Source organism: Streptomyces sp. SD15, assembly GCF_054462255.1.
On record NZ_JBTLMO010000034.1, the window covers coordinates 1 to 54405 of the forward strand.

The following is a 54405-nucleotide window of genomic DNA, read 5'->3' on the forward strand; positions in this document are numbered from 1 at the left end:
CTGTGCCACGTGCTCTCTCCGCCGTTCTGGACTTCGATCCTATGGGGACCGCTGTCCGAGAACTTCGGGGCGCCTCATACCTCCCTGCTCGAGCGAAGCCGAGAGCTTGGGGGCGGGCGCACCAGACCCCGCGTCTCCGGCATGATCCGCCGGACCGGCCCTAGTAGGGTCGGGGACTGGCGCGGTGGCTTTCACTCTGTTTCCAGCCCTCGCCGCTTCAAGCCGTACGTGCGGTTCTCCCGCATACGGCTTTGGGTGCAGATTTTGTGAGGGTGGCTCGTTGGGGTGATTCGCAGGGGTTCGGGATGTGCTGGTGTGGGGCGGTCCCTACCACCGGCCGGGTGAGCCGGCCGTGGGTGCGGGCACCGGGTGAGGCGGGGTGGTGTGGTGCCGTCGTTGATGGCCGCCTTGGATGCCGGAGAGAGTGAATGCCGGGCCAGGGTCGCGGAGTTGCGCAAGCAGATCGCAGAGCTCCGAAGCGGTGTCCCAGGCGGAAGCCGAACTGTCCCGGCTGCAGATCACGCGGGAGACGGTGAAGCAGGTGTCGGCCGACGGTCTGGTTGCCACGCGTGATGCCTCGGTGCCGGCGGCGTCCGGTCCGGTCGATGTTGCCTCGGCGCGTTGGCCGCCGAGGCCGCGGGCGATGTGACGATGATGTCGCCGGACTATCAGCGGATCATCGCGCTGTTCGCGACGTCGGGGTCGGTGTGGCGGTGCAAAGAGGTGTGCGTGGAGCTGGGGCTGGAGAGCGAGGCCCGTCACGTGGAGGGCATGCGCTCGAAGCTGAAGCGCCTGCTGGAGCGGGGATCCTGGCCGAGACCGCGCCGGGGCTGTTCAGGGTGGACGGACGGGAGTTGGGCTCGTGAGCGCCGCCCTGGAGACCGGCCCTCTGGCGGTGGCCGAGATCGCGTTCGCCACGTCCCGTGGGCTGTTCGAGCAGGTCGCTACGGATCTGACGTCGCCGGATGTCGCCGCGTTGACACATTCAGGGCTGGAGGACCTGCTCGCGGCGCGGATAAGGCCCACCATGCGCGGGACACCACCTTCGCCGAGGACGCCTCCCGCGTCCACAGCGGCAGCCCGCCCCGGGCCATGGCCGCCCTGCGTAACCTCGCCCTCGGCGCACTCCGCCACCACGCCCGCGACCCCCGCCGACCGATCATCACACTCGGCATCGCATGATCAAACCAGACAGATCGTTAGAACGACGCAGCCCTGGGGCCCATATCCGCCAGATTTGAGCCCGGTGCAAGACTTACGGGGCTTTACACGGGTTCCTCTCCGTACGCCTTCTGGCCTTGCTTGCCGAACCCGACGCGTCTGGCAGTACCGCGCCGTCCCGGCGTTGTCAGGGCTGCTTTCCGTCCTCACCGGCGTTCCCCTGCTCGGACTCCTCAGCTTCTACCCGGCCGCTGCGACGGCCCGGCGGTAGAGGTCTCACACCTCCACTCGGTCACATGGTGCCTCGTGGCGCACCCAGCCGTTCTTACGGCCGACCGGGCCCAGCAGACCCTGCGCGTAGTCCCGCATCCGCCGCCGCGGCTCGACCCTCGAAAACCTGCCGCCGACCCGAAGGAAGAGGTCCTCAAGTTCAGCCGCCCATGGCCCAGTTCCAAGATCCTCGATCACGCTCGGACCCTGCCCGCCATCAGTGGCCCGCTCGCACAAACCCACCCTTCGGATGAGACATCCGCCAACCCCGAACCTGACCCGGCATCAGCTCACTACACTCAAAATCAGACCCCTGACCAGCAGGAATAGCGAAACGCTGCTGGAGTACTAGGCGCTCATCCCCGCCCCGGACCGCTTGCGCTCCAGCAGATCGACGCCGAGTTCGCGCTCCAGGTTCCGTACGGTCTCGCTCAGCGCGGGCTGGGAGAGATGGAACTCCTCGGCGGCCCGGCGCAACGAGCCGAGCCGGGTGTCCGCCGCGATGTATTCCAGCTGCTCTTTCGCACCGGAGCAGAGTGCGACCGGCGACGCGACCGGTTCAAGTGTTGCCCTGTCACGCCTCCGTGAAATTCGGCGGTCCGGGATACGAGACCGGTCGGTCGTTCCTTGACGGTCAGGACCGGTGGCTGCCACGATCGACGACATGAAGACACGACTGGACCTCACGCGGCGACGTCACGTCGATCTCGCGCGTGTCTCCAGCGCCTTCTGTTGTCGCGAAGCCTGACGATCCCGACGGTAGGGTCCCCTTCGCACGGACGAGCCCACCCCCGGTGATTTCTTCCCGGACGTGTGCGCCGCTGCGTTTTCCCTACCTGTCGCACCCACCCCTTTCCCCGCCTGAATTCCCTGTGAATTACCGGGCCTGCATTCGTCATGCCGTCGTTCCGCACACCAGGAGCATTCCGTCACTACCACGAGGAGGTCGAGTACTTCGGCCGCCGGGTGCTGCCCCTCGTACGAGAACTGGAGTCCGGGCTGCCGGACACCGAACCCGAGTCCGTCCCCGCACACGCCTGACACCCACCGCGCACTCCGCTTACGAAAGAGGGCTCATGGCCACCGTCCTGTCCGTCTCCGGCAGCCCGTCCGTCTCCTCCCGCACCGCCAAACTCTTGCGCCACCTGGACACCCGGCTCGCCGCACAGGGGCACCAGGTGATCCCGCTCGACGTCCGCACGATCCCCGCGGAGGCGTTGCTCGGCGCCGACTTCCAGCACCCCGCCATCGTCGAGGCCACCGAACTCTTCGCCCGCGCCGACGGCGTGGTCATCGGCACCCCCGTGTACAAGGCCGCCTACTCCGGAGTACTCAAAGCCCTGCTCGACCTGCTCCCGCAGTACGCGCTCACCGGAAAGACCGTGCTGCCGCTGGCCACCGGAGGCACCACCGCGCATGTCCTCGCACTCGACTACGCCCTGCGTCCGGTGCTCAACTCCATGGGCGCCGCGCATATAGTCCAGGGCTGGTTCACCCTCGACAAGGACATCACCACAGGCGAGGACGGCGGCATCACCGTGGCGTCGGCTACCGCCGAGGCTCTCACCCAGGTGGTCGACCAGTTCTCGGCGGCCCTGCGCCGCACGCCCCTGCTGGCCGCGGCGGGCTGACACCGTGTCCGCCAAAGTGATCGCCGACAATGTCGAGGCCCTGGCCGTCGCCGCCGCGCTCGCCGACGAGCTCCGCGCCGGGGCCTCGGCGCGGGACGCCGAACGGCGCCTGCCAGCTCGAATTTCCGCCACGGGCCGGGAAGCAAACAGAGCTCACTCCCACTCACCAGAGCGCACCACAACGCAGTAAAGCGACAGCAGTTCCCGACCCTCCCGCACCGACAGCCCCACGATCGGAGAACGCCGCCGTGTCCCTCACCTTCCACTGGTTCCTTCCCACCAACGGCGACAGCCGCCATGTCGTCGGCGGCGGCCACGGCACCCCGGCCACCGCCTCCGGCCGGGACCGGCCGCCGACGGTCGCTTATCTGAGCCAGATCGCCCGCGCCGCCGAGGACCTGGGCTTCGTGGGCGCGCTCACCCCCACCGGCGCGTGGTGCGAGGACGCGTGGCTGACCACCGCGATGGTCTCGCAACACAGCGAGCGCCTGAAGTTCCTGGTGGCCTTCCGGCCGGGCTTCGTCTCACCCACGCTCGCCGCGCAGATGGCGTCCACCTTCCAGCGGCAGACCGGTGGCCGACTGCTGCTCAACGTGGTCACCGGCGGCGAGAGCCACGAGCAGCGCGCCTACGGCGACTTCCTCGACAAGGACGCCCGATACCGCCGTACCGGCGAATTCCTGCACATCGTCCGGGAGTTGTGGGAGGGCAGGACCGTCGACCTGTCCGGCGAACACCTCCGGGTCGAGGACGCCAGGCTGGCCCGGGTCCCCGACCCGATCCCCGAGGTCTACTTCGGCGGCTCCTCACCCATAGCCGGCGAGGTCGCCGCACGTCACGTGGACGTCTACCTCACCTGGGGCGAGCCGCCGGCCCAGGTTGCCCAGAAGATCGCCTGGATCCGCGGGCTGGCGGCGAAGGAAGGGCGAACCCTGCGCTTCGGCATCCGGCTGCACGTCATCACCCGCGACACCTCCGCGCAGGCCTGGGCCGAGGCGCAGAAGCTGCTGGACGGCTTCGACCCCGAGACCGTGAAGTCCGTCCAGGCCGGGCTGGCCCGCAGTGAGTCGGAGGGCCAGCAGCGCATGCTCGCGCTGCACGGCGGCAGCGCGGGCGGGCTGGAGATCCACCCGAACCTGTGGGCCGGGATCGGTCTGGTCCGCGGTGGCGCGGGCACGGCCCTGGTCGGCAGCCACGACGAGGTCGCCGAACTCATCACCGAGTATCACCGCCTGGGCATCGACGAGTTCGTCCTCTCCGGCTACCCGCACCTGGAGGAGGCGTACTGGTTCGGTGAGGGTGTCCTGCCGCGACTCGCCGCGCGGGGGTTGTGGCGGCACCCGTTCGCGACGTCGCCCGCGCTCGCGTCGCAGGTGCCCTTCGCGAGCTGAGCGAGCCGACCGAGCCGACCGAGCGGGCTGAGCGGCCGACCGAGCCGAGCGAGTCGACCGGGCTGGCTGAGCGGCCGACCGTGCCGGCTGAGCAGGCCGAGCCCGACTCGGCCGACCAAGCGGGATCAGCCGAGTGAGCCAAGCGACTCCAGGTGCGCCCGGCGCACCTTGGCCGTCTGCCCCTGGACCAGCAGGAACATGCCCTCGCGCGCCAGTCGCTGCGCCGGGCTGCCCAGGTCCATCGCCCGCCCGCCACCGGCCACGACCGCCGCGGTCGTGGCCGCGCGCAGGATGTCGTACGCCCGCGTCTTGCACACCAACCGTTCCTCGATCCGCTCGGTGGGCACCGGGTGGTCGGCCAGCGCGTACGCCTGCCGTCTGACCTCGTCGAGTCGGGCGCGCAGGGCACGCGCGGTCTCCTTGGCCGCGGGATCACCGTCCAGCAGGTCGAGGGCCGAGGCGGTGACTCCGAAGACGGCCGGTGAGGCGTTGGTGTTCTTGGGGCGGTCGGTGGCCGCCCAGGTCTCGTACGGCGTCCGCAGCGCCACCGCGTCGTCGGGCAGCCACAGGCCGTCCAGCTCCAGCGACACGGTCCGGGAGGCGGTGAGCGCGGCGAGCCGCATCGGCGGGGAGGGCCGCAGACCGGGCTGCTCGCGTGCCTCGGTGAACGCGAACAGTGCCTCGTCGGTGTCCGTCACCCCGGCCAGCAGCATCATGTCGTTCAGACCCCAGCCCGTGTACCAGGGCACCGTCCCGTCGAAGCGCCAGCCGCCCCGCGCGCGCGTGACCCGGACCGGGACGCGTGGATACGCCCGCAGCTGGGCGTAGGCGACCCCGGACAGCAGCTCCCCGCTCGCCAGCGGGCCCAACAACCGCTCCCGCACGAGCAGTTCGCTCTTGGCCAGGGTCAGCACCGGCGTGTGGTGCTGCGTCTGGACGAACCAGGTCGAGCAGCAGGCCCCGGCCAGGATCTCGGCGGTCTCCCGGGCCACCGAGGCGGGCGCGGCCGACCCGCCGTACTCGACCGGCGCGCTCACCCCGAGCAGCCCCGACCGTTTGATCGCCTCGATGCTGCTCGCCGGCACGCCCTCCTGGTCCACGAGCTCCGCCCGGGGCGCCAGTACCTCGGCTGCCAGCTGCCGGGCGCGGGTGACGAGCGGGTGGGGTGGGGTGGTCATGGGAGGAGTATCCCGTTGTCGTCGTGGCGCGTGTGGATCCGGCGCGCGCCCGTCGAGGTGAGCCCGCGCCGTCACACGCTGAGCGCCTCCCGCACGGACCGCTCGGCGTCCTGCCCGCCCGCGCCGGACGACGTGACCCGCCCGGCCTCCAGGACGAAGTACCGCTGCGCCGCCCGCATCGCGAAGCCGACGTGCTGCTCGACCAGGAGCACCGAGAGGCCACCGCGGGCGGCCAGGGCGAGGATCGTCTCCTCGATCTCGGCCACGACGGAGGGCTGGATGCCCTCGGTGGGCTCGTCGAGAAGCAGGACCCGAGGTTCCGTCACCAGGGCTCGGGCAATGGCGAGTTGCTGGCGCTGACCGCCGGAGAGCAGGCCCGCGCGCCGCCCCGACAGGGCGCGCAGCGCGGGGAACAGGTCCAGCGCCTCGGCGGTCGCCTCCTTGCCGCGTCGCCGTCCGTCCGCGACCAGTTGGAGGTTCTCGGCGGTCGTGAGGTGCGGGAAGGCCTGCTGGCCCTGTGGGACGTAGGCCATGCCGCGCGCCACCCGCTCATGCGGCTTGCGGCGGGTGATGTCCTCGCCATCGAGGCGGACACGGCCGCTCTGCGGCGTGAGCAGTCCGACGGCGGCCCGCAGCAGCGTGCTCTTGCCCGCCCCGTTGTGTCCGAGCACGGCCGCCACGCCGTCGCGCGGGACCTCGACGGACACTCCGTGCAGGACGGAGCTGCGGTGGTAGCCGACGTGTACGTCGTCGATCTCCAGCATCACGCCTCCTGCACGGCGGTCGGTTGTACGGCGGTCGGTTGTACGGCAGTCGGTTCGGGCGCGGTCGTCGTCGTGTCGTCGGTCTCCGTCGTGTCGTCGGTGGCCGCGTGCCCCAGATACACCTCCTGCACCTTCGGATCCGCCTGCACCTCCGCCACTGTCCCCTCGCTCAGCACCTTGCCCGCGTGCAACACGCTGACGCTGCGCGCGAAGGAGCGCATGAAGTCCATGTCGTGCTCGATGACGACCACGGTCCGGTCCTCGCTGATGCGCCGCAACAGCTCGCCGGTGGCCTGCCGTTCGTCGTGGCTCATGCCCGCCACCGGCTCGTCGAGCAGCAACAGCCGTACGTCCTGCACCAGCAGCATGCCGATCTCCAGCCACTGCTTCTGGCCGTGCGCGAGGGTCCCGGCGGGGGAGTCGGCGAGATCGGCGAGCCCGACCGTCTCCAGTGCCTTCGCGACGGACCCCGGCACGTCCTTGCGGCGGCGCAGCATGGTCCACACGCCCCGGCCCGCGCCCGCCGCGATGTCCAAGTTCTGAAGGACCGTCAGTTCCTCGAAGACGGTGGCCGTCTGGAACGTACGCCCGATCCCCGACCGGGCGATCCGGTGCACGCTCCGCCCGAGCAGCTCATCGCCGCCGAAGCGCACCGAGCCCGCCGCTTTCGCCAGGCCGGTGACGGCGTCGACGAGGGTCGTCTTGCCGGCGCCGTTCGGCCCGATGAGGAACCGCAGATCGCCGGGCCGCACGTCGAGGTCCACCCCGTCCACGGCGGTGAATCCGTCGAAGGACACGCGGAGTTGCCGTATCTCCAGTCCTGATGGCTCGCTCATGCTGCTTCTCCCACGGGAAGTGCGGCCGTCGGCTGCCTGCCGGTCCGCCACCGTCGTACGACCCCGGTCAGCGAGGCGAGACCGCCCGGCAGGAACGCCAGCGCCACGATGAACAGCAGCCCCTGGAAGTAGGTCCAGGCCGCCGGGAACTCCTCCGACAGTGCGGTCTTGGCCCAGGCCACGGCGACCGCGCCGAGCACCGCGCCCACCAGGCTCGCCCGGCCGCCCACCGCCGCGCCGATGACGAACTCGATGGACGGCACGATGCCGATCATCGCGGGCGAGATGATGCCGACGGCCGGTACGAACAGCGCGCCCGCCAGCCCCGCCATGCCGGCGGCCACGACGTACGCGACGAGCTTGACGTTCGCCGGGTTGTACCCGAGGAAGCGCACCCGCTCCTCCGAGTCCCGTACGGCGACGAGGAGTTCGCCGAATCGGCTGTGAATCAGCTGGCGGGCGAGGGCGATCAGGGCCAGCAGGCACGCGGCGATGATGAAGTAGACCATCCGCTGGTTGACGGGGTCGTCCAGGTCGTAGCCGAAGAAGCCCATGATGTCGGTGAGTCCGTTGGTGCCACCGGTGGTGGCCTGCTGGCCGATCAGCCAGATCGCGAAGGCCGCGGCGAGTGCCTGGCTGAGGATCGCGAAGTAGGCACCCTTGACCCGGCGCCGGAAAATGAACGAACCCAGGATCGCGGCAACGGCCATCGGCAGCAGCACGGTCGCGGCCAGCGCGAACACGGGGTTCGCGAACGGCTTCCACCACCAAGGGAGTTCGGTGGCGGTGCCGTAGAGCGCCATGAAGTCGGGGAGGTTGCCCGGCCCGGCGTCGGTGATCTTCAGATGCATCGCCATCGCGTAGCCGCCGAGCCCGAAGAAGACACCCTGGCCCAGTGTCAGCAGGCCACCACGTCCCCAGGCCAGGCAGATGCCGACGGCGACCATGGCCGTGCACAGGTATTTGGCGAGCAGCCCGAGCCGGAAGTCGGAGAGGGCGAGCGGGGCGACGGCGAACAGCAGGACGGCGGCCCCCACGAAACCCGCCGCTGCCCGTGCCGACCGGCCTTTCAGAAGGGTCAACCGGCCTTTCAGAAGGGTCATACGAGACTCCTCGTACGCAGTGTGTACAGCCCCTGGGGCCGCCACTGGAGGAACGCGACGATGGCCACGAGGACCAGCACCTTCGCGACGCTGACGGTGGTGGAGTACTCGAGGACGGACTGCAGCACGCCCAGCACGAAGGCGACGATCACACTGCCCTTGAGTTGCCCGATGCCGCCGACCACGATCACCAGGAAGGCGTCGATGATGACGTTGGTGCCCATCGTGGGCCCGATCGGACCGACCAGGGTCAGCGCGACCCCGGCGACTCCGGCGAGGCCGGACCCGAGGAAGAACGCGGTGCGGTCGACGCGGCCGGTGGAGATGCCGGACACCTCGGCGAGGTCCCGGTTCTGCACGACGGCGCGGATACGCCGCCCCAGCGGGGTCAGCCGCAGGGTGAGGGAGAGGGCGACCACCGCGGCGATCGCCAATCCCAGGATGAACAGGCGGCTGTTGGCGAAGGTGAGCGGGTCGTCGCCGCCGATGACGGTGATGTTCCCGGTGAGTACATCGGGCGCACGGGTCTGCACATTGGGTGCGCCGAAAATGTCACGGGCGAGTTGCTGAAGCATCAGTGAGACGCCCCATGTGACGAGAAGTGTGTCGAGTGGCCGGAGATAAAGGCGGCGAATGAGCAGCCATTCCAGCAGCGCGCCGAGCGCCCCCGACACGAGAAAGGCGACGGGCAGCGCGACCAGGAGCGAAAATCCCGCGCTGGAAATGGACTTCTGGAGGACATAGGTGGTGTAGGCGCCGGCCATGATGAACTCGCCGTGGGCCATGTTGATGACATTCATCTGGCCGAAGGTGAGCGAGAGGCCGAGCGCGATGAGCAGCAGAACGGCACCGATGCTGATGCCGGTGAACGTCTGCCCGAGGATCACGGTCATGCGGCGACTCCGGGGAGGCGGGACGCGGGGGCCGCTTCGCGAAGGGCCCCCGCGCGCGGGTGATCAGGAGAGGCCGGAGGCCCAGTCGTACCCCTTCAGGTACGGGTCCGGCTTGATCGGCTTGCCGGAGTCCCAGACCTGCTCGATCAGCCCGTCGGAGCCGATCTTGCCGATGCGGGCGGTCTTGTAGATGTGCTGGCTCGCACCGTCCACGGTGACCTTGCCCTCGGGCGCGTCGAAGGTGATCCCGTCGGAGGCCGCCTTGACCTTCTCGGGGTCGAACGACTTCGCCTTCTCGACCATCGCCTTCCACAGGTAGACCGAGGTGTACGCGGCCTCCATCGGGTCACTGGTCGGCTTGTCCTGGCCGTACTCGGCCTTGTACGCCTTCACGAACTTGGCGTTCGCGGCGCCCGCGGTGGTCTGGTAGTAGTTCCACGCCGTCAACTGGCCCGCCAGGTACTGCGCTCCGATCGACTTGACCTCCTCCTCGGCGATCGACACCGAGACGACCGGCATGCCCGTGGCGGTCAGGCCCGCGGACTTGTACTCCTTGAAGAAGGCCACGTTCGAGTCGCCGTTGAGGGTGTTGAAGACCGCGTCCGCCTTCGATGCCTTCACCTTGTTGGCGATCGTGCTGAACTCGGTGGAACCCAGCGGCGCGTAGTCCTCGCCGAGCACCGTCATGCCGTTGGCCTTGGCGTACGCCCTGATCTCCTTGTTGGCGGTGCGCGGGAAGACGTAGTCGCTGCCGACCAGGTAGATCTTCTTCTTGCCCTGGCTCTTGAGGTAGTCGAGGGCCGGGATGATCTGCTGGTTGGTGGTCGCGCCTGTGTAGAAGATGTACGGGGACTCCTCGAGCCCCTCGTACTGCACGGGGTAGAACAGCAGCGACTTGTTCTTCTCGAAGACCGGCTTGACGGCCTTGCGGCTCGCGGAGGTCCAGCAGCCGAAGGTGGCCGCGACCCGGTCCTCGCTGATGAGCTTCTGCGCCTTCTCGGCGAAGGTCGGCCAGTCGGAGGCGCCGTCCTCGCTGACCGGCTTGATCTTCTTGCCGAGCACCCCGCCCGAGGCGTTGATCTCTTCGATCGCCAGCTTCAGCGAGTCGCGTACGGTCACCTCGCTGATCGCCATCGTGCCGGAGAGCGAGTTGAGCAGTCCGACCTTGACGGTGTCGCCGCTCACGTCCGCCTCTGCGGCCTTGTCGGACGTACCGCCCGCGTCGGTCTTGGCACCGCACGCGGAGAGCGCGACGACCGCCGTGAGCGCCGCCGTGCCGGCCATCAGTCGGCGTCGGAGAATATTGGAACCGCTGGAACCGCTGGAACCGCTGGACAAAAGAACCCCCTCGGGCTGTGGAGGAGACGACCTCCTGAAGTGCGGTCCACAGCCTCAAGTCGCCCTGTTTCCAAAGCGTTTCAGGATACTTTCCCGGCGGTATCTTCCCGCTCTCATGGGGCATTCGCTCGGCGTTCTCAGGGCAACAAAAAATGCCCGGGGCTGAATTCGGAACCTGGATTCACAAATTGCCCGAGGCATTCTAGTTACTTCCTGTGGGAAGTATCTTGGTGCGGCAGCGAGCATGTCAAGAGGGGGAATCGTGAAGATCGAGTTCGGCGACCACGTCGAAGTCCACCCCGTCCGCACACGCCAGATAGATCCGCTGCCGTACGTGGCTGCCGCGCAGGTGGAGCAGCCCGCGCGGTCCCTCGTACGACACGGTGTCGGCCGCCGCTCCGATCGCCGACACCTCGAGCGTCCCGGCCCGGGAGATGAGCGCGGCGAGCAACAGGACGCCCTCGTAACAGGATTCGCCGAGACTTCCCAGGGCCGGCGCCTCGATCCCGTACCTCCTGGTGTACTGGCCGTGGAAGTCGAGGGTGTCCTGATTCGCGAGCGAGGCGAAGAAACCCGCGGTGCTGTAGAGGTCCGACGTGGTGCTCGGCCCGCTGGCCATCAACATGTTCTCGTCCATCAGCGTGCTGAGCCGAAGGCACCGCTCGTCCAGCCCGGCCGCCGCGAACGCCCGGTTGAAGCGCACCGCGTCACTGCCCACGAGCAGCATCAGGACGGCGTCCGCGTCCGACCGTTCGATGCGGCGCAGTACCCCGTCGAAGTCGTGCGTGCCGAGCGGCAGATAGGCCTGACCGCAGACCCCGCCCCCGAACTCGCGGGCGTAACCACCCGCCGCGCGGGCGGTCCGGCGGGGCCACACATAGTCGTTGCCCACGACGAACCAGCGGCGCACCCCGCGTTCGTGCGTCAACAGGCCCATCGCGGGACGAAGTTGGTCACGTGGCGTCTCGCTGGTGAGGAAGACTCCGGCGGTGTGCTCGCCGCCTTCGTAGAGCGCGGTGTAGACGTAGGGGACCCGATGCGCGATCCTCGGCGCCAGCGCCTGCCGCACGGAGGAGATGTGCCAGCCAGTGACGCCCTGGACGACGCCCAGGTCCACCAGTGCCTCGACGTGGTCGGCGATGTCGCGCGGCGGGGCGCCGCCGTCGACGGGCAGCAGCCGCAGCTCCTTGCCGAGGACGCCGCCCGCGCGATTGACCTCCTCCGCGGCCAGTTGCGCGCACAGTTCGCACGTGGGCCCGAAGATGCCCGCCGGGCCCTGGAGGGGAAAGACGAGCGCCACGCTGAGCACGGAGTCGTCGGCCGTGAACCAGTCGAGCGGAGGGGGATGGCTCCGGAACATGGCGTCATGATTTCGGGTCCCCCCGGTGAACTCCAGTCCGTCTCATACGATGGGTGCACCTCGTGACCAAGGAGCAGGATGGGTAGCCGATCCCCGCGTCAGTCTCACGACCTGGTGCAGCTCTTGACGCGGGCCGAGCGGCTGGCTGCGCGCCGCCTCCAGGCCGTCCTGGACGAGGACGGCTGCTCGCTCGATGCCTGGCGGGTGCTGGCCCTGCTCTCCGACGGCGAGGGGCACCACATGACGGCCGTCGCCGAGGCCGCCTTCCTGCCGCCCGCGACACTGACCAAGCTCGTGGACCAGCTCGTCGACCAGAACCTCGTGCATCGCCGCGTCGACCCGCTCGACCGGCGCCGCATCCTGGCCCACCTCACCCCGCGCGGCCAGACGTACTGGCGCCGCCTCGACCGCGAGGTCCGTGGCCGGTGGCCGGTGCTGAGTGACGGCGACGACGAACTGCTGCGGGCCCTGCTGGGCCGTCTGGTGGACACGCTCGAGTCGGTCGACGCGGAGTCCGCTCTCTGAGACGCTCATCTCGCGGACAGCAGGTCCCCAATAAATTCCGGGCAGGGGAAAAAGGTTGGTATATGCATCCAGCTGGCCCTGGCGGCCCGCCGCCGACATCGCGGTCCCGCCTGGAGAAGCCGCTCGGCTGAGGCGGGCCGTCCCGATGGTGCCCCTGGCAGGTCGACGACCGGTCAGGGGCACCGCGATGTCCGCCAACCGCCTTCGGGTGTCCGGCACTTGGCTGCCAACGTTGTCAGGTCTGACTGGTCTACACCCTTGACTGGTACATACCAAAGGGGTTGAGTGTGCCTTCACACCCCCCACCACGGCCGCCCCCGACGCCGTGGCCGGCCCCGCCGGCACGTGCGCTCAAGGCTCCGCTCCGCGCTGCCCTTGTCCGGGTGCGGCCGTGCTCCGCAAAGGAGTTGACCTGTGTCACCTGTGTCGAGGCGCCCCTTCTCCGCAGTCCTGACCGTACTCGCCCTCGCGGCCGCCACCCCGGTGCTCCTGCCGGCCTCCGACGCGTCCGCCGCGGCCTGTTCGAGCTATCCCAGCTGGGTCGCGGGAAGGTCGTACGTCACTGGCAACATCGTCCGCTACACCGACGGCAAGGCCTACATCGCCGAGCACGACAACCCGGGCTACGACCCCATCATCAGCACCTGGTACTGGGAGCCGTACGCCTGCGACGGCGGCTCCACGAATCCGTCCGACGGCTTCGTGGTCAGCGAGGCGCAGTTCAACCAGATGTTCCCGAACCGGAATTCCTTCTACACCTACAGCGGGCTGAGGGCGGCGATGAGTGCCTATCCGGCGTTCGCCAACACCGGCAGCGACACCGTGAAGAAGCAGGAAGCCGCCGCCTTCCTCGCCAACGTCAACCACGAAACCGGCGGTCTGGTGTACATCGTGGAGCAGAACACCGCCAACTACCCGACCTACTGCGACTGGAGCCAACCCTACGGCTGCCCGGCCGGCCAGTCCGCGTACTACGGCCGCGGTCCGATCCAGCTCAGCTGGAACTTCAACTACAAGGCCGCGGGCGACGCGCTCGGCATCGACCTCCTCAACAACCCCTACCTGGTGCAGAACGACGCCTCCGTGGCCTGGAAGACCGGCCTGTGGTACTGGAACACACAGTCGGGCCCCGGCACGATGACGGGTCACAACGCCATGGTCAACGGCGCGGGATTCGGTCAGACGATCCGCAGCATCAACGGCTCCCTGGAGTGCGACGGCAAGAACCCGGCGCAGGTGCAGAGCCGGGTGGACGCGTATCAGCGGTTCGTCCAGATTCTCGGGACCACGGCGGGCGGCAATCTCTACTGCTGACCACAACGAACGGTCGTCCAAGCGGAATTCAAGGGCCAGGAGGAATCCGTAGGCCCTGTGCGAAACTGCCGCGATGACCTCAGAGACGAGCACCGCGGCAGCCGCCGGCACCTGGAACTTCGGAGATCTCACCGTCAACCGCATCGGTTTCGGCGCGATGCGGTTGACGGGCAGCGCGGCGTTCCACCTGGGCACGGCGAGCGACCGTGACCGGTCGATCGCCGTGCTGCGGCGCGCGATCGAGCTGGGCGTCAACCACATCGACACCGCCGCCTTCTACTTCTCGGCGCTGCGTTCCGCGAACGAGCTGATCAACAGCGCGCTTCGCCCGTACGCGGACGACTTGGTGATCGTCACGAAGGTCGGCCCGTACCGGGACTACGCGGGGGAGTGGGGTGCCGCCGCCCGGCCCGACCAGCGGCGTTCCCACGTCGAGGAGAATCTGCGCCAGCTCGGCCGGGATCACCTCGACGTGGTGAATCTGCGCCGGATGCGGCAGGACTCCATCGCCGAGCACTTCGGCGCGCTCGCCGAACTGCGCGAGGCGGGCCTGATCCGGCACCTCGGCATCTCCGACGTCGCACCCAAGCACCTGGCGGAGGCACAGGCGATCGCCCCCGTGGTGTGTGTGCAGAACCAGTACGGGCTCGGCGCCCCGGACCCCGAGACGGACGAGCTCCTGCGGATGTGCGGGGAACAGGGCGTCGCGTTCGTCCCGTTCTTCGCGATCGCGGGCAAGGGCGGCGCGCGGGGTCCGCGCGGCACGGACGACGACGAGGTACTCGCCGTCGCGCGTGCGCAGGGCGCGACGCCCGCGCAGGTCCGCCTGGCGTGGACGCTGGGTCGGGGCCCGCACGTGCTCGCCATCCCCGGCACCGGGAACCCGGACCACTTGGCCGAGAACGTCGCCGCGGGCGCGCTCCGGCTCACCGACGCCGAGATGGCCCGCCTCGACGCGCTGCACCTGCGGGGCGAGTGAGGTTCGTGTGCGCGCCGTCGGCTGCGGTTGCCCTGCGCGCAGCCCCGGCACTCCGGCGCCGCGCCCGCCGACCCGGAGCCGCCGCCCGCCCGTGGAAGCCCAGCGGGCGGACGACCGGCGCCGAGCCGTCGCAGGGCGAGCGACCCCCTACGGGGTCAGCCCAACTGCTCGTGCAGGAAGGCCACCGTGCTCGCCCAGGCCCGCGTGGCCGACTGGGGGTCGTACGTCTCGGGGCGGCCGTCATTGAAGAAGGCGTGCCGGGCGGGGTAGAGGCGGAAGTCCGGCGTGATGCCGGACTGCTGCTGGACCGCCTCGCTCAGCTGCTCCAGGCCCTCCGTGGGGATGCTCGTGTCGAGTTCGCCGTAGTGGCCCAGGATCTGTGCCTTGAGGCCGGAGAAGTCGGGCCGCTCGCCCTGGATCACACCGTAGAACGGCACCGCAGCGCTGACGCGAGGGTCGGCCGCGGCCTGGTAGAGGACGAAGCCGCCGCCCATGCAGAAGCCGACCGAACCTACCGTGTCCGAGGTGACCTCGGGCAGGCCGAGCAGGTGGTCGACCGCGCCGGAGAGCAGCTCGACACCGCGCGACACCGGCAGCTCCTTCATCATCCGGAAGGCCTCGCCGCTGTCATGGGCGACATTGCCGCCGTACAGGTCGGGCGCGAGCGCCACGAAACCTTCCGCGGCCAGCCGGTCCGCGACATCGGCGATGTGGTCGGTCAGGCCCCACCACTCCTGGATGACGATCACGCCGGGCCCCTGCCCGGAGGCCGGCAGCGCCAGATTGCCGTGCGCGGTGGTCCCGGCGCTGGGAAACGTCACGTTCTGATGGGCCGGGGCGCCGGTCGACTTCGGTAGCTCGGACATGGCAGTCAACTCCTGTGGAGGCAGCGTCAGGTGGGGGCATGGTGGGTCGGTCCCCGAGTCGATCTCCACGATGCCATGCATGGGTGCGGTGCTTCCTCCCGGCCCGCACGACACGGCGCACGGTCACCTTCGGCAACAAGCCGTACGTCAGGACGGGCAGCGGGACGGGCTGTCGGACGCCCCCTCGGTGACCGGCTTGCTCGCCGGACCCCGACCACTCGACCGGATGTCGTACCCTACGTGTTACGTATAACCCCGGAGAGGCCCTGATGAGACACATCGCCCTGGTCACCCTCGTCGTCGACGACTACGACGAGGCGATCCGCTTCTACACCGAAGCCCTCGGATTCCGGCTCGTCGAGGACGCGCCGCGGCCCGACGGATCCCGCTGGGTCGTCGTCGAGCCGGACACGGAAGGCCAGGGCACCGGACTGGTACTGGGCCGTGCCAAGGACGAGGCGCAGCGCGGCCGGATCGGTGACCAGACCGGCGGGCGTGTGGGCTTCTTCCTGCACACCGACGACTTCGCCCGCGACTACGCGCGTATGCGTGCCGCGGGCGTGACCTTCCTGGAGGAGCCGCGCCACGAGCCCTACGGCTCGGTCGTCGTCTTCCAGGACCTGTACGGCAACCGCTGGGACCTGCTTCAGCCCGCCGCACAGTAGCCATCCCCGCCCGTAGCCACCCTCTGAACAACCTGCCGAGGAACGACACGCATGACCGCGCCCCGCATCGACATCGACACCATCCGCCGTCTCCCCAAGGCCGTCCTGCACGACCACCTCGACGGCGGTCTGCGCCCCGCCACCCTCGTGGAGCTCGCGGAGACGGTCGGCCACACCCTGCCCACCACCGACCCGGACGCGCTGGCCGCCTGGTACTACGAGGCCGCCAACTCCGGTGACCTGGTGCGCTACATAGCCACCTTCGAGCACACCCTCGCCGTGATGCAGACCCGCGAGGGCCTGCTGCGCACCGCCGAGGAGTACGTGCTCGACCTGGCCGAGGACGGTGTCGTCTATGGCGAGGTGCGGTACGCGCCCGAGCTGATGGTGAACGGCGGGCTGACCCTGCCCGAGGTCGTCGAGACCGTTCAGGAGGGCCTGGCGGCCGGCATGGCCAAGGCGGTGGCCGCGGGCACCCCGGTCCGTGTCGGCACCCTGCTCTGCGGGATGCGCATGTTCGACCGCACCCGTGAGATCGCCGACCTCGCCGTGGCGTTCCGGGACGGCGGCGTCGTCGGCTTCGACATCGCCGGCGCGGAGGACGGCTTCCCGCCCGCCGACCACCTGGCTGCCTTCGAACACCTGCGCGGCGAGAGCGTCCCGTTCACCATCCACGCCGGTGAGGCCCACGGCCTGCCCAGCATCCACCAGGCCCTGCAGGTCTGTGGCGCTCAGCGCATCGGCCACGGCGTCCGCATCACCGACGACATCGTCGACGGCAAGCTCGGCCGCCTCGCGGGCTGGGTGCGCGATCGCCGCGTCGCCCTGGAGATGTGCCCCACCTCCAACCTGCAGACGGGCGCGGCCACCTCCATCGCGGAGCACCCCATCACCACCCTGCGCGACCTCGGCTTCCGCGTCACCCTCAACACCGACAACCGTCTGGTCTCGGGGACGACGATGACCCGCGAGATGTCACTGCTGGTCGAGGAGGCGGGCTGGGGTGTCGAGGACCTGCGCACGGTCACGGTGAACGCGATCAAGAGCGCGTTCATCCCGTTCGACGAGCGGGGCGCCCTCCTCAAGGACGTGGTCCTGCCCGGTTACGAAGCCGCGCTCTGAAGGAGCCCGCGGACGTAGGCGGCCTGGCCGGCATGCTGCAGATTGTCGGCCAGGACGCTCACCAGCCGTACACCCAAGGTGACCGCCGGGGTCCACCGCTCGTCCACGACCTGCTCCAGGTCCTTGGCGGTCAGCCCGCGCACGAACCCCAGGCTCTGTTCGTGCACGGCGTCGTAGTACCCGACCAGCAGGTCGCCGGAGTCCACCCGGACCTTGGCCACCTTCCGGGTGCTGTGACCGTAGCCCGTGTCCAGGCGGGGCAGGTCGAGACCGAAGCGCTTGTCCCAGCCCTGTGCCGGCCAGACCTGGTCCAGTCCGGCGGCGTCGGCGACATGGTCGTCCTGGACGCGGGTGAGATGCCAGATCAGCCATGAGATGGAGTTGGCGTCGGCAGTGGGGCGGGCATTGAGGTCGTCCGGGGCCAGCCCGTCGACGACGGCGTGGACCTCTTCCTGGATGCGGCTGTACGCGTCGATGAGGATGTCCTTGGCATGCATGGGTCCACCATCGCGCACCGCGGTCCCTCACGCGTCCGGAATCCCACTCCCGTGGAAGCCGAGCGGCACCCGGCCCGGCCATTGGATCCGGGCGACCGGCTCGCCCGTGAAGTCCTGTGGGCGGCCAGGATCACCAGGTCGGCCGCCCCGCGATCCGGGTTGTGCACGTAGGCGATTTCATAGCCGTCGTCCTCGGCTCGCGCCCCTCCGAGGGGACGAAGACGGCTTCCCCCGCGGCGGCGTCCCGTAGCAGCCGGTGGACCTGTGTGGTGCCGCGGAACAGGTCGTGCTTGATCAGGGGGTTGCCGAAGGCGCGGTCGGGGGGGTGCCGCCGCCGTCAGGTACGCGAGCGTCCTGTCGACGGCGGCCGTGTAGGCGTACCGGTGCCGCCGGGACACCAACGCCTCGTGGACGTGAGGGAATTTTTGCGGCCGGTCGTCGAGTTTCGTCGTCCATACCCCGCCGCGGACCGGGTCGAAGGTCCAGCGTTCGAGCGAGGAGTGCTGGAGCCCCTCCAGGGGTGGTGTCAGCCCCCGTCCTGCGAGGTGTCGAGGAGGACCATCAGGGCCCGGGCCGCCGGACTGGTGGCACCCTGCGGCGGGAGCATGGCGACCGTCTCGTACGACGCGTCACGGGCGCCCTTCAGGGGCAGCGAGGTGAGATCGCCGGCCTCCCGCTTGAGGCCGAAGTGCCGTGGTACGACGGCGACGCCGAGGCCCTCGGAGACGAGCTCCAGGAGGCTGTGCACGTCGCTGACCTCGAGTGTCACGGTCCGGTGGACGCCCGCGGCGGCGAAGGCCGCGTCGGTGGTGCGGCGCGGTCCCCAGTCCGGGTGGAAGTCGACGAAGGCCTCGCCGCCCAGTTCCTCGGGCGTGACCACGGCGGCGGTCGCGAGGTGGTGCGTGGGATGGCAGAGCACGGTCATCGGCTCGCTGGTCAGCGGGACGGAACGCAGCTGCTCGGTGTCGGCCCGGGTCTTGACGGCGAAGGCCAGGTCGAGACGCCCCGCCGCGACCTCCTCGGCCAGCGCGCCGGACCCGGCCTGCCGCAGCCGGATCTCGACATCAGGGTGGCGTCGCCGGAACGCGGCGAGGAGCCTCGCCACATGCACTCCGGCGATGCACTGCTCGGTGCCGAGGGAGAGCGTGCCCCGCAACAGACCCTGCGCGGCGGCGACGGCGTCATGGGCCGCGCGGACCTGCGCGAGGATCCGCTCGGCCTCGCCCAGCAGGGCCCGACCCGCCTCCGTGAGCGTGACACGGCGGGTGGTGCGGACGAACAGCGGCGCTTGAAGCTCCCGCTCCAGGGCGCGGATCGAGGAGGACAGGCCCGACTGCGACACCATCAGCCGCTCCGCCGCCCGGGTGAAGTGCTGATCCTCGGCGACCGCGACGAAATGCTGAAGATGACGCAGTTCCATGGCGAACCAGCCTAATCGCTGAAGGAAGGGACGCACACAGCCGCTGACCGAGCCGTGGAGGGACGGGAGCGGTCGCCGATTGAGAAGCGCCGTCGCTGAATCCCATCCGATTCTCCCGTTGGACCTCCGCCGCAGGCGCGCGCGAGAGTGGAGACCTGTTTTCCCGGCCTCTCAGGAGTACGCGTTGTACACCGCACACCCCGACCGTTACGCGGACATGCCCTACCGGCGCACCGGACGCAGCGGACTGAAGCTGCCCGCGCTGTCGCTCGGCCTGTGGCACAACTTCGGCCCCGACCGGCCGGTGGAGACCCAGCGCGCGATCCTGCGTCGTGCCTTCGACCTCGGCGTCACCCACTTCGACCTGGCGAACAACTACGGTCCGCCGCCCGGCGCCGCCGAGTTCGCCCTCGGCGACGCGCTGAAGGCGGACTTCGCGCCCTACCGCGACGAGCTGGTCATCTCCACCAAGGCCGGATACCTGATGTGGCCGGGCCCGTACGGCGAATGGGGCTCGCGCAAGTACCTGCTGTCCTCGCTCGACCAGAGCCTGGCCCGGATGGGCCTCGACCACGTGGACATCTTCTACTCGCACCGCCCCGACCCGGAGACTCCCCTGGAGGAGACGATGGGCGCCCTGCACTCGGCGGTCCAGCAGGGCAAGGCGCTGTACGTCGGCGTCTCCAACTACTCGCCGGAGCAGACCCGTGAGGCCGCCCGCATCCTGGCCGACCTGGGTACCCCGCTCCTGATCCACCAGCCCCGCTACTCGATGCTCGACCGCCGCCCCGAGGACGGGCTCCTGGACGCGCTGGACGAGCTGCAGGTCGGCTCCATCGCCTACTCCCCGCTGGAGCAGGGCCTGCTCACCAGCCGCTACCTCGACGGCATCCCGGAGGGCTCGCGCGCCGCGAGCGACAGCCCCTTCCTGAGCGCGGACACGGTCACCGCCGATCTCGTGGGGAAGCTGCGCGCCCTCGACGAGATCGCCAAGTCCCGCGGCCAGTCCCTGGCGCAGATGGCCCTGGCCTGGGTCCTGCGCGGCGGCCGGGTGACCTCCGCCCTGATCGGCGCGAGCAGCCCCCAGCAACTGGAGGACAGCGTGACGGCCATCCGCGCCCTGGACTTCGACCCGGCGGAGCTGGCCCGGATCGACGCCATCATCAAGCCGTAAGGCCTGGGGCCTGTCCGGCGGATCACGCCGGTGAGCGGGGTCTGGCACGCCGATCTGCGGCGTTGTCGCCGGTTGCCGACTCCCCCACTCTCGGCTTCGCTCGAGCGGGGGGACCCCATCGCGTCGACGCCCTCCTCCGCCTTGCAGCTCGACGCACCACACCCCGCTCACCTGCGCTGAGGCGCCGTCGCTTCCCTCCGACCTGATCCGCCGGACAGGCCCTGGTGATCAGGCGGTGAGGCGCTCACTGAGCTCCCAGAGGCGGTCGGCGGCCTCCAGATCGACGGCGTACGGCACCACACCCGCCTTCCAGGACCTGTTCATGAGGGTCCACTCCTGCCCCTCCTGTGCGGACATGAGGGGCGCGATGTCGCTGTTCTCGCAGTAGACACCGCCCTTCCCGTCGAGCAGGGGGCTGGTCGCGCACCACACACTGGTGGCCGCCCCCTGCTCGACGGTCTTCAACTGCCGCTCCGGGTCGAGGACGGGCCTGCCGTCCGCGTCGAGCACCCCGACGGCCCTCAGGTCCTCCTCGGCGAGGTACTTCTTCAGACCGGTGTCGACGATGCTCCCCGGGTGGAGGGCGAAGGCCCGCACCCCGTCGGCCCTGCCCCGCGCGTCGAGCGCGAGCGCGAAGAGGATATTGGCCGTCTTCGACTGCCCGTAGGCGGCCCAGCGGTCGTACTCGTGGTGCTCGAAGTGCGGGTCGTCGAACAAGACGGGCGAGAACCGGTGCCCCCAGGAGGACACCGAGACGACCCGGGCCCCGTGCGCGCGCCGACTTCGCGGCCGACCAGCTCGCCCAGCTCATGTTCGTCCAGGTCCTACGGGCCTATCTCGCGGACGCCGACGCTCTCCCGGCCGGACGCCTGCGCGCCCTCGCCGATGAGCGCATCGCCCCTGCCCTGCGTCTCATGCACACCGATCCGGGTCGCCCCTGGCAGCTGGAGGAGCTCGCCAGGGCGGCGGCCATGTCCCGGACGACGTTCGCCCAGCGCTTCCGGGCGGTGGCGGGCGTGCCGCCCCTGACGTACCTGCTCGACTGGCGCATGAGCGTCGCCCGGCGCGCCCTGCGGGACGGCGAGACGTCCGTGGCGGCCCTCGCCCAGAAGGTCGGCTACACCTCCGAGAGCGCGTTCAGCAACGCCTTCAAGCGGACGACCGGCCTCGCCCCGCGGCGCTGTCGGGACGTCGCGCGGACGGCCCTGACGAGCTGAGGCGCTCCTCGAGGCGGACAGGCCCTAGGCCAGCCCTAGGCCCTGTCCGGCGGATCATGCCGGAGACGCGGGGTCTGGCACGCCGATCTGCGGCGTTGTCGTCGGTTGCCGACTCCCCCAAGTTCTCGGCTTCGCTCGAACAGGGGGGACCCCCATCGCGTCGACGCCCTCCTCCGCCTTGCAGCTCGACGCACCAGACCCCGCTCACCTGCGCTGACAGGGCGCCGCTGCTTCCCTCCGACCTGATCCGCCGGACAGGCCCTAGGCCGGAACGCGGTCCAGGAACCCGTACACACTCCGGATCCGGTCCTCGCCGTCCAGGGTGATCACGTCGAATCCGGCGACGGGCGCCGAGCCGTCCGCGTCGTTGACCAGTTCCCAGCCGAAGCGGGCTGTGTCGTGGTGCCCGTCGACGGCGCCCGTGAGGCGGAAGGAGAATCCCGGGAACTGCTCGTGCGCCGCCGCGATCACGGCAGCGATCTCGTCGTGCCCGCGGACATCGGCCAGCGGGTCGGTGTAGCCGCCGTCCGCGGTCCAGGCGGCGGCGACCGCCTTGGCGAGCGCGTCCCGCTCGCCCGCGTTCCAGGCCTCGAAGTAACGGGCGACGGCATTCCGGTAACGGTCGTCGGCTGCGAACATGGTTGATCAACCTCCGTTGAGAAATCGGGTACGTGCTGGTCGGAGACCGAATTCCGAGGTGCGGGTGCCCCCTGGAATCCGGTACCGCAACCATGCCCGCCGCGTCCCCAGGGCGTCGATTACCTCCCGGGTAAGGGCGGCGGATCGCCTTTCGGCCAAACCGAGCGGTGAATATGCCAGGAGACTGGCTGGAATGACATGGTGACAGAGTGTCAGGGGTGGCGATACTCGATTAGTAGGGCGATTCCGCCACGCCTGAGCAACATCAATATGCGCAACAGAAGAGCCGCACGCAGTAAATGAGCCGCAGGGAAAGCGAGGCCGGGCCGGCAGCGAGCGTTGCAATGGGGGAGCGATCGTGCACGACGAATTCCTGTGCCATGTCACCGCATACGGAATATGCGGAGGTCGACGCGTCGGCGTCCCCCTGGGGACCTATCGCGCGCCCACGCTGGCGCTTGCTCTGTGGTGGATGCGCGATCGCGCCTCGTGGATGGCCGAGCGGCTCGATCCACAGCCCGAGGACCCGACCTTCCCGCCGAACTCGATCGCGCCGGTCGCGAACACCGTCCCGGACGTGCCGGCCCTGCTGCGGGCCTGGTGCGGTGACGCGGTCCAGCAGGAGCTGGTGGCCGAGGAGTTGGCCGCCGGCAAGCTCGTCCGTATCGCCACCAGCGACGACACGACCGAGTACGAACTGCTGGCCGAATCCGTGGACGCGCTGCGCATGCAGCGTACTGCCGCCGCGCTCGGCACCTCCGCAGCCTGACGGTGCCGGTCGGCGACCGCGACGGCCGGCTGCTCGCGGAACTCGGTCGCGGCCTGTCGTGGACGCGGCTCCTCAAGGTCCGATCAGGCGCGTATGTGAACGAATAGCTAGAATTCTGGCATGGCAGAGCGGCCGGTCGGTCCGACTGCGCCCGAACTCGTACTCGAAACCGAGACGGGCTCCACGGTGATGAGTCCGAGCCGCGACTATCACATCGGGCGTGACCCGCTGAGCGACGTCGTCATCGAGGATGTCCAGGTCTCGTGGCACCACGCGGTGCTTCGGCCCGCGGCCGGCCACTGGAGGCTCGAGGACGAGAACAGCACGAACGGCACCTACGTCGACGGCCGCCGCGTCGACGAGTGGGGCGTCGGCCCGGGTAGTGTCATCCGCTTCGGCAGCGCGTCCGAGGGCCCCCGGGTGATACTCGTCGCCCTGACGCCGGTACGTCCCTCGGCCGTCTCACATCCCTCGGCGACCGGTGCCTTTCGGCAGCCCGCCACCGTGCGGCCGCTGCCCACCCGCACCGTGCGCATCGGCCGTGGCGACGACAACGAACTGCTCGTCGACGACCTGTCCGTCTCCCGGCACCACGCCGCGCTGCTGGCCCACCAGGATGGGACGTACGAGATCGTGGACCTCGGCAGTCACAACGGCACGTTCCTCAATGGCCGGCCCGTCGCCCGCGCCCCGGTCACGCCCCGTGACATCGTCGGTATCGGCCACTCCGCGTTCTGCCTCGTCGGCGACCAACTGCAGGAGTACGTCGACACCGGCGAGGTCTCCCTCGATGTCCAGGACTTGACGGTCGCCGTCGACCGCGGCCGCACAACGCTCCTCGACCAGGTGTCCTTTCCCGTGGGAGGGAAAAGCCTGCTCGCCGTCGTCGGCCCCAGCGGCGCCGGAAAGTCCACGCTCCTCAACGCCCTGACCGGGCAGCGCCCCGCCGACCACGGCAGGGTCCTGTACGACGGCCGCGACCTCTACAGCGACTACGCCGAACTGCGCACGCGCATCGGCCTCGTGCCGCAGGACGACATCCTGCACACCCAGTTGACGGTGAGCCGGGCCCTCACCTACGCCGCCGAGCTGCGCTTCCCGCAGGACACCGCGGAGGCGGAGCGCCGGGCCCGGGTCGACGAGGTGATCGTCGAACTGGGCCTGGAGCAGCGGACCGCGCACCCCATCCGCAACCTGTCGGGCGGCCAGCGCAAGCGCGTCAGCGTGGCCCTCGAACTGCTGACCAAGCCGTCGCTGCTGTTCCTCGACGAGCCGACGTCCGGCCTCGACCCCGGTATGGACCGCTCCGTGATGCGCATGCTGCGCGGCCTCGCCGACGACGGCCATACGGTCATCGTGGTCACCCACAGCGTGCTCAGCCTCGACGTCTGCGACCGGCTCCTCGTGCTCGCGCCGGGCGGCAAGGTCGCGTACTACGGACCGCCCGACGACACCCTCGCCTTCTTCGGCTACGAGCAGTGGCCCGAGGCCTTCGAGGCCTTCGAGCGGGACCAGGGCCGGGACTGGGCGGGAGAATACCGGGACTCGCCGTTCCACCGGCAGTACGTCGACAAGTCCAGCGAGCAGCCGCATCGGCCGCGCGCCCTCGCGGCCGCGGCCGTCGGACCGCCGCCCAAGGCCCAGAGCTGGGGCGCGCAGGTCGGCACGCTGGTCCGCCGCTACACGGCCGCGCTCAGCGCCGACCGGACCTTCCTCGCCGTCATCGTCGTGCTGCCCTTCGTGATGGGCGTGATGGCCCGCGCGCTGGCCGGAAGCAGGCTGACCCGGGAGACGGCGATGAACGCGCTGCTCATCCTGTGCGTCGGTGGGGTCCTGACGGGCGCGGCCAACGCCGTGCGCGAACTGGTCAAGGAGCGGGTGATCTACCAGCGCGAGCGGGCCTTCGGCCTGTCCCGATCGGCGTACCTGATGTCGAAGGTCGTGGTCCTCGGCACCGTCACCGTGTTCCAGGCGGTCGTCCTCACCCTTGTCTCCCTGTTCGGCGTCGACCTCAACGCACCCCGCGGGAAGGGCGTCCTCATGCCGCCGCTCGTGGAGATCACGGTGGCCGTGGCCCTGCTCGCCTTCACGGCGATGATGCTCGGCCTCCTCGTGTCCGCCCTGGTGCGCAAGGAGGAGGTCACCATGCCGCTGCTGGTACTGCTCGCGATCGTTCAAGTGGTCTTCTGCGGCGCACTGTTGAAGCTGAACGGAGTGCCCGGCATCGAGCAGTTGTCCTGGCTCGTCGCCTCGCGCTGGGCCCTGGGCGCGATGGCCGGGACCATCGGACTGGCCCGGATCGTCCCCGGGGACCTGACCGCGGATCCACTGTTCAGGCACTCGACCGGAGTGTGGCTGCTCAACGTGGGCATGCTGGTCGTGCTCGCGGTCGTCTTCGGCATGGTGGTGGCCTGGCTGCTGCGACGCCGCGAACCCGCCGTCATGCGGAGGTAGGCGCGATGACGACTCCCGACTCCGCCCAGGTGACGAGTCCAGGCTTCCGCCCGACGCATGTCGTCCCCGGGGATGGCCTGCAGGCCTGGGAGGCCCCGGACCCGTCCCGTCCCACCGTGCCGCTGGACGCGCTGCTCCCGGTCCAGCTCGTCGAACGACTCGGCGACTGGGGGAGGATCGTGTGCGCCAACGGGTGGTCGGCCTGGGTCGACGGCCGACTGCTGGTCGCGGTGCCGCAGTCGCCGCCCGAGGCGGGCGGCGCACTCACCCGTACGGACGATCCCCGCCCTCTCCTCGCCCGTGCCGAGGCGGTGCTCAGCCGTTATCGGAGCGCGGTGGAGGACCGCGCGGCCGGGCGTATCGACGGGGGGTCCTTCCGGGGCCTTACCCAGGGCCGGCGGATCGGCGTGGTCGTCGACGGCGAGTCCCTCTGGCTGTACGACGCCGAGCACGAGGGATGGGTGTACTGCGACGGGACGGCGCTGAGCACCTATGCGGTCGATGCTGATCCGGTACCGAGCCGGGGGTCGGCCACGCTCGAACAAGAACCGGATGCCGTACCGGAACCTGATGCCGTACGAGGACCTGATGCCGTACCGGGACCCGCCGACAGTGAACCGACGCGTCTCGTCCCGCGGGTGCCGGACGAGTCCGATTGACTACTGATAGCTATCCGGACGGCTGTCCGGCCCCGATCTCGCCCCTGTGGTGAACGCCCTTCGCCAGCAGACCGCCCAGAAACCCGGTGGCCAGCCCCCACAGCACGGCGAATCCGAGTGCGGTCCAGAGCTTCGGCTTCAGGAAGAGCTCCCCCTTGAGGCCGCCGCCGACGTCGCCGACGCCGAGGAGCGAGAGGCCGTAGTGCGCGGAGACCCTGCCGACCAGGCAGATCATGAGCACGGTGAGTGCCAGCGCGATCGCCATGTGCACGGCATGCTGCCAGGCACGCATCCGGGCCGGGGAGCGGGCGGCCATGAGGAAGGCGGCGCCCAGGAGCAGCAGGGCGTCGACGACCAGCAGCCACCACACCTTTCCGTCGAACCGGGCGAGAGTGCGCAGATTGAGCGTGGAGACGTCAGGGACGCGCAGCACCTCGTCGAGGATGTGCGGCATCGGCAAAGCGAAAGGCCCGTCCACCCGCCCGGTCCAGGTGGCGCCCAGGCCGATCGTGAGGGCGAGCCAGGCGAGGTTGGGGAGCCCGAGGAAGATCACCGCGAAGGTCTCGGGGATGTGCCCGCGCGTCGCGGCCACCACCAGCGCGACGACCAGGCCCACGGCGACGTAGGCGAGCAGGAGCACCACCATGGCGAAGGCGGCCGGCCGGACCGACTCCTGGAAGCGCAGCATCCGGGTCGGCAGCGGGGCCCCGCGCGAGACCAGCAGGGCGAGGACGAGCACGCCCGCGAGCCACAGCACCCCGAGGACCAGCGTCGACGGCAGATCGGTCCGGAAGCCGACCTTCGGCTCGGCGCCGAGCAGGTCGCCGATGTCGCCGATCGTCCCGTCTCCGAGGGAGATCTTGAAGTCCTGGCGCGAGCAGAGCGCGAGTCCGAGAAGGGCCGGCAGCCACAGGACGGCGATCCGGGCGGCCCACCCGGCCCATTCGGAGGCGCCCGCGACCGCCCGGTGCCGCAGCGGCCGCAGGAATCCGGTGGCGATGACGAGCGCCCCGGCGAGCGTGACCGACAGGGGAATCACGGTCAGGCCCGCCTGGGTGTCGGCGATCACTCCGGCGTCGCCCGCGAACTCGATCGTTCCGCCGACCGCGGTCACGACGGTGGCCGCGACGACACGCGGGAAGGCGTTGTCGGGCAGGTCGGCGCCACCGGCCCCCCACAGCCCCAGGGCGGCGACCACGAGCATGACGATCAGCCCGGCCAGCACCGTCACGAGGGCCTGGACCCAACCGTGGCGTGCGACCGTCCGCCCGCCTGGAGGGGCAACGGCCTGGTCGGACGGTGTCTGGGGGCTCACGTTGCCACGCTAAGCAGCGCGATGGCCTCGCGCCCGTCGGGGCGGCCGACCGCGTCAGCTTGCGGCCGGTACCGGACCGGAGCACACAATGGGCTGGTTGTGGAATCAAACGGAAAAATCGGTTGAGGTGCCGTGGTCCCTACGACTGGAAGAAGAGCTCGTGAGCGTCGAACCGCCGGCCGCCGGCCGCCCCACGGGACCACCCGCGGGCCCGCTGTCGGGCCCGACCAGGGACAGTCCGACGCAGCCGAGCGGCCGTACACCCGCGGAGCCGCCGAGCGATGCGTCCGGCGGTCGGGGTGACGGGGGAGGCGGCGGCGAAGGTGATGACGGTGGTGGTACGGGGGGACCGTCCGGGCCCGGCGGCCCGGTCGGTCCCGGTGAGGGATCCGGCAAGGGCCCGGACCACCCGTGGTGGAAGTCGGCGCCTTCCCTTGCGCTGATATCCGGCGTCGCGGTGGCCGCGGTGGTCCTGGGCCTCGTCCTCACCCGTTCCGACGGTACGTCCTCGGCCGAGGACGAGGTCCTCCTCGAGGCCGTGGGCAAGCCGGGCCCCGACCCGTTCACCGAGTCGACTGCGAAGGACAGCTCCGCGGCACCGGTGACACCATCGGCGAGTGCCCCGGCGTCCGCCGATGTTCCGCGCGGTGTGTACGGTTCCACGCCCGGCCTGTACAGCGGCATCCGCAACGTTGCCAGTTGCGACGTGGAGAAACAGATCAAGGCGCTTCAGACGACCCCGACGAAGAACGAGGCATTCGCGTCCACGCAGGGCATCGAGGCCGCCGCGGTCCCCGCCTATCTGCGCTCGCTCACCGCCGTACAACTGCGTATGGACACACGCGTCACCAACCACGGATACCGAGACGGCGCTTCGCACGGCTATCAGGCGATCCTCCAGGCGGGCACCGCCGTCCTCGTCGACGGCCGTGGTGTGCCGCGGGTGCGCTGCGGCTGCGGCAACCCGCTGCTGCCACCCGTCGCGCAGAAGGCCACGCCCAAGCGGACGGGCGACACCTGGTCCTCGTTCCGGCCGCAGAACGTCGTGGTCGTCTCGCCCGCGAAGACAATCATCAACGTCTTCGTCATCTACGACCCCGACGACAAGGAATGGGTCGCCCGCCACCGGGGCGACAGTGGCGGCCACCGCGACAAGAAGACGCATGCCCCGACGCGTGAGCCGGCCCCGACCGCGAGCGTCTCGGCGCCGGCAGCGAGCTCTCCGTCGTCCTTGCCGCCACCGTCCTCGTCGTCTGCGGCGCCACCGCCCTCGTCTCCGGCGCGGCCGTCCTCGTCTCTGAAGCCCTCGTCCCCGTCTCCGGAGTCCTCGGCGCCGCCGTCGTCTCCGTCACCTTCTTCGCCTTCCGCTCCCTACTCTCCCGATTCGCCCTCGCCCTCGAAGCCCTCGTCCTCCGCACCTTCGACCAGGGCGTCGGAGTCGGCGGTGTCGCCCAGCTCCGTATCGCCCGGTACGACTGCCGCGCCCTCGTCGTCCGTCAGTGCCCCGGAGACGTCCGCCACCTCCCCGGAGTACTGATTCCGTCGCGGCGCCGTACGTGAGCCGCGGGAGCCCAGGGGTGACTGGGGAGGACTTCACGGGGTACCAGCACTTGTGCAGCAGCGTTCGCATGTTCGGTACCTGAGAGAGACGCCCATGATCGAGCCCTTGGACGGAGTGGTGATACCGACTGGCTTCGACGTGCCCGTGGAACCGCTTCGGCGGGCGGCGCACTACAGCGGCGAGCCGGGGTGCATCGCCGAAGCACGCCATTTCGCCGAACTGTTTCTCGAACAACTCCGGTCGGAATGGTGTGCCGAGATCGACGAACGGGCCGACGGCGACCTTCTCCTGGTCGTGAGCGAACTGGTCACCAACGCGGACCGGCACAGCCACGGGCCCTACATCCTGGAACTGGAGGGAACCGACACCTCCGTGTCCGTCTCCGTCTACGACAGCAGCGCCACCCTGCCCCGGCCCTGTCCGCGGGATCCCGAACGTGTCGGGCGGCACGGACTGGAGATCGTCCACGCGCTCGCGACGAAGGTGACCGTCGGTCGAGTGCCGGTCGGAAAGCGTGTCAAGGCCGAGCTCGACCTGCGTCGTTGACCCGGCCAACCGTGGGATCCGTCGGGATCCGTTGTCGAACGCAAGGGTGGGGCTCTCATGAGAAGGCGTGAGACAGGGTGGCGGCGGATCGCCGCGGGCGGTCTCCTCTGGGGTGGCGCGGCCGCTGCCTTGGGTGCGACCGGGAACCGGACCGCGCGCCGGGCGGCGCTGCGGGGCGTCGGCGCCGTCGCCCTCACAGCGGCGGTGACCCGCGCCCTGGGGCACCCGGCGACAAGGAAGGCAGGGCCACTCGAAGCGGCCGGTCACGTCGCGCCGGCCGCCGCGTTCACCGCCGGAGTCCTGCTCGAAGCTCCCCGGTACGGGCTGCTCGTAGTGCCGGGCACCGCCGCATTGGCCATGGCACGCGTGCGTGCCGGGGTCCGGCACCCGGGCGACATGGCCGTGGGCGTGGCGATCGGGGTCGGCGCCGCCGCGCTGACCGCACGCTGGTGGCCGGTCAAGCCGGAGACGGCAGCCGCGGCGGCACCACCGCGCCGGCCCGCGGCCGCGCTGCCCAAGGGCGCCGGCCTGCACATCGTGGTCAACCCGTCCTCGGGCCTCTCGTGGAGCGCCGATGCGCCCGACGCGAGCGAGTACCTGCGGGCCGCGCTGCCCAAGGCGGAGATCACGGTGCCGCAGGAGGGACAGGACCTCACGGAACTCCTGGAGCAGGCCGGCCGGCGGGCGAAGGAGCAGGGCGGCGCGCTCGGCGCCTGCGGCGGCGACGGGACGATCAACGCCGCGACGGAGGTCGCCGCCCGGCTCGGCCTGCCGCTCGCGGTCTTTCCCGGCGGCACCTTCAACCACTTCGCCGTCGACCTGGGCAATCAGTCCCTGGACGACGCCGTACGAGCCGTGCAGGGCGGGGACGCCGTCGTCGCGGACCTCGGGCGGGCCCGTGCACCGGGCGGACCGGAGCAGCTGTTCCTCAACACCTTCAGCCTCGGCGTCTACTCGGATCTGGTCGGTGCCCGGGAAAAGCTGGAGAAGCGGATCGGGAAGTGGCCCGCGCTCGTGGTCGGTCTGGCCAAGGTCCTCGCCAAGGGGAGCCCTGTGGACATCTCGGTCAACGGCCGCCCCAAGCGGCTGTGGCTCCTGTTCGCGGGCAACGGCATCTATCACCCCGCCGGGTTCGCGCCCACGTACCGGACTCAGCTGGACGACAGTCTGCTGGACGTCCGCGTCGTCGACGCCGGCACTCCGCTGGCCAGGACGAGGTTGCTGCTGGCCGTACTGACCGGCACCCTGCACAACAGCCGGGTCCTCACCACGGCGCAGGTGCGCAGTCTGCGGCTCGAAGTGCTGCACGGCGACCCGCGGTTCTCGTACGACGGCGAGGTGACCCGGGTCGCGGCACCGCGGCTGGTGCTCGACAAGCTGACGCGGGCCGTGACGCTGTACCGGCCCGCGCAGCAGGACCAGTGGCTGCGCTGAAGTGTGCCGGCGGACCCGGTGTCAGGCCCGCTCGACCCGGTTCAGGTCACTCAGCATGCCGGTGCGCAGCCGCTCGATGATCCGCTTGATGAGACGGGAGACATGCATCTGGGAGCAGCCGAGACGCTCCCCGATCTCCGCCTGGGTGGCTTCCTCCACGAACCGCAGATGAATGATCCGCCGGTCGCGTTCACTGAGCTCCGACACCAGGGGAGCGAGCGTCTGGAGCTCCTCGACGAGCCGCATCCCGTCGTCCTCCACGCCGATGAAGTCGGCGAGGACCGCCTCACCGTCCTGGCTGCCGTCTCCGGTGAGCGCGGCGTCCAGCGAGGCCGAGTTGTAGCCGTTGGCGGCGATCCGGGCCTCGATCACCTCGTCCTCGGACAGGTTCATCAGCGTGGCCAGCTCGGCCACGGTCGGTTCCCGGTCGATACGACTCGCCAGTTCCTCCCGTGCCTTGGCCAGCTCCACGCGCAACTCCTGCAGCCTGCGCGGTACATGGACGGCCCACGTGGTGTCACGGAAGAAGCGCTTGATCTCACCGACGATGTACGGCAGGGCGAAGGAGGTGAACTCGACCTCGCGTGAGACCTCGAACCTGTCTATGGCCTTGATCAGACCGATCATCCCGACCTGGGCGATGTCCTCCAGGTCGTCCCCGCGATGGCGGAAGCGGCCCGCGGCGAAGCGGACCAGCGACATGTTCATCTCGATCAGGGTGTTGCGCGCGTACTGGTACTCGCGTGTGCCTTCGTCGAGTTCCGACAGGCGCTGGAAGAACTGACGGGACAACTCCCGCGCGTCACGAGGAGCCACCGCCCGTGGATTCTCGACGTTCGGCAGTGGCGCCTCACCAGTCCTGGTCCTGGCCGACTCCTGGGTGACCTTCGACCGGCTCACGGTGGTGTCCATTACCTCTCCCACGAAACTCACTGTTCGCCTGTCCAGCATCGTGTTACCGCGACTACCCCGGACACGGGAACCCATGTGTGTTCGTTTTCGGCGCAACAGGCGTGCGCGGCGGTCGGGTTGTGAGCAGCAAGCCGGCGCTTCTACGCTGAAGAGGTGAGCAATCAAGCGCCGAACGACACCCGCGTCATCCCGCTGCGCCCGGCGACCGCGCCGGGGCCGGCCCTCGCGCCCCGGCAGGCGCCACCGGCCCCCAGGAGCAAGGAGCCGTTGTGGCGAGACCTCGTGGGTGACGTCCTGCGGCGGGAGCGGCTCGCGCAGGAGCGCACGCTCAAGGACGTGGCCGACGCGGCCCGCATCTCGATGCCGTACCTCTCGGAGCTGGAGCGCGGCCGCAAGGAGGCTTCGTCCGAAGTCCTCGCGGCCGCCGCGCGCGCCCTCGGCCTCGGTCTCACCGATCTGCTCTCGCTCGCCCAGGACGAGCTGACGCGCCTCTCCGAGCTGAGGCCCGCCCGCAGCCGTACCACGGCGAAGCCGCGGTACAACGGCATGTGCCTCGCCGCCTGACCCGGGACGACCGGCTCGCGGTGGTCCTGTGTCAGATCACCGCGGGCCGTCGGCTCAGCACCTCGTCCGCGAGCCCGTACGCCACGGCCTCCTGCGCCGTGAACACCTTGTCGCGGTCCATGTCCGCGCGCAGCGTCGCGCTGTCGTGGTGCGTGTGCCGGGAGAGGACCTCCTCGACCTGCGAACGGATGCGGAGCATCTCCTTGGCCTGGAGCGTGAGGTCCGAGACGGTGCCCTGCCGGCCGCCGCTCGCGGGCTGACCGAGCAGCACGCGCGCGTGCTCCAGCACGAACCGCCGCCCGGGGTCGCCCCCGGCCAGCAACACCGCCGCCGTCGAGGCCGCCTGGCCGACGCAGCACGTCGAGATCGGCGCCTGGACGTACGTCATCGTGTCGTAGATCGCCATGAGCGAAGTGAACGAGCCACCGGGCGAGTTGATGTAGATCGCGATCTCGTTCTCCGGACTTGACGATTCCAGATGGAGGAGTTGCGCGATGACGACGTTCGCTACCCCGTCGTCGATCTCCGTGCCGAGAAAGATGATCCGCTCGGACAGCAGCCGGCTGAAGACGTCGTACGACCGCTCGCCCTGCGGGGTGCGCTCGACGACGTTCGGAATGGTGTACGTACCCATGTCAGAGCCCCATCCGTCGCCGTGACGCGGCCGGGCGGACGTCCTCGAGCGACTCCACGACCCGGTCCACCATGCCGTACTCCTTGGCCTGTTCGGCCGTGAACCAGCGGTCGCGGTCGCCGTCCCGGGAGATCGTCTCCTCGCTCTGGCCGGTGTGCGCCGCGGTGATCCGCTCGATGGCCCGCTTCGTGAACTCCAGGTTCTGCGCCTGGATTTCGATGTCGGCGGTGGTGCCGCCGATCCCGGCCGACGGCTGATGCATCATGATCCGCGCGTTCGGCAGCGCGAAACGCTTGCCGTGCGAGCCCACGCTCAGCAGAAACTGCCCCATGCTCGCGGCGAATCCCATGGCGAGCGTCGAGACGTCGTTCGGGATCAGCCGCATCGTGTCGTAGATCGCGAGACCCGCGGTCACCGATCCGCCCGGGCTGTTGATGTACAGGCTGATGTCGGTCCGCGGGTCCTCCGCCGACAGCAGGAGCAGCTGGGCGCAGACCCGGTTCGCGGAGACCTCGTCGACCTGGGTGCCGAGCAGGACGATCCGCTGTGCGAGCAGCTGCGCGGCCAGATGGTCGTCGAAGCGTGTCGCCGGGGTGTCGCCCTCCTCGGCCCGTGGTGCGCGGGCCGGGTGCCGGCCGGTGAGGGGTGGAGTCATCGGTCCTCCTTGTGGTGGCGCGGCTGCGGTCGCCGCTGACTCCACTCTTGACCGCGGACGACTGCCGCATCCCGTTTCTCTGCCCGCGGCAGATTCGCCGTCGGCAGAGGGCTCAGCCAGTCCGCTTCTCCCGCAGCTCCCGGAAGAACGCCCGCACGTCGCCGACCAGCAGATCGGGCTCCTCCATCGCGGCGAAGTGCCCGCCCCGGTCGTACTCCGTCCAGCGCAGGATGTTCTCCGTCCGCTCCGCCTTGTGGCGCAGCGGGATCTGCGGGTCGCCGGCGAAGGACGCCACCGCGGTCGGCGCGGTCGAGGGCTCGGTCGGGGCGGCGATCCGGTCGCCCTTGGCATGGGCTCGCTCGTAGTAGACCCGGGCGGACGAACCCGCCGTGCCCGTCAGCCAGTACAGCATCACGTTCGTCAGCATCATGTCCCGGTCGACGGCCTCCTCGGGCAGCTCCTCAGAGTCCGTCCACTCCTGGAACTTCTCGACGATCCAGGCGAGTTGACCGACCGGCGAGTCCGTGAGCGCGTACGACAGGGTCTGCGGCCGGGTGGACTGCACGTGGAAGTAGCCCGTCCCGTCCCGGAACCACTGGGCCCACCGGCGCCACGAGGTGAGCGTGCGTTCCCGCTCCTCGGGGCTCAGCGCCTCCAGCTCCTCGGGGGTGGGCTCGGTGGCCGCCTGCGCGCCGGGCAGCAGGTTGAGGTGGATGCCGATGGCCCGGTCGGGGTGGACACGGCCCAGCTCGCGGGAGATCCCGGCGCCCCAGTCGCCGCCCTGGGCGCCGAACCGTTCGTAGCCGAGGCGGGTCATCAGCTCGACCCACGCGTCGGCGATGCGGCGCGCCTCCCAGCCGGTCTCCCGGGTGGGCCCGGAGAAGCCGAAGCCGGGAATGCTCGGCAGTACGACATGGAAGGCGTCGGCGGGGTCGCCGCCGTGCGCGGCCGGGTGCGTCAACGGCCCGACGATGTCGAGGAATTCGACGATCGACCCCGGCCAGCCGTGCGTGATGATCAGCGGGGTGGCGTCGGGCTCGGGGGAGCGGATGTGCGCGAAGTGCACGTGCGCGCCGTCGATCTCGGTCGTGAACTGCGGCCACTCGTTGAGCCGCGCCTCGGCCGCCCGCCAGTCGTACTCGTGCCGCCAGTACCGCACGAGCTCCCGCAGATAGTCCCGCGGCACGCCGTACGCCCAGCCCACCCCCGGGAGTTCGTCGGGCCAGCGGGTGCGGTCGAGCCGCTGATGGAGATCGTCGAGGTCGCTCTGCGCGAAGTCGACACGGAAGGGCTCGATGCGTGGGGTCTCTGAAGAAGTCATGTCCGCGCATGTTATTGCCGGGGCGGACGGGCATGCCGGGGCATTTTCCGGGCGGAGCGGTGGTGTCGGCCCGCGCGCCGCCGATGAGTTTTCGGATGAGGATCAGTCGACAGAGATGACGACGTTTCCCGCCCCGAGGAGGTACGCATGCCCGCCGACGGTTTCACCACGTGTCTGTGGTTCGACGGCCAGGCCGAGGAGGCCGCGCACTACTACGTCTCGATCTTCAAGAACTCCCGGCTCGGCAGGATCGACCGCTACACGGAGGCCGGGCCCGGCCCCGCCGGTTCCGTCCTGACCGCTGAGTTCGTGGCCAACGGACAGAAGTTCGTCGCGCTGAACGGCGGCCCGCAGTTCACCTTCGACGAGGCCATCTCGTTCCAGATCGACTGCGAGGACCAGGAGGAGGTGGACCACTACTGGAACAGGTTCATCGGCGACGGCGGCGAGGCAGGCCCCTGCGGCTGGCTCAAGGACAAGTACGGACTGTCCTGGCAGATCGTCCCGACCCGGCTCATCGAACTGATCCGCGACGCCGACCCGGCGAAGGGGGCCCGGACGATGCAGGCGATGCTCCAGATGGGCAAGCTGGACATCGCGGCCCTGGAGAAGGCGCACGCGGGGGAGTAGCGGACCGGCGCGGCGGCCGGCCCGCCCTCCCGGAAGCGGGATCAGGCGAGCCGGCCGCTGTGCAGTGCCGTGTACGCGCCACCCCGGCGCAGCAGCTCCTCGTGCGAGCCGACCTCCCGGACGACCCCGTCGCCCATCACCCCGTACACCCCGAGCGCCGCCCAGCCCTCCAGGCGGCTTCGGTCCGCGTAACGAGTGGGTTTCCCGGGTTAATTTCCGCGTGCTGGGGGTTGGCGCGGAAGCGTCCCCTCGTTATCGTTCACGGACTTCACTCAATCGTTCCGCTGAACGAATAGCGAGAAGGACGGTCGGTCCATGCCCGACATCCACCACCCGGGACGGCGGTCGGTCCTCGGCGCGGGAGCCGCGAGCGCCGCGGCACTCGGTGCGTCCTGGCTGCTCACCGGCTGTACGGGTGCCGCGGCCGCGCCCGTTCTCCCCGCCGCCGCGAAGAAGGGCGCCCCCGACCGCGGCGGCACCCTCCGCATCGCCCGGCCGCCCGCCTCCGACGCCGAGACCCTCGACCCGGCGAGCGCCCTGTCGGCGTACGAATATCTGGGCGCTCTCTACAACCGGCTCGTCCGCGTCGACGCGCAAGGCGACCTAGCCCCCGACCTCGCCGAGTCCTGGGAGCCCGACGCCAGGGCCCGCACCTGGACCTTCCACCTCCGCAAGGGCGTCACCTTCCACGACGGCCGGGGGCTCACCGCGGCCGACGCGGCCTACACCCTGCGCCACATCCTCGACAAGGCGACCGCCTCACCCCAGGCCGCCGTCCTCGCCCCGCTCATCGACCCCGACATGCTCCGCACCCCCGACGACCACACCCTCGTCGTCCCGCTGAAGACCCCCAACGCGGAGTTCCCGAGCCTTCTCACGCACTACAACTGCTATGTCGTCCCCGACGGCAGCACCCGCTCGATCGGCCGCACCGGCATCGGCACCGGCCCCTTCAAGCTGGAGTCGTTCACCCCCGCGGGCCCCGGTCGCGTCACCGCGTACGCGGACCACTGGCAGGGCCGCCCCGTCCTCGACGCGATCGCCTTCTACTCCGTCGCCGACATGTCGGCGCGCTCGAATGCCCTGCTGGCAGGCCAGGTCGACCTCCTCTCCCAGACCAACCTGGACTTCGCGACGGCCCGCGTCGTCGCCGCCTCCGACCGCGCCACCATCGCCCGCGTGAAGAACGCCCAGTGGTACGTCCTGCCGATGCTCACCACCGAGAAGCCCTTCACGGACGTACGGGTGCGGCAGGCGATGAAGCTCGCCTACGACCCCGAGCACGTGGTCAAGGTGGCGTTGCAGGGCGCGGGCACCGCAGGCTGGGACAACCCCGTACCGCCCAGCGACCCCGCCCACATCGCCGCGCACCCGAAGCACGACCCGGAGCAGGCGAAGTACCTGCTCAAGCAGGCCGGGCACGAGGGTCTCGCGGTCGACCTCCACACGTCCTCGTACGACCCGATCTTCACGCCCATGGCTCTCGCCTACCAGGACTCGGCCAAGCGCGCCGGCATCCGGATCAAGGTCAGGACGGCCGCGGCGGACTCGTACTACACGCAGATCTGGATGAAGAAGCCGCTGATGGCGACCTATTGGTACACCGGCAGACCCGTCGACCAGCTCTTCACCCAGGTCTTCCGCAGCGGCTCCGCGTACAACGAGACCGCCTGGTCCGACAAGGACTTCGACGCACTCCTCGACCGGGCGCGCCGCGAGACGGACGACAACCGCCGCCGCGAACTGTACGGCGAGGCGCAGACCTTCGTCGTCGAGGAGGGCGGGGCGATGACCCCGATGTTCGCCGACCGGCTCGTCGGCATCTCCCGGAAGGTGCGCGGATACGCCGAGCACGGCTTCGAGTTCGACTACCTCGGCATCGGCCTGAAGGGAGCCTGACCATGGTCTCCTTCATAGCCCGCCGGGTGGCCGCCGCCCTCGGCACGCTCTTCCTCTCCTCCGTCCTCGTCTTCCTCGCCGTCCAGGCCCTGCCCGGCGACGTCGCCACCCAGGTCCTCGGCAAGGACGCGACACCGGATGCCGTGGCCGCGCTCCGAGAGAAGCTGAAGCTCGACCAGCCTGCCTGGGAGCGGTACGTGGACTGGGTGCGCGGCGCCCTGCACGGCGACTTCGGTGCCTCCCTCGTCTCCGGGAAGGCCGTCGGCGGCGAGGTCTCCCTGTACCTCGCCAACTCGGCGCTGATCGCTCTGATCACCGTCCTGTTCGCGGTCACCGGCTCGATCGTCCTCGGCATCCTCGCGGGCCTGTACCGCGACCGCTGGCCCGACCACCTCATCTCGACCGTCAGCCTCGTCGGCATGAGCGTGCCCGAGTTCGTGGTCGCGACCGTCCTGGTGCTCTGCTTCTCGATCGCGCTGCCGTGGTTCCCGGCGGTCGTGCTCTACGGCCCCGAGGCGAGCGTCGGTCAACTCCTGCCCGCCGTATGGCTTCCCGCGCTCGCCCTCGCCGTCGTGATGGCCGCGTACATCGTGCGCATGGCCCGCACTTCGGTGATCGACGTGATGGCGAGCGAGTACATCACCACGGCCCGCCTCAAGGGCCTGTCGACCTGGCGGGTCGTCACCCGGCACGCCCTGCCCAGCGCGCTGCTCCCGACGCTGCACGTCATCGCGCTGAACGTCGCCTGGCTGGCCGGCGGAGTCGCCGTGGTCGAGAACGTCTTCAACTACCCGGGCATCGGCAAGCTGATGCTCTCCTCCGTCCAGAACCGCGACCTGCCCGTCATCCAGGCCATCGCCCTGATCAGCGCCGTCGTGTACGTCGCCTGCAACCTCGCCGCCGACCTCGGCGCCATGGCCCTCAACCCGAAGCTCCGCACGCGAGGGAGGACCCGATGACCACGCTCGACACCGCCCCGTTGGCCGCGCCCGCGACCGCTCCGGCGCGCGCCGCCCGCGCCTGGCGCACCCTGCGCTCCTCGCGCGCCGCCGTGATCGGCCTCGCGATCGTCGCCGTCCATGTGCTGATCGCCCTGCTCGCCCCGCTCCTCACCTCGTACGACCCCATTGCGGGCGACGCCTCGCACGCACTGCTCGGCCCGAGCCGGGACCACTGGGCGGGCACAGACCAGTACGGGCGAGACGTCCTCGCCCGCGTGCTGTACGGCGGTCGGTACGCGCTCGGCGTCTCCGTCGCCGCGACCCTGGTGACCGTCGCCCTCGGCACGGTCGTGGGCTGTGCGGCGGCGCTGCGCGGCGGCTGGTTCGACGACGTGCTGGGCCGGGTCCTGGACGCGGTGCTCTCCGTCCCGTCGATCCTGGCCCTGCTCGTGATCGTGACGGCGCTGGGCACCGGGCCGGCGGTCATCGTCTTCGCCATCGCCGTGGTGTACGTGCCCCAGGTCGTACGAGTGGTGCGGGGCGCGGCACTCGCCGTGGTGCCCGCCGACTACGTGACGGCGGCGCGGGCGCGTGGCGAGGGAACCTGGTCGATCCTGCGGCGCGAGATTCTGCCGAACATCACCGACGTGGTGTGCGTGGAGTTCGCGATGCGCGCCTCGTGGGTCGTGCTCCTCATCTCCTCGCTGTCCTTTCTCGGCTTCGGCGCCGATCCGCCGACCCCCGACTGGGGGCTGATGGTCGCCGAGAACCGCACCGCCATCACCGTCGTGCCAATGGCGAGCCTTGCGCCGATCATCGCCCTGGCCACGCTCGTGGTCGGGCTCAACCTCGCGGCCGACGGCCTGTCCAAGGCGTGGGGCGTCGACCGGATCAGGGAGGGCTCCTGATGGCCGCCTCGATCGTTTCCGTGCAGTCCCTTTCCGTGGCCTACCGTTCGGGCGGGCGTGATGTGCCGGTCGTGCACGAGGTGTCCCTGGAGGTTTCCAAGGGCCGGACGCACGCCCTGGTCGGTGAGTCCGGCAGCGGCAAGTCGACCGTCGCCGCGACGCTGCTCGGGCATCTGCGCCACGGGTCCCGGATCACCGCGGGCTCGGTGCTCGTCGACGGGCAGGACGTCTTCGCCCTGCCCGCAAAGGAGTTGCGGCGGCTGCGCGGCGGGACCGTCGCCATGGTCGCCCAGAACGCGGGCCACGCGCTGACACCGTCCATGCGGATCGGGCGGCAGATCGCGGAGGCGGGCGGCGAGGTGCCGGTCGTCGATCTGCTCGAACAGGTCCGGCTGCCCCGCCCCGTCGAACTCGCCCGCCGCTATCCGCACGAGCTCTCCGGCGGTCAGCAGCAGCGCGTCGCCATCGCCATGGCGATCGCGGCCCGCCCGAAGGTCCTCGTCCTCGACGAGCCGACGACCGGCCTCGACGTCGTCACCCAGCGCGGCGTCCTCGACCTGATCGGCGCCCTGCGCGACGAACTGGGCCTCGCGGCCGTGCTGGTGAGTCACGACCTCGGAGTCGTGGCGCACATGGCCGACGAGGTGACCGTGCTGCGGTCCGGCCGTGTGGTGGAGTCGGCGCCCACTCGCCGACTCTTTTCGATGCCCCAAGACCCGTACACCAGACGCCTGTTGGCGAGCGTGCCGCGCCTCGATGACACCGGTCTCGCGCTCGTCGGGGAGTCGGGGGAGCGGGAGGTGCGCCCCAGGGCGCGGGTGTCGGAGGGCTCAACGGTGGCGGTCTCCGCGTGCGACATCACGATCGACTACGGGTCGCAGCGCGCCGTGCACGGAGTCTCCTTCGAGGTGCGGCGCGGCGAAGTGCTCGCGCTTGTCGGGGAGTCGGGCAGCGGCAAGTCCACGCTCGCCTGGACGCTCGCCGGCCTGCGCACCCCGTCCGGCGGCACGATGACCCACGAGTCGGGCGACCTGGCCCGCCCCGCGCAGAAGCGGCCGTCGTCCCTGCGGCGGCGGGTCCAGCTCGTCTTCCAGAACGCGGACACCTCACTGAACCCGCGCCGTTCGGTGGGTGACGCGGTCCGCCGTCCGCTGCGCTTCTTCGGTACGGCCGGCACGCGTACGGAGGCCGCGGTCCGTGCCCGGCAGCTCATCTCCGACGTACGCCTCGACCCGGCCCTCGCCGACCGGCTGCCCGCCCAGCTCTCCGGTGGCCAGCGCCAGCGCATCGGCATCGCACGGGCGTTGGCGGGCGAGCCGGACGTCCTGATCGCCGACGAGATCACGACGGCGCTCGACGTCTCCGTTCAGGCCGATGTACTCCGGCTCCTGGACGACCTGCGCCGGGAGCGCGGGTTGGCGTGTCTGTTCATCAGCCACGACCTGGCCGTCGTACGGGGCATCGCGGACCGTGTGGTCGTGCTGCGCCACGGAGTGGTGGTCGAGGAGGGGCCCACGGACACGGTCTTCGCCTCGCCCGGTCACCCCTACACACGCCAACTGATGGCAGCGGCCCTCGAACCCGACCCGGACGCACGACCGTTCGTCGAGGGGACCGCCGACTGGGCGGACGCGGCCGAACCGGACGACCTGTGGACCGACCACGGCCACGGCCACCGGGTGCGCCGCTGGCGTCCGGCCGGCCACCCCGCCACCGAAGGAGTGTCGTGAAGTACTGCGAGCAGTTCGAGCACCAGGTCGTCCGCGAGGACGTCTGGATCCCCACCCGCGACGGGCACACCCGCCTGCACGCCCGCATCTGGCGTCCCGTCGGCGCGGACCCGGTGCCCGCGCTGCTCGAATACCTCCCGTACCGCAAGAGCGACTGGACCGCGCCCCGCGACGCCGAGCGCCACCCCTGGTACGCCGGGCACGGCTACGCCTCCGTCCGCGTCGACATCCGGGGCCACGGCGACAGCGAGGGGACGCCGGGCGACGAGTACGACGCGCAGGAGCTCGCCGACGGCGTCGATGTCGTCCACTGGCTGGCGGCACAACCCTGGTGCACCGGCAAGGTCGGCATGTTCGGCATCTCCTGGGGCGGCTTCAACTCCCTCCAGATCGCGGCCCTCGCGCCCGAGCCGCTCAAGGCGATCGTCACGGTCTGTTCGACGGACGACCGCTACGACAACGACGTGCACTACACGGGCGGCGCCCTCCTTGGCGTCGACATGCTCGCCTGGGCCGGCACGATGCTCGCGTTCGCCTCCCGCCCGCCGGACCCGGTGAGCGTCGGCCGGGACCGCCGGCTACCCATGTGGCGCGAACGCCTCGACTCCCTCGAACCCTTCCTGCACACATGGCTGGAACACCAGCAGCGCGACGACTACTGGCGGCACGGCAGCGTCTGTGAGGACTACGGCGCCATCGACGCGGCCGTGCTCGCGGTCGGCGGCTGGCACGACCCGTACCGCGACACCGTGCTGCGGCTGGTGGAGCACCTGCCGGGCGATCGCGTTCGGGGACTGATCGGGCCCTGGTCCCATCAGTATCCCGACCGCGGGCTGCCCCCGGGCCCCGCGATCGGTTTCCTCCAGGAGACCCTGCGCTGGTGGGACCAGCACCTGAAGGGCATCGAAACCGGTGTCATGCGGGAGCCGTTGCTCCGTGCCTGGATCAACGACGCCGTCCCACCCGCCACCTCGTACGACGTCATGCCCGGCCGTTGGGTGGGCGACGCCGACTGGCCATCCGCAGTGGTCACGTGGGACGAGCGGACCTTGGGGGCGGGTGACGCCCCCGTACTCGTACGATCCCCTCAGCACACCGGCCTCGACGCGGGCCGCTTCTTCCCCTTCGGCAACGCCAGCGACCTCCCGCCCGATCAGCGCGAGGAGGACGGTCGCTCGGTCTGCTTCGACTCGGCGCCGCTGGCGGAGCGCGTCGAGATCCTGGGCCGCCCGCGCGTCCGGCTCCGGCTCGACAGCGCGACCCCGCGCGCGAACGTGATCGCCCGCCTCTGCGCCGTCGCCCCCGACGGCTCGTCCACACTTGTCACGCGCGGCGTGCTGAACCTCCTGTCCCGGCACGGGCGGGACCAAGCCGTGGAGTGGACGCCGGGGACGTACGAGGACGTCGAATTCGAGCTCAACGGCATCGGGTACGCCTTCCCGCCCGGCCACCGCATCCGCGTTGCCGTCTCCGACGCGTACTGGCCGTGGGTGTGGCCGCACGGCGAACGCGGCGAGCTGAGCGTCGTACCGGCGCGCAGCGCGCTGCTCCTGCCCGTACGGGAGGCGGCGGACGAGCCGCCGATCCACTTCGAGGAACCCGAGCAGGCGCCGCCGCTCCCCGTGACCTACGACCGGCCCGCCGATCCGCGGCCGGAGCGACTGGTCACCCACGACGTCGCCGCGGGGGAGTGGACCCTGCAGGTCGACCCCAACTACGGGGGATCCCGGACGTATCCCGACGGGCTGCGCTACGAGGAGAGCGCCCGCGAGACATACCGCATCCACGCCGACGATCCGCTCTCCGCCTCCGCTGTCTCCGAGTGGAAGATCCGGCTGGCCCGCGGGGAGGATGAGGACGCGGAGATCGTTACGCGGACGGAGCTGCGGGCCACGGCCGTGGACTTCATCATGGACAGCCGCGTCGAAGCGCGGGCGAACGGAGAGACAGTGGTCAAGCGCGCATGGCACCGCACCACCCCGAGGACGTCGGCATGAAGCCCGCCAAGACCCCCCGCCGTGCCGTCGCCGCCGCCGACCGCACCCGCCAGCCCACCGAGGTGCGCCGCCGTCTCATCGTGGAGGCCGCCGTACCGCTGATCGCCGAGCGGGGTTACGCCTCGGTGGGGGTGCGCGACGTCGCCGCCGCGGCCGGGGTCTCCGTCGGCACGGTCACCTACCACTTCGGAAGCGTCCAGGAGATCCTCTCCGAGGCGATGGTGCTGCACATCGAGCGGTACTACGCGGCGCTCAGCGAGGCCGCCGAACAGGCCACCAGCGGGGCCGAGGCGCTGCGGCTGCTCGTCGACGCGCTGTTCACCGAGGACACCGACCGGCACTGGCGCATGTGGTTCGACTACTGGAACGCGGGCGACCAGGACCCGGACCAGTCCTTCGCCCGCGGCCAGGCACAGCGATACGACGCCTGGCACACCCAGATCCGCGAACTGGCCGAACGGGGCGTCACCGACGGCGAGTTCACCTCCGACGACCTGGACGGCTTCACGGTCCGCTTCGCCGCCCTCGCCGACGGTCTGGCCCTGCAACGGCTGCGGCAGGCACCCCCGCTGAGCACCGAGGACGCGCGCCGCCACCTCAATCGCCTGGTCGAGACGGAGCTCGGAGGGCGGTCGTGAGGCGCTCGCCGGGCCACGGAGAATGGTGACCGGCACCGAACAGGAGGAGCTCGAATGTCCCGCTACCGCGAGCTGAAGTACAGGTTGGTCACGACGTTCCAGCGGCGGATCGGCAACCCGCTCCTCAGGCGGCTGCCGACGCAGACCCTGCTGGAGACCAGGGGACGCACGTCCGGACTTCCGCGGTGGACACCGGTCGGCGGGCGCCTGGTGGGGCGGGAGTTCTGGTGGGTCAGTGAGTACGGCGAGCGGTCGCAGTACGTGCGCAATATTCAGGCGGATCCAAGAGTTCGGGTCAGGGTCAGGGGGCGGTGGTACGCCGGCATCGCCCATCTGATGCCCGAGGACGACGCCCGAGCGCGGCTGAAGAGCCTGCCGCGGTTCAACAGCGCCGCGGTGCGCGTGATGGGCGCAGGTCTTATGACGGTGCGGGTCGACATCACTGACTGAGGCCATGCGTGGAGACGGCGGCGATCTCTTCCGCGACCCGCGCCAGGCTCTCGCGCGGCTCCGCCGGTGAGATCACCTCGACCACGGTGCCGAAGGCGAGCAATTGCTGCGCGGCGCCCAGGGAGCGGAAGTGCATCTCCAGCTCCACGTGTTTTGCGGTGTCGTCCGCGGCGGGCAGTGTGTCGGCGCGCTGCGGGGTGAGGAGCATCTGCCGCCGCACCCCGGCCAACTGCGCGAGAAGTCACTGGCGAGGCAGTCCTGAGGCCCGTCATCAGGCCCGTCAGCGGACGTGGCCGGCGATGACCCGGGTGATCGCACGCGTGATGCGCACAATGCCGGGGGAGCGGACCGGGCAGGGCTTGGGCGTGGACGTGGTGGGCGCCAGACAGAAATGCAGATAGTCGTCGTCGCGGTGCAGGGCGGTGCGGCCTTGGCCCGGCTGGGTGCAGTACGCCGGATGATCGTGCTCGTACGCGGTGCACGGCAGATACTGCGCCCAGGTGTACCGGGCCGAAGCCGGGCTCACCGCCTTCCCGGCGTCGGCGATCAGATGGTGGGAGGCGCCGGCACGCAGTTCGTAGAGCGCGTTCACGGTCCGGACCCGGTCGGGGGTGATCGGGTCCGGACCCTGCGACACCCACACGATCCTGGGCCGCCGCGCGCCACCCGCGTCCGCGATCTGCTCGGTCAGCCGCTTCATGTCGGCCTCGTACCGCTTGAAGTACGCGGACCGCTCCTTGTCGTACGTGATGCCGTCCATACAGGGCGTGTAGCCCCAGGAGTTGCCCCAGAACTGCAGCACCACGAAGTCCGGTCGCAGCGAGCGCACCAACGCGGCGGCCTTGTCCGAGGGCGGTACGAGGGACGACTCGCCGGTCCCTTCCAGGTAGTCGCAGAGAGTGGTGCCCGAGTACGGGGCGCTGGTGTACCGCGCGTCCAGTTCCTCCCGCAGCAACTGTCCCAGCACCTTCTGGTTCTCCATCGCGAGTGAGTCCCCGAGATAGAGCACGGTGGGGGCCGTCGCCTTCGTCGGCCCCGGGGTGGCGGCGGGCCGCTGGTGGGTGGTGGAGGTCGGGGACGGCGAGGCCGCGGGCGGCGCGGGAGCCGACGGCGCCGCCTGGGGCCCCGAGGCCGGATCCCCGCACGCGCCGAGGAGCAGCCCGGCCAACAGCACTCCCACGATCCAAGGCTTCCGCATGAAGCAACTCCCGCCCCGCCCACCGAAAGAGCTCCCCAGGCAAGCACAGCCGGACGGAAGGGGGAAGACATGCGTAGGCCGCGGGACGTCCGGGCCGGGAAGACCCGAACGCCCCCGCGCCGACCGTGTCACCTCACGGCGTTATCCCACCACTGCACGCAGCCCCCGGCTCGGGCGTCTGCTCGCCCTGGACGTACTTGTCCAGGAACTTCCCGACCCGCGCGTCGGACGACTCGTCCACCTTCAGTTGATGACCCCAGGCGCTCAGCACGATCGGCGAGGACTGGTCCTCGTACGGACTCATGAAGGTGTACGAGGTGTTGGTGACGCGGTCGGTCAGTGCGGAGACGTCGGTCTTGGACGCCTTGTCGTTGTACGTGATCCAGACGGCGCCGTGCTCCAGCGCGTGGACGGCGTTCTCGTTCGGGACCGCCTTGGTGTAGACCTGCGCGTCGCAGTTGACCCAGACCTGGTTGTGGTCGCCGCCCACGGGCGGACTCATCGGGTAGTCGACCGCCTTGTCCACATGGTTCTGGGTGAGCTTCGACCAGCTCTTCACGCCCGCGACCGGGGCGGCCTTCGCCTCTTCCTTGTCCTGGGCGGCGTCGATGAGGTACCAGCCGCCGCCGACGAGGCCGGCGATGATCACGGCGCTCGCGGCGATCACGAGGACGCGGCCTCGGCGTTCCCGGGCCTGTTCGGCCTTGCGTATCTCTTCCAGACGGGCGCGGCGTGCCGCGCTCTTGGCCTTCGCGTTGGATGAACCCATGGGTATGTACGTCCTTCTCCCCGCCCTGCCCCCGCGGGCATGGCGGTGCTGCTGCTGTCGACGGGATCGGAGAACGGGCCGGAGTACGGCCCGGGCCCTGTCGGCTAGATCCGAAGAAGCTGCAGTTCGTGGAGATCGGGAGGACGGGGACCGCCCGGAGTCCGGGACGGGTCGAGCGGGACGCGGACGAGAGCGGTCCCCGGCTGCTCGACCGCGGCCGTGCGGTCCGCCCCGACCAGCGGCGGGTGGCCGAGGACGCCGTGATGGCCCGCTCCGTTGCAGCGATGCTCGTCGGGACACTCCTGGCACGGGGTGACGTCCGCGTAACTCTTGCCGCCGTCGTCCAGGCGCTCCTGCGCCGTCATGATGAAGAGGGGCGGCGACACCACCGGCTCGGCCGCCTGCGCCGGGCCGGAACCGGCGCAGAAGAGCACGGAGGTGGCCAGCGCCAGCACGATCACCACCAGCGGGCGCGTCCACGGCCCGCGGGCACGCGGCAGCGTGACGCGAGGAAACCACACACGGGGCATGGGGACGCCTGAACAGTCGGAGGCCGGAAGATCGAGCGTCGTCGAAATTATCAGACTGGCTCGGCCAGTTCGTCCCCGGCGTGCGACCGGTCGAGTCTCATGCCGTCGAGTCTCACGCCGGGGGTCGGTGGCGGATGCGGGCGGCCAGCACCGCCACGTCGTCCTCCGCGTGCCGGGCGTCGAGCTGTTCGAGCACCTCGTCGAGGATCTCGTCGACCCCTGTCCCGGGATGCAGCCGCAGCTCGGCCAGTCGGGCGAGCGAGGCGTCGATGTCCTCCCCGCGCCGCTCCACCAGGCCGTCGGTGAACATCACCAGGGTGTCCTGGGGGGAGAGCGTGCGGGTGGCCGGTTCGTAGCCGCCCACACCGGTGCCCAGCGGGGGGCCGACCGGCACCCGCAGCAGCTCACCGGTGCCGTCCCCGGCAAACACGACCGGCGGCAGGTGCCCGGCACTGGCGATCGCGGCCGTGCCGCGGGCGGGGTCGACCTGGACGAGCAGACAGGTGGCCGGACGCCGGGTGCCGTCCTCGGAGACCGCGCTGTCGAGGCGGCGCAGTACCCGGTGCGGCGGCAGATCCGTGGAGGCGACGTAGCGGAGCGTCGAGCGATAGGCGTTCATGTCCACCGCGGCTTCCAGACCGTGCCCCATGACATCGCCCACGACCAGCAAGGTCCGCCCGAAGTGCAGCCGCACGGTTTCGAACCAGTCCCCGCCCACGAGGACGCCGCCTCCGGCCGGCAGATGCCGGGTGGCCAGGTCGAGGTTGGGATGCGGGCGGCCCGGCTCGGCCAGCAGCGCCCGCTGGAGGTCGAGCACCGTACTGCGTACGGCGTTGTGCTGGCGTGAGTGGCCGAGGTGAACGGCCGCGAGCCGTGCCGCGTAGTGCGTGACAGTGGTGTCCCGTTCGGTGAAGGCCGGCCCGTGCCGGACGGCCAGCAGAACCCCGTACAGACGGCCGTGCGCGAGCAGTGGCACGGTCATGACCTGGCGCGGAACCCGTCCCGACAGGTCGATCGACGCGGTGATCGGATGCCCCTCGTCGATGGCCTGGACGGACAACGGCCGCGCGCCGTGCGCGGCCCAGGAAGTGAGCAGCTCGGACCGGCCGGCCGCGGCGACACGGGACAGGTCGGGGTCGTGCGGGCACCGCGTGGCGGGGGTGTCGGTGGGCAGCAGATCCACGGCGGCGGCGTCGCAGACCTGCTGGCAGGCGAACTCCGCGAGCTCCGCACAGGTGGTCTCCTCGTCGAGTGTGCTCCCGATCGCTTCGACGGCGTCCTCCATCGCGGCGAACGGCGTCCCCGCACCCGCAGAGTCCTCACCGCCTCGGTCAGCCATGTCACCTCCACCGCACACCCTGGGTCCATCCACGCACGCGCGCGGCGGGCCCGCATGCTCAGTGCCGCGGCGGGAGGTCGTTCACCAGCACGGCCGCCCCGTCGAACCGGCCGGCCTTGAGGTCCCGCAGGGCCCGCGGCGCCTCGGACAACGGGTAGGTGTGCGTGGTGGCACGTACGCCGTGGCGGGCCGCGAGCGCCAAGAAGGCCCGTCCGTCCTCGCGCGTGTTCGAGGTGACGCTGCGCAGCTCCTTCTCGTAGAACAGCTCGCTCTCGTAGCGCAGCGGCGGAGTGTCGCTCAGATGGATCCCGGCGATCGACAGGATCCCGCCCCGGTCGAGCGCCCGCAGGGCGACCGGCACCAGGTCGCCGACCGGCGCGAACAGGATCGCGCTGTCCAGCGGCTCGGGCGGCTCGTCGTACGCGCCGCGGGCGGACGCGGCCCCGAGTGCGAGCGCGAGCCGACGCGCGAGCGGGTCACGCGTCAGTACGTGCACAGTGGCGCCCTGCGCGAGGGCGAGCTGCGCACACAGATGGGCGCTGCCGCCGAACCCGTACAGCCCGAGCCGTCCGCCCGGCGGCAGCGCGGCCCGCAGCAGGGCGCGGTAGCCGATGATGCCCGCGCACAGCAGCGGTGCCAGCGTGACGTCGTCCATGTCGCCGGGCAGCCGATAGGCGAAGGCCGCCGGGACGGTCGTGTACTCCGCGTAGCCGCCGTCGGCGTCCCAGCCGGTGTACTGCGAGCCCGGGCAGAGATTCTCGGCCCCCCGCGCGCAGTACCCGCACGTGCCGTCCGTACGGCGCAGCCAGGCGACGCCCACCCGGTCGCCGACCCCGTAGCCGGTCACGTCTTCGCCCGCCGCCGCGACCACGCCGACGACCTCGTGGCCGGGCGTCACGTGCGGCCGGTGCACCGGCAGGTCGCCCTCGCTGATGTGCAGGTCGGTACGGCAGACCCCGCAGGCGCGGACATGGACGAGGAGCTCGTCGGCCCGCGGCGTCGGGACCGGCCGCTCGACGAAGCGCAGCGGCTCCTGCTCGACCGGCCCGGGCCGGGCCACTTCCCACGCGCGCATCATGCCGTGTCCCGTCCCGTTCTGCCCGTCCCGTCGACGACCACCCGTGCCCGCTCTCCAGTGTGGTGCAGGGCGCCCCGTTCGGCGCGCGGCCCGTGCGGAGGCTGGCTAGCGTGAAAACGACGGAACCCGCCGAACCAGGAAGAGTGGCACGCCATGGCCGTACAGCCTGAGGGAACGCCCTGTTGGGCCGACGCGATGTTCAGCGATGTCGAGGGGGCGAAGAGCTTCTACGGTGACGTACTCGGCTGGACGTTCGGCGAGGCGTCCTCGGAGTACGGCAACTACACGCAGGCTTACGCGGACGGCAAGGCGGTGGCCGCCGTCGTGCCGCCGATGCCCGGTCAGGAAGGCCAGTCCACCTGGTGCCTGTATCTCGCGTCACCGAATGTGCACGCCACCGCCGAGAAGATCACGGCCAATGGCGGGGAGGTGCTGATGAAGCCGATGCAGGTCGGTGACTTCGGCTCGATGCTGATCGCCCGTGACCCGAGCGGTGTCGTCTTCGGCGTGTGGCAGGCCGGAACCCACGAGGGCTTCGAGGCGAAGGCCGTGCCCGGCGCGTACTGCTGGGCCGAGATCTTCACCCGCCAGCCCGAGAAGTCGGACGCCTTCTTCCCGGCCGTCTTCGGGTACGGCGCGAAGCAACTGGACGATGGCGCGATCGACTTCAGGCTGTTCGACCTCGGTGAGGAACCGGTTCTGGGCCGTATGAAGATGACGGACGAGTTCCCGCCCGAGGTCCCGTCGTACCTCAACGTCTACTTCACCGTCGAGGACTGCGACGCCGCTGTCGCGAAGGCGACCGAGCGTGGCGCGATCCTGCGCTTCGGCCCGATGGGCAGTCCCTTCGGCCGGTTCGCCGCCCTCAGCGACCCGCAGGGCGCCCCGTTCTCCGTGATCGACATCACGACGACCGAGGGCGCGATGCCCGAGACGATCGACGTGTCCTGAACGGACGGTGACATAAGAACGGATGGTGACCTGAGCGTGCTCCGGCTCGCCCCTGAGGAAATGGCGGAATTCCTCCGTGGCGAGCCGGTGCTCTTCACCGCGGGGCAACCAGGCGCATACGGCCACGCTGCTGGGCCTGCGACTGCTGGGCACCGACGGGCGGATCCGGGAGAGCGCGCCTCCCGCGGTCGGTGTCCGAAGGACGGCGCCGAGCTGAGGGGCGCCTTCCGGTCCGGCCGGGGCCTTCGCCCCGAGCGAGAGCCGCCGCCGGTCCGTGGCATGATCGGGGACATGCTTGAACGCGTTGTGGCCGCCTGTGACGGGGCTTCGAAGGGAAACCCGGGACCGGCCGGATGGGCGTGGGTCGTCGCCGACGGCAAGGAGACCCCGACCCGCTGGGAGGCCGGCCCGCTGGGCACGGCGACGAACAACGTCGCTGAACTCACCGCGCTGGAGCGCCTGTTGACGGCGATCGCCCCTGATGTCCCGCTGGAGATCCGGATGGACTCCCAGTACGCGATGAAGGCCGTCACGACCTGGCTGCCCGGCTGGAAGCGCAAGGGCTGGAAGACCGCCGCCGGAAAGCCCGTCGCCAACCAGGAACTGGTGGCCCGTATCGACGAACTCCTCGACGGCCGCACCGTGGAGTTCCGCTACGTCCCCGCCCACCAGGTCGACGGCGACCGCCTCAACGACTTCGCCGACCGCGCCGCGAGTCAGGCCGCCGTCGTCCAGCAGCCCGCGGGCAGTGACCTCGGCTCCCCTGAGCCCCCGCCCTCCCCCGACACCCCCGCCCCCTCCACCCGCCGCCGCTCCTCCTCCGCCAAGGCGCCCCGGCAGGGCACATCGACCCGCACGATCAAGGCCAAGTTCCCCGGCCGCTGCCTCTGCGGGCGCTCGTACGCCGCGGGCGAGCCCATCGCCAAGAACGATCAGGGCTGGGGGCACCCCGAGTGCCGCACGGCCGACGCGTAGCGGGGCGGCCGGTCACCGAGGCGCGCTGACGGCCAGACCCTCGTCGAGCTTCGCGACGACTGCGGCGGCAAGGGCCGCAGGGACGTCACGCGCCGTCCACCGCTCGACGAGTCCGAGGAAGCCGACCAGCGCGCCCCGCACGGTACGAGAACCCGCCCAGCTACATCCGCCTCCCACCGGCGCATATGTTCGCCCTGCTCGGCCGGCGGCACTTTCCGCTGCTGCCCCATATTCCGCCGCAGCTTACTTCCGCATCGACCGCGCGGCCGGACAACTGGAGACCCTGCGTCGGTTCAAACGCTGGCTGGGGCCAAGGGTGGCGCGCACGGTGCAGGCCCGTTCACGCCGGTAGCCGCCCTCCCGCAAGGAGTGCGCGCGTTGAGTGAATAGTGATTCACCACTAGGGTGAATCACTATTCACCCATGTCTGCGCGTCGACTCCTGGAGTGTTCATGACGGCACTGCGTGATCGACTGACGGTCCCGGTCCTCGCGTTCGGTGGGATTCTCATGGCCGTCATGCAGACGGTGGTGGTGCCGCTGCTGCCCGACCTGCCGCGACTGACCGGAGCGTCGGCGGGCGCCGTGTCCTGGATGGTGACGGCGACGCTGCTGGCGGGAGCGGTCCTGACCCCTGTACTGGGGCGCGCCGGCGACATGTACGGCAAGAAGCGCGTGCTGCTGCTCGCCCTCGGGATGATGACGGTGGGCGCGCTGATGTGCGCCCTCACGTCCGACATCCGCGTGCTCATCGCGGCGCGCGCCCTGCAGGGTGCGGCGGCGGCCGTCGTACCGCTGTCGATCAGCATCCTGCGGGACGAACTGCCGCCCGACCGCACGGGTTCCGCGGTGGCGCTGATGAGCTCCACCGTGGGAATCGGCGCCGCGCTGGGCCTGCCACTCGCCGCGCTGATCGTCCAGTACGCCAACTGGCACGTCATGTTCTGGGCGACGACCGCGCTCGGCGTCATCGGAACGACGCTGGCCTGGTGGTCGGTGCGCGAGTCGTCCGTCCGCGAGCCGGGCCGCTTCGACACACTCGGCGCGCTGGGCCTGGCCGTGGGTCTCTCCTGCCTGCTGCTGGGCGTCTCGCAGGGCGGTCAATGGGGCTGGACCAGCCCCCGGATCCTGGGCCTGCTCGTCGGCTGCGTCTGCGTCCTCAGCCTGTGGTGGGCGCAGCAGCTGCGCGCCCGACGCCCGCTGGTCGACCTGAAGCTGGCCACCAGCCCACGGGTTGCCCTGCCCCACGTGGCCGCGCTGCTGACCGGATTCGCCTTCTACGCCAACTCCCTGGTGACGGCGCAGCTGGTGCAGGCGCCCAAGGAGACCGGCTACGGACTCGGGCTGTCCATCGTGGCGACGGGTCTGATCATGCTGCCCGGCGGGGTGATCATGCTGCTGCTCTCGCCCGTCTCGGCGCGTCTCTCGGCGGCCCGCGGCGCCCGCGTGACGCTGGCCGTCGGGACCCTGATCATCGCCCTCGGCTATGGCATACGCATCATCGACAGCCGCGATCTATGGGTGATCATTCTGGCCTCCGCGGTCTGCGCCACGGGCACCACCTTGTCCTACTCCGCCCTGCCCACCCTGATCCTGCGGGCCGTGCCCGCCGGGCAGACCGCGTCGGCGAACGGCGTCAACGTGCTGATGCGCACCATCGGGCAGGCCGTGAGCAGCGCCGCCGTCGCGGCTATCCTCGTCCACCACACCAGCCTGGTCGGCGGCGCCCCGATAGCGACGCTGCACGGCTATCTGCTGGCCTTCGCCATGGCGGGTACGGTCGCCCTGGTGGCCTGTGCCGCCGCCCTCGTCATCCCCGCCGACCCCGCCACCCCGGGCGCCCGACGGACCTCCACCGGTACGGAAGCGCCTCGCGACGAGGCGCTGGAAGGAGCATGAGCACCGTGACCACCCCGTCCTCCGGCCTCACGGCACCCGCTGCCGCCGCCGCGCCGCGCCGCGACGCCGAGGCGACGAAGGCTTCGATCCTCCGGGCGGCCCGCCATCTGCTGGCCAGGTATGCCCACGCGGACATCACGCTCAAGGCGATCGCCGACCGGGCGGGCGTGAGCGCGCCGCTGATCCTCAAGTACTTCGGCAACAAGGACGCGCTCTTCGCGCGCGTGATGTCCTTCGAGACGGACGCGACCGGCCTCCTGGACGCACCCCTGGAGGACCTCGGCCGCCACATGGTCCGCCAACTGCTGGTCGGCCAGACCCAGCACGGCGCCGACCCGATCCTGCGGATCATCTTCGCCCCGCTCCAGGGCGAGCAGGGCGACATACTGCGTGCCAACTTCCGTGCCCAGGTCAGCGACCGTCTCGCCCTGCGCCTCACCGGCCCCGACGCGGGCCTGCGCGCCGAACTCGTCCTCAGCACTCTGCTCGGCCTCGGCGTGATGTACGGCATCGCGCGGGGCACCCGCCTGCGCGCGACCCCGATCGAGGACATCGTCGACCGCTACGGCGCGACGGTGCAGGCACTCCTGACGCCGTGAGGTCGATGGCCCTGACGCGCCCGCCCCGCACACCTATGATCCGTGATCATGAAGACTTTCACGTACATGAACGCCACTGACGGCGCAGGGGAGTTGGGCGCCCAGCAGCCCGGCCTCCTCGACACCATGTCGACGATGCGCGCGATGCGCCGGCTCAAGCCGGATCCCGTTCCGCGCGCGGTGCTGGAACAACTCGTCCAGGCCGCCGTGTGGGGGCCCAGCGGCGGGAACATGCAGTGCTACGAGTACGTCGTCGTCACCGACCCCGACGTCATGACGCGCCTCGCACCCCTGTGGCGCCGGTGCGTGGACGCGTATCTGGCGACCACCGGCAAGTACGCGCCCGAGGGCATGGACGAGGCGGCGTATGCGCGGATGGTGGCCGCCATCGAGTACCAGCGCGACCACTTCGCCGAAACCCCCGCACTGGTCGTCCCCTGCTATCGCTTCCCGGCGCCGCGCCTCGACCCGGACGGCCTGCGGATCTGGGCCGAGGAACTCGGTCCGGAAGCGAGCGCCCGTATGGGTGCCGGACAGGAGCGCTTCGCCGCCCTCGCGGAGGGCTCGTGCGTCTACCCGGGCGTACAGAACCTGCTGCTCGCCGCGCGCGGCCTCGGTCTCGCCGCCAACCTCACCATCTGGCACCTCTTCCTCGAGGAGGAGTGGAAGCGGGAGCTGGACATCCCCGAGGACATGCGGACCTTCGCC

Annotated in this window: 54 protein-coding genes and 7 pseudogenes (1 of these 61 only partly in view); 33 read left to right on the forward strand and 28 right to left on the reverse strand. The window is 70.5% G+C overall.

The genetic code is table 11. From position 1 onward, the window contains the following. Nucleotides 1-1476 precede the first annotated feature (1476 nt). Together ACX28W_RS28820 and ACX28W_RS28825 are read right to left on the reverse strand one after the other, a co-directional pair. Nucleotides 1477-1626: pseudogene (locus ACX28W_RS28820) on the reverse strand (IS701 family transposase); the annotation flags it as partial. 156 nt (nucleotides 1627-1782) lie between these two features. Beyond that, a pseudogene (locus ACX28W_RS28825) lies at nucleotides 1783-1944 on the reverse strand (helix-turn-helix domain-containing protein); the annotation flags it as partial. A gap of 151 nt (nucleotides 1945-2095) precedes the next feature. On the opposite strand from ACX28W_RS28825, the gene ACX28W_RS28830 reads away from it, so the two are divergent. The 5 genes and pseudogenes from ACX28W_RS28830 (at nucleotide 2096) to ACX28W_RS28850 (ending at nucleotide 4453) form a co-directional block, all read left to right on the forward strand. After that, a complete protein-coding gene (locus ACX28W_RS28830; protein ID WP_459002706.1) occupies nucleotides 2096-2179 on the forward strand; it encodes a putative leader peptide in 84 nt (27 codons plus the stop codon). Between the two features lie 176 nt (nucleotides 2180-2355). Further along, nucleotides 2356-2472, forward strand: a pseudogene (locus ACX28W_RS28835) (dimethylsulfone monooxygenase SfnG); the annotation flags it as partial. A 35-nt stretch (nucleotides 2473-2507) separates the two neighbouring features. Continuing rightward, the gene (ssuE, locus tag ACX28W_RS28840) at nucleotides 2508-3062 is read left to right on the forward strand and encodes an NADPH-dependent FMN reductase (RefSeq protein WP_459002579.1); all 555 of its coding nucleotides are present in this window, start codon (nucleotides 2508-2510) and stop codon (nucleotides 3060-3062) included. A 4-nt stretch (nucleotides 3063-3066) separates the two neighbouring features. Next, a pseudogene (locus ACX28W_RS28845) lies at nucleotides 3067-3198 on the forward strand (SfnB family sulfur acquisition oxidoreductase); the annotation flags it as partial. Between the two features lie 112 nt (nucleotides 3199-3310). Continuing rightward, nucleotides 3311-4453, forward strand: coding sequence for an LLM class flavin-dependent oxidoreductase (locus tag ACX28W_RS28850; RefSeq protein WP_459002580.1), 1143 nt, complete (start codon nucleotides 3311-3313; stop codon nucleotides 4451-4453). A 125-nt stretch (nucleotides 4454-4578) separates the two neighbouring features. Here the strand turns inward: ACX28W_RS28850 and ACX28W_RS28855 are convergent, their stop codons facing one another. From ACX28W_RS28855 to ACX28W_RS28885, 7 genes are all read right to left on the reverse strand, one after another. Then, nucleotides 4579-5631, reverse strand: coding sequence for an acyl-CoA dehydrogenase family protein (locus ACX28W_RS28855; protein WP_459002582.1), 1053 nt, complete (start codon nucleotides 5629-5631; stop codon nucleotides 4579-4581). A gap of 71 nt (nucleotides 5632-5702) precedes the next feature. Next, a complete protein-coding gene (gene urtE, locus ACX28W_RS28860) occupies nucleotides 5703-6395 on the reverse strand; it encodes an urea ABC transporter ATP-binding subunit UrtE (protein WP_459002583.1) in 693 nt (230 codons plus the stop codon). Continuing rightward, complete coding sequence (urtD, locus tag ACX28W_RS28865) at nucleotides 6395-7231, reverse strand: urea ABC transporter ATP-binding protein UrtD (RefSeq protein WP_459002585.1); 837 nt, start codon at nucleotides 7229-7231, stop codon at nucleotides 6395-6397. Before urtD ends, urtE begins: the two co-directional genes overlap by 1 nt. After that, entirely contained in the window at nucleotides 7228-8334 is a 1107-nt protein-coding gene (urtC, locus tag ACX28W_RS28870; protein ID WP_459002587.1) for an urea ABC transporter permease subunit UrtC, read from the reverse strand. The genes urtD and urtC overlap by 4 nt, the downstream gene beginning before the upstream one ends. Continuing rightward, nucleotides 8331-9227 carry an urea ABC transporter permease subunit UrtB gene (gene urtB / locus ACX28W_RS28875; protein ID WP_459002588.1) on the reverse strand — a complete coding sequence of 299 codons (897 nt, stop codon included), beginning with the start codon at nucleotides 9225-9227 and terminating at the stop codon, nucleotides 8331-8333. The genes urtC and urtB overlap by 4 nt, the downstream gene beginning before the upstream one ends. Nucleotides 9228-9290: 63 nt before the next feature. Continuing rightward, nucleotides 9291-10511: an urea ABC transporter substrate-binding protein gene (gene urtA, locus ACX28W_RS28880; RefSeq protein ID WP_459002590.1), complete on the reverse strand. Its 1221-nt coding sequence runs from the start codon at nucleotides 10509-10511 to the stop codon at nucleotides 9291-9293. A 301-nt stretch (nucleotides 10512-10812) separates the two neighbouring features. Beyond that, nucleotides 10813-11925, reverse strand: coding sequence for a substrate-binding domain-containing protein (locus ACX28W_RS28885; RefSeq protein ID WP_459002592.1), 1113 nt, complete (start codon nucleotides 11923-11925; stop codon nucleotides 10813-10815). Between the two features lie 78 nt (nucleotides 11926-12003). Between ACX28W_RS28885 and ACX28W_RS28890 the strand changes: the two genes are divergently transcribed. The 3 genes from ACX28W_RS28890 (at nucleotide 12004) to ACX28W_RS28900 (ending at nucleotide 14743) form a co-directional block, all read left to right on the forward strand. Next, the gene (locus ACX28W_RS28890) at nucleotides 12004-12450 is read left to right on the forward strand and encodes a MarR family winged helix-turn-helix transcriptional regulator (protein ID WP_459002594.1); all 447 of its coding nucleotides are present in this window, start codon (nucleotides 12004-12006) and stop codon (nucleotides 12448-12450) included. A 423-nt stretch (nucleotides 12451-12873) separates the two neighbouring features. Then, on the forward strand, nucleotides 12874-13764 hold the full coding sequence (locus ACX28W_RS28895) for a glycoside hydrolase family 19 protein (protein WP_459002707.1): 891 nt from the start codon (nucleotides 12874-12876) through the stop codon (nucleotides 13762-13764). Nucleotides 13765-13837: 73 nt separating this feature from the next. Then, nucleotides 13838-14743, forward strand: coding sequence for an oxidoreductase (locus tag ACX28W_RS28900; RefSeq protein ID WP_459002596.1), 906 nt, complete (start codon nucleotides 13838-13840; stop codon nucleotides 14741-14743). 155 nt (nucleotides 14744-14898) lie between these two features. Here ACX28W_RS28900 and ACX28W_RS28905 read toward each other — a convergent pair whose 3' ends face one another. Then, nucleotides 14899-15609, reverse strand: coding sequence for a dienelactone hydrolase family protein (locus ACX28W_RS28905; protein ID WP_459002597.1), 711 nt, complete (start codon nucleotides 15607-15609; stop codon nucleotides 14899-14901). A gap of 269 nt (nucleotides 15610-15878) precedes the next feature. Between ACX28W_RS28905 and ACX28W_RS28910 the strand changes: the two genes are divergently transcribed. Then, nucleotides 15879-16274, forward strand: coding sequence for a VOC family protein (locus ACX28W_RS28910; protein WP_459002599.1), 396 nt, complete (start codon nucleotides 15879-15881; stop codon nucleotides 16272-16274). 51 nt (nucleotides 16275-16325) lie between these two features. Beyond that, nucleotides 16326-17396, forward strand: coding sequence for an adenosine deaminase (locus tag ACX28W_RS28915; protein ID WP_459002601.1), 1071 nt, complete (start codon nucleotides 16326-16328; stop codon nucleotides 17394-17396). Here the strand turns inward: ACX28W_RS28915 and ACX28W_RS28920 are convergent. From ACX28W_RS28920 to ACX28W_RS28930, 3 genes are read right to left on the reverse strand one after another with little or no spacing between them, the layout of a single operon-like run. After that, nucleotides 17378-17878 (reverse strand): mycothiol transferase, encoded by a 501-nt coding sequence (locus tag ACX28W_RS28920; RefSeq protein WP_459002709.1) that lies wholly within the window; start codon nucleotides 17876-17878, stop codon nucleotides 17378-17380. The genes ACX28W_RS28915 and ACX28W_RS28920 overlap by 19 nt on opposite strands. Further along, entirely contained in the window at nucleotides 17761-18423 is a 663-nt protein-coding gene (locus ACX28W_RS28925) for a carotenoid oxygenase family protein (protein ID WP_459002711.1), read from the reverse strand. The genes ACX28W_RS28920 and ACX28W_RS28925 overlap by 118 nt, the downstream gene beginning before the upstream one ends. After that, a complete protein-coding gene (locus ACX28W_RS28930) occupies nucleotides 18420-19313 on the reverse strand; it encodes a LysR family transcriptional regulator (RefSeq protein WP_459002603.1) in 894 nt (297 codons plus the stop codon). Before ACX28W_RS28930 ends, ACX28W_RS28925 begins: the two co-directional genes overlap by 4 nt. 184 nt (nucleotides 19314-19497) lie before the next feature. Here ACX28W_RS28930 and mgrA point away from each other — a divergent pair, with 184 nt between their 5' ends. Beyond that, nucleotides 19498-20487, forward strand: a complete 990-nt coding sequence (mgrA, locus tag ACX28W_RS28935) for an L-glyceraldehyde 3-phosphate reductase (protein WP_459002605.1) — start codon at nucleotides 19498-19500, stop codon at nucleotides 20485-20487. Between the two features lie 228 nt (nucleotides 20488-20715). On the opposite strand, the gene ACX28W_RS28940 is transcribed toward mgrA, so the two are convergent. Beyond that, on the reverse strand, nucleotides 20716-21237 hold the full coding sequence (locus ACX28W_RS28940) for an SDR family NAD(P)-dependent oxidoreductase (protein WP_459002607.1): 522 nt from the start codon (nucleotides 21235-21237) through the stop codon (nucleotides 20716-20718). Between the two features lie 17 nt (nucleotides 21238-21254). Between ACX28W_RS28940 and ACX28W_RS28945 the strand changes: the two are divergent. Further along, nucleotides 21255-21704, forward strand: a pseudogene (locus tag ACX28W_RS28945) (helix-turn-helix transcriptional regulator); the annotation flags it as partial. Between the two features lie 261 nt (nucleotides 21705-21965). Here ACX28W_RS28945 and ACX28W_RS28950 read toward each other — a convergent pair. Beyond that, complete coding sequence (locus ACX28W_RS28950) at nucleotides 21966-22343, reverse strand: nuclear transport factor 2 family protein (RefSeq protein ID WP_459002609.1); 378 nt, start codon at nucleotides 22341-22343, stop codon at nucleotides 21966-21968. A gap of 358 nt (nucleotides 22344-22701) precedes the next feature. Here ACX28W_RS28950 and ACX28W_RS28955 point away from each other — a divergent pair, with 358 nt between their 5' ends. The 3 genes from ACX28W_RS28955 (at nucleotide 22702) to ACX28W_RS28965 (ending at nucleotide 26225) form a co-directional block, all read left to right on the forward strand. Next, nucleotides 22702-23112, forward strand: a complete 411-nt coding sequence (locus ACX28W_RS28955; protein ID WP_362081205.1) for a hypothetical protein — start codon at nucleotides 22702-22704, stop codon at nucleotides 23110-23112. Between the two features lie 120 nt (nucleotides 23113-23232). Continuing rightward, the gene (locus tag ACX28W_RS28960; protein WP_459002611.1) at nucleotides 23233-25566 is read left to right on the forward strand and encodes an ABC transporter ATP-binding protein/permease; all 2334 of its coding nucleotides are present in this window, start codon (nucleotides 23233-23235) and stop codon (nucleotides 25564-25566) included. Nucleotides 25567-25571: 5 nt separating this feature from the next. After that, a complete protein-coding gene (locus tag ACX28W_RS28965) occupies nucleotides 25572-26225 on the forward strand; it encodes an SH3 domain-containing protein (protein ID WP_459002612.1) in 654 nt (217 codons plus the stop codon). A gap of 10 nt (nucleotides 26226-26235) precedes the next feature. Here the strand turns inward: ACX28W_RS28965 and ACX28W_RS28970 are convergent, their stop codons facing one another. Beyond that, the gene (locus ACX28W_RS28970) at nucleotides 26236-27540 is read right to left on the reverse strand and encodes a streptophobe family protein (protein ID WP_459002613.1); all 1305 of its coding nucleotides are present in this window, start codon (nucleotides 27538-27540) and stop codon (nucleotides 26236-26238) included. A gap of 160 nt (nucleotides 27541-27700) precedes the next feature. On the opposite strand from ACX28W_RS28970, the gene ACX28W_RS28975 reads away from it, so the two are divergent. From ACX28W_RS28975 to ACX28W_RS28985, 3 genes are all read left to right on the forward strand, one after another. Next, entirely contained in the window at nucleotides 27701-29077 is a 1377-nt protein-coding gene (locus ACX28W_RS28975) for a DUF6777 domain-containing protein (protein ID WP_459002615.1), read from the forward strand. Between the two features lie 117 nt (nucleotides 29078-29194). Then, nucleotides 29195-29647, forward strand: coding sequence for an ATP-binding protein (locus ACX28W_RS28980; RefSeq protein ID WP_459002616.1), 453 nt, complete (start codon nucleotides 29195-29197; stop codon nucleotides 29645-29647). A 57-nt stretch (nucleotides 29648-29704) separates the two neighbouring features. Further along, entirely contained in the window at nucleotides 29705-31081 is a 1377-nt protein-coding gene (locus tag ACX28W_RS28985; protein ID WP_459002617.1) for a diacylglycerol/lipid kinase family protein, read from the forward strand. A gap of 21 nt (nucleotides 31082-31102) precedes the next feature. On the opposite strand, the gene ACX28W_RS28990 is transcribed toward ACX28W_RS28985, so the two are convergent. Next, nucleotides 31103-31993 (reverse strand): SigB/SigF/SigG family RNA polymerase sigma factor, encoded by an 891-nt coding sequence (locus ACX28W_RS28990; RefSeq protein ID WP_459002618.1) that lies wholly within the window; start codon nucleotides 31991-31993, stop codon nucleotides 31103-31105. 153 nt (nucleotides 31994-32146) lie between these two features. On the opposite strand from ACX28W_RS28990, the gene ACX28W_RS28995 reads away from it, so the two are divergent. After that, on the forward strand, nucleotides 32147-32557 hold the full coding sequence (locus tag ACX28W_RS28995; protein ID WP_459002619.1) for a helix-turn-helix domain-containing protein: 411 nt from the start codon (nucleotides 32147-32149) through the stop codon (nucleotides 32555-32557). Between the two features lie 31 nt (nucleotides 32558-32588). Here ACX28W_RS28995 and ACX28W_RS29000 read toward each other — a convergent pair whose 3' ends face one another. The 3 genes from ACX28W_RS29000 to ACX28W_RS29010 all read right to left on the reverse strand — a co-directional run bounded on the left by ACX28W_RS29000 (nucleotide 32589) and on the right by ACX28W_RS29010 (nucleotide 35167). Next, nucleotides 32589-33191: a ClpP family protease gene (locus ACX28W_RS29000; protein ID WP_362081177.1), complete on the reverse strand. Its 603-nt coding sequence runs from the start codon at nucleotides 33189-33191 to the stop codon at nucleotides 32589-32591. Between the two features lies 1 nt (nucleotide 33192). Then, nucleotides 33193-33846: an ATP-dependent Clp protease proteolytic subunit gene (locus tag ACX28W_RS29005; protein ID WP_459002622.1), complete on the reverse strand. Its 654-nt coding sequence runs from the start codon at nucleotides 33844-33846 to the stop codon at nucleotides 33193-33195. Between the two features lie 112 nt (nucleotides 33847-33958). Next, nucleotides 33959-35167 (reverse strand): epoxide hydrolase family protein, encoded by a 1209-nt coding sequence (locus ACX28W_RS29010; RefSeq protein WP_459002623.1) that lies wholly within the window; start codon nucleotides 35165-35167, stop codon nucleotides 33959-33961. A 147-nt stretch (nucleotides 35168-35314) separates the two neighbouring features. Between ACX28W_RS29010 and ACX28W_RS29015 the strand changes: the two genes are divergently transcribed. Continuing rightward, entirely contained in the window at nucleotides 35315-35797 is a 483-nt protein-coding gene (locus tag ACX28W_RS29015; RefSeq protein ID WP_459002625.1) for a VOC family protein, read from the forward strand. A 41-nt stretch (nucleotides 35798-35838) separates the two neighbouring features. Here the strand turns inward: ACX28W_RS29015 and ACX28W_RS29020 are convergent. Then, a pseudogene (locus ACX28W_RS29020) lies at nucleotides 35839-35937 on the reverse strand (ABC transporter ATP-binding protein); the annotation flags it as partial. 175 nt (nucleotides 35938-36112) lie between these two features. Here ACX28W_RS29020 and ACX28W_RS29025 point away from each other — a divergent pair. The 7 genes from ACX28W_RS29025 to ACX28W_RS29055 are packed head-to-tail and all read left to right on the forward strand — an operon-like array spanning nucleotide 36113 to nucleotide 44360. Then, nucleotides 36113-37696, forward strand: a complete 1584-nt coding sequence (locus tag ACX28W_RS29025) for an ABC transporter substrate-binding protein (RefSeq protein ID WP_459002627.1) — start codon at nucleotides 36113-36115, stop codon at nucleotides 37694-37696. 2 nt (nucleotides 37697-37698) lie between these two features. Beyond that, the gene (locus ACX28W_RS29030; protein ID WP_459002628.1) at nucleotides 37699-38655 is read left to right on the forward strand and encodes an ABC transporter permease; all 957 of its coding nucleotides are present in this window, start codon (nucleotides 37699-37701) and stop codon (nucleotides 38653-38655) included. Then, nucleotides 38652-39545, forward strand: coding sequence for an ABC transporter permease (locus ACX28W_RS29035; RefSeq protein WP_459002630.1), 894 nt, complete (start codon nucleotides 38652-38654; stop codon nucleotides 39543-39545). Before ACX28W_RS29030 ends, ACX28W_RS29035 begins: the two co-directional genes overlap by 4 nt. Next, on the forward strand, nucleotides 39545-41275 hold the full coding sequence (locus tag ACX28W_RS29040; RefSeq protein WP_459002632.1) for a dipeptide ABC transporter ATP-binding protein: 1731 nt from the start codon (nucleotides 39545-39547) through the stop codon (nucleotides 41273-41275). The genes ACX28W_RS29035 and ACX28W_RS29040 overlap by 1 nt, the downstream gene beginning before the upstream one ends. Then, on the forward strand, nucleotides 41272-43272 hold the full coding sequence (locus ACX28W_RS29045; RefSeq protein ID WP_459002634.1) for a CocE/NonD family hydrolase: 2001 nt from the start codon (nucleotides 41272-41274) through the stop codon (nucleotides 43270-43272). The genes ACX28W_RS29040 and ACX28W_RS29045 overlap by 4 nt, the downstream gene beginning before the upstream one ends. Beyond that, on the forward strand, nucleotides 43239-43910 hold the full coding sequence (locus tag ACX28W_RS29050; protein ID WP_459002635.1) for a TetR/AcrR family transcriptional regulator: 672 nt from the start codon (nucleotides 43239-43241) through the stop codon (nucleotides 43908-43910). Before ACX28W_RS29045 ends, ACX28W_RS29050 begins: the two co-directional genes overlap by 34 nt. A 54-nt stretch (nucleotides 43911-43964) precedes the next feature. Then, the gene (locus tag ACX28W_RS29055) at nucleotides 43965-44360 is read left to right on the forward strand and encodes a nitroreductase/quinone reductase family protein (protein ID WP_459002637.1); all 396 of its coding nucleotides are present in this window, start codon (nucleotides 43965-43967) and stop codon (nucleotides 44358-44360) included. Here the strand turns inward: ACX28W_RS29055 and ACX28W_RS29060 are convergent. The 6 genes from ACX28W_RS29060 to ACX28W_RS29085 all read right to left on the reverse strand — a co-directional run bounded on the left by ACX28W_RS29060 (nucleotide 44350) and on the right by ACX28W_RS29085 (nucleotide 49271). Beyond that, on the reverse strand, nucleotides 44350-44568 hold the full coding sequence (locus ACX28W_RS29060; RefSeq protein ID WP_459002638.1) for a WCX domain-containing protein: 219 nt from the start codon (nucleotides 44566-44568) through the stop codon (nucleotides 44350-44352). The genes ACX28W_RS29055 and ACX28W_RS29060 overlap by 11 nt on opposite strands. Nucleotides 44569-44640: 72 nt before the next feature. Beyond that, nucleotides 44641-45558, reverse strand: a complete 918-nt coding sequence (locus ACX28W_RS29065) for an SGNH/GDSL hydrolase family protein (protein ID WP_459002640.1) — start codon at nucleotides 45556-45558, stop codon at nucleotides 44641-44643. Between the two features lie 133 nt (nucleotides 45559-45691). Continuing rightward, complete coding sequence (locus tag ACX28W_RS29070; protein WP_459002642.1) at nucleotides 45692-46327, reverse strand: DUF3105 domain-containing protein; 636 nt, start codon at nucleotides 46325-46327, stop codon at nucleotides 45692-45694. A gap of 104 nt (nucleotides 46328-46431) precedes the next feature. After that, on the reverse strand, nucleotides 46432-46857 hold the full coding sequence (locus tag ACX28W_RS29075) for a hypothetical protein (RefSeq protein WP_459002643.1): 426 nt from the start codon (nucleotides 46855-46857) through the stop codon (nucleotides 46432-46434). Between the two features lie 112 nt (nucleotides 46858-46969). Then, complete coding sequence (locus ACX28W_RS29080; protein ID WP_459002645.1) at nucleotides 46970-48196, reverse strand: PP2C family protein-serine/threonine phosphatase; 1227 nt, start codon at nucleotides 48194-48196, stop codon at nucleotides 46970-46972. A 58-nt stretch (nucleotides 48197-48254) separates the two neighbouring features. After that, the gene (locus ACX28W_RS29085) at nucleotides 48255-49271 is read right to left on the reverse strand and encodes a zinc-binding alcohol dehydrogenase family protein (protein ID WP_459002713.1); all 1017 of its coding nucleotides are present in this window, start codon (nucleotides 49269-49271) and stop codon (nucleotides 48255-48257) included. 156 nt (nucleotides 49272-49427) lie between these two features. Here ACX28W_RS29085 and ACX28W_RS29090 point away from each other — a divergent pair, with 156 nt between their 5' ends. After that, nucleotides 49428-50225 carry a VOC family protein gene (locus tag ACX28W_RS29090; protein ID WP_459002646.1) on the forward strand — a complete coding sequence of 266 codons (798 nt, stop codon included), beginning with the start codon at nucleotides 49428-49430 and terminating at the stop codon, nucleotides 50223-50225. Nucleotides 50226-50504: 279 nt separating this feature from the next. After that, on the forward strand, nucleotides 50505-51200 hold the full coding sequence (locus tag ACX28W_RS29095; protein ID WP_459002647.1) for a ribonuclease H family protein: 696 nt from the start codon (nucleotides 50505-50507) through the stop codon (nucleotides 51198-51200). Between the two features lie 12 nt (nucleotides 51201-51212). On the opposite strand, the gene ACX28W_RS29100 is transcribed toward ACX28W_RS29095, so the two are convergent. Further along, the gene (locus ACX28W_RS29100) at nucleotides 51213-51341 is read right to left on the reverse strand and encodes a hypothetical protein (protein WP_459002648.1); all 129 of its coding nucleotides are present in this window, start codon (nucleotides 51339-51341) and stop codon (nucleotides 51213-51215) included. A gap of 2 nt (nucleotides 51342-51343) precedes the next feature. On the opposite strand from ACX28W_RS29100, the pseudogene ACX28W_RS29105 reads away from it, so the two are divergent. The 4 genes and pseudogenes from ACX28W_RS29105 to ACX28W_RS29120 all read left to right on the forward strand — a co-directional run. Further along, a pseudogene (locus ACX28W_RS29105) lies at nucleotides 51344-51552 on the forward strand (FAD-dependent monooxygenase); the annotation flags it as partial. A 100-nt stretch (nucleotides 51553-51652) separates the two neighbouring features. Beyond that, complete coding sequence (locus ACX28W_RS29110) at nucleotides 51653-53098, forward strand: MFS transporter (RefSeq protein ID WP_459002649.1); 1446 nt, start codon at nucleotides 51653-51655, stop codon at nucleotides 53096-53098. Next, nucleotides 53095-53697: a TetR/AcrR family transcriptional regulator gene (locus ACX28W_RS29115; protein WP_459002650.1), complete on the forward strand. Its 603-nt coding sequence runs from the start codon at nucleotides 53095-53097 to the stop codon at nucleotides 53695-53697. The genes ACX28W_RS29110 and ACX28W_RS29115 overlap by 4 nt, the downstream gene beginning before the upstream one ends. A gap of 66 nt (nucleotides 53698-53763) precedes the next feature. Then, a protein-coding gene (locus tag ACX28W_RS29120) for a nitroreductase family protein (RefSeq protein WP_459002714.1) crosses the window boundary here: on the forward strand, nucleotides 53764-54405 show its 5' portion. The gene runs 87 nt beyond the window's last position; 642 of the gene's 729 nt are visible here — the first part of the coding sequence; it begins with the start codon at nucleotides 53764-53766; its stop codon lies beyond the right edge, outside the window.

Bases quoted from the DNA above. Each gene is read 5' to 3' on its own strand.
- ACX28W_RS28915 (WP_459002601.1), top strand. From the start codon at position 16,326: ATGACCGCGCCCCGCATCGACATCGACACCATCCGCCGTCTCCCCAAG.
- ACX28W_RS29080 (WP_459002645.1), bottom strand. From the start codon at position 48,196: ATGGCTGACCGAGGCGGTGAGGACTCTGCGGGTGCGGGGACGCCGTTC.
- ACX28W_RS28930 (WP_459002603.1), bottom strand. From the start codon at position 19,313: ATGGAACTGCGTCATCTTCAGCATTTCGTCGCGGTCGCCGAGGATCAG.
- ssuE (WP_459002579.1), top strand. From the start codon at position 2,508: ATGGCCACCGTCCTGTCCGTCTCCGGCAGCCCGTCCGTCTCCTCCCGC.
- ACX28W_RS29040 (WP_459002632.1), top strand. From the start codon at position 39,545: ATGGCCGCCTCGATCGTTTCCGTGCAGTCCCTTTCCGTGGCCTACCGT.
- ACX28W_RS28905 (WP_459002597.1), bottom strand. From the start codon at position 15,609: ATGTCCGAGCTACCGAAGTCGACCGGCGCCCCGGCCCATCAGAACGTG.
- ACX28W_RS29095 (WP_459002647.1), top strand. From the start codon at position 50,505: ATGATCGGGGACATGCTTGAACGCGTTGTGGCCGCCTGTGACGGGGCT.
- ACX28W_RS29070 (WP_459002642.1), bottom strand. From the start codon at position 46,327: ATGGGTTCATCCAACGCGAAGGCCAAGAGCGCGGCACGCCGCGCCCGT.
- ACX28W_RS28950 (WP_459002609.1), bottom strand. From the start codon at position 22,343: ATGTTCGCAGCCGACGACCGTTACCGGAATGCCGTCGCCCGTTACTTC.
- urtD (WP_459002585.1), bottom strand. From the start codon at position 7,231: ATGAGCGAGCCATCAGGACTGGAGATACGGCAACTCCGCGTGTCCTTC.
- ACX28W_RS29005 (WP_459002622.1), bottom strand. From the start codon at position 33,846: ATGACTCCACCCCTCACCGGCCGGCACCCGGCCCGCGCACCACGGGCC.
- ACX28W_RS29065 (WP_459002640.1), bottom strand. From the start codon at position 45,558: ATGCGGAAGCCTTGGATCGTGGGAGTGCTGTTGGCCGGGCTGCTCCTC.
- ACX28W_RS29075 (WP_459002643.1), bottom strand. From the start codon at position 46,857: ATGCCCCGTGTGTGGTTTCCTCGCGTCACGCTGCCGCGTGCCCGCGGG.
- ACX28W_RS29030 (WP_459002628.1), top strand. From the start codon at position 37,699: ATGGTCTCCTTCATAGCCCGCCGGGTGGCCGCCGCCCTCGGCACGCTC.
- ACX28W_RS29010 (WP_459002623.1), bottom strand. From the start codon at position 35,167: ATGACTTCTTCAGAGACCCCACGCATCGAGCCCTTCCGTGTCGACTTC.
- ACX28W_RS28855 (WP_459002582.1), bottom strand. From the start codon at position 5,631: ATGACCACCCCACCCCACCCGCTCGTCACCCGCGCCCGGCAGCTGGCA.
- ACX28W_RS29085 (WP_459002713.1), bottom strand. From the start codon at position 49,271: ATGCGCGCGTGGGAAGTGGCCCGGCCCGGGCCGGTCGAGCAGGAGCCG.
- ACX28W_RS28980 (WP_459002616.1), top strand. From the start codon at position 29,195: ATGATCGAGCCCTTGGACGGAGTGGTGATACCGACTGGCTTCGACGTG.
- ACX28W_RS28885 (WP_459002592.1), bottom strand. From the start codon at position 11,925: ATGTTCCGGAGCCATCCCCCTCCGCTCGACTGGTTCACGGCCGACGAC.
- ACX28W_RS28910 (WP_459002599.1), top strand. From the start codon at position 15,879: ATGAGACACATCGCCCTGGTCACCCTCGTCGTCGACGACTACGACGAG.
- ACX28W_RS28900 (WP_459002596.1), top strand. From the start codon at position 13,838: ATGACCTCAGAGACGAGCACCGCGGCAGCCGCCGGCACCTGGAACTTC.
- ACX28W_RS28985 (WP_459002617.1), top strand. From the start codon at position 29,705: ATGAGAAGGCGTGAGACAGGGTGGCGGCGGATCGCCGCGGGCGGTCTC.
- urtA (WP_459002590.1), bottom strand. From the start codon at position 10,511: ATGGCCGGCACGGCGGCGCTCACGGCGGTCGTCGCGCTCTCCGCGTGC.
- urtC (WP_459002587.1), bottom strand. From the start codon at position 8,334: ATGACCCTTCTGAAAGGCCGGTTGACCCTTCTGAAAGGCCGGTCGGCA.
- urtE (WP_459002583.1), bottom strand. From the start codon at position 6,395: ATGCTGGAGATCGACGACGTACACGTCGGCTACCACCGCAGCTCCGTC.
- ACX28W_RS29015 (WP_459002625.1), top strand. From the start codon at position 35,315: ATGCCCGCCGACGGTTTCACCACGTGTCTGTGGTTCGACGGCCAGGCC.
- ACX28W_RS28965 (WP_459002612.1), top strand. From the start codon at position 25,572: ATGACGACTCCCGACTCCGCCCAGGTGACGAGTCCAGGCTTCCGCCCG.
- ACX28W_RS29090 (WP_459002646.1), top strand. From the start codon at position 49,428: ATGGCCGTACAGCCTGAGGGAACGCCCTGTTGGGCCGACGCGATGTTC.
- ACX28W_RS28890 (WP_459002594.1), top strand. From the start codon at position 12,004: ATGGGTAGCCGATCCCCGCGTCAGTCTCACGACCTGGTGCAGCTCTTG.
- ACX28W_RS28990 (WP_459002618.1), bottom strand. From the start codon at position 31,993: ATGGACACCACCGTGAGCCGGTCGAAGGTCACCCAGGAGTCGGCCAGG.
- ACX28W_RS29055 (WP_459002637.1), top strand. From the start codon at position 43,965: ATGTCCCGCTACCGCGAGCTGAAGTACAGGTTGGTCACGACGTTCCAG.
- ACX28W_RS28830 (WP_459002706.1), top strand. From the start codon at position 2,096: ATGAAGACACGACTGGACCTCACGCGGCGACGTCACGTCGATCTCGCG.
- ACX28W_RS29050 (WP_459002635.1), top strand. From the start codon at position 43,239: ATGGCACCGCACCACCCCGAGGACGTCGGCATGAAGCCCGCCAAGACC.
- ACX28W_RS29000 (WP_362081177.1), bottom strand. From the start codon at position 33,191: ATGGGTACGTACACCATTCCGAACGTCGTCGAGCGCACCCCGCAGGGC.
- ACX28W_RS29060 (WP_459002638.1), bottom strand. From the start codon at position 44,568: ATGCTCCTCACCCCGCAGCGCGCCGACACACTGCCCGCCGCGGACGAC.
- ACX28W_RS29110 (WP_459002649.1), top strand. From the start codon at position 51,653: ATGACGGCACTGCGTGATCGACTGACGGTCCCGGTCCTCGCGTTCGGT.
- ACX28W_RS29025 (WP_459002627.1), top strand. From the start codon at position 36,113: ATGCCCGACATCCACCACCCGGGACGGCGGTCGGTCCTCGGCGCGGGA.
- ACX28W_RS29115 (WP_459002650.1), top strand. From the start codon at position 53,095: ATGAGCACCGTGACCACCCCGTCCTCCGGCCTCACGGCACCCGCTGCC.
- urtB (WP_459002588.1), bottom strand. From the start codon at position 9,227: ATGACCGTGATCCTCGGGCAGACGTTCACCGGCATCAGCATCGGTGCC.
- ACX28W_RS29035 (WP_459002630.1), top strand. From the start codon at position 38,652: ATGACCACGCTCGACACCGCCCCGTTGGCCGCGCCCGCGACCGCTCCG.
- ACX28W_RS28960 (WP_459002611.1), top strand. From the start codon at position 23,233: ATGGCAGAGCGGCCGGTCGGTCCGACTGCGCCCGAACTCGTACTCGAA.